The sequence below is a fragment of the Streptosporangium sp. NPDC000396 genome (assembly GCF_042898655.1).
Lineage (GTDB): Bacteria > Actinomycetota > Actinomycetes > Streptosporangiales > Streptosporangiaceae > Streptosporangium.
In genome coordinates this window covers 172247-228822 of record NZ_JBIAZA010000016.1, presented here as the reverse complement: position 1 = coordinate 228822, position 56576 = coordinate 172247, and the positions used below count along the sequence as shown (strand labels likewise).

Below are 56576 nucleotides of genomic sequence, written 5' to 3'. Positions count from 1 at the left end.
GAGCGAGGGCACCAGGTCACCGAGGGCGACCAGGTCCACGCCGAGCTGCCATGCGTCGTGCGCGGCGAGCCCGGGCGAGGGCAGGCCGTCGGCATAGCCCTTGACCGCGCCGGTCGCGTCGAGGAAGACGAGCTCGGAGCCCTCCGCGGCGACGGCCGCGGAGACGTCGGAGACCAGCGAGGTCACCACCTCCGAGCGGGCGCGCGCGTAGGCGACCGCCTCGGGCCCGGCGTAGGCGGTCAGCGCCGCCCTGGTCACCTCGCCCTGCGCGGGCGGATCGCCGTCGAGCACGCCGCCCACGATCCTGGCGCACTCCTCCCGCGCCACCTCGGCGTTGACTCCCAGGTCGGTCGCGCGGCGCATGCAGAAATCACAGAAGCACAGGCCGAGCAGGAAGGCGTCCATCGGACCGAGCGGGACGAAGCTGCGCTCGTGGTGATAGCCGTGGCCGAAGGTGCCGAAGTGCAGCGCCTCGGCGACCACGCTGTCGACCCCCTGCCTGGCCACCGCCCGGCCCAGGGCGACCGCGTACAGGCGGACATCCGGGTGAGAGGGACACAGGTCGGCCGGTGAGCCACGGTCGCCGAAACAGTTGCGCACGGTCACGTCAGGGTTGGCCAGGCCGAGCGTGGTGTTGTGCAGGAAGACGGTCCAGCCGTGCAGCTTGAGGCCCCGCTCGGCGGTGGCCAGGCGCAGCGCGGCCAACGGCTCCTGCTCCGCCCCGTCCTGAAGAGGCGGGACCAGGCGGAGCGGGCCGAACAGGTCCTCGGGCGGGACGAAGTGCGCCCCGTCCCTGCGAACCGTCACCCGGGACCGGCCGTGTGGCGTGACGTCGCGGGCGCGGTGGTAGGCGGCGGCCACGGTCACGCCCGTCACGCCGTATCCGGTGATCCGGTCAAGAACCTTTTCCAGGCCCTCTCCTCGCACGTCCTCGACATAGACGTACAGCGAGCTGTCCAAGCCGCCGCCCTCCCACGCAGTCGCTCAGACTCTAACGTGCCTTGTAGGCCACGAAGTCGATCTCGACCAGGATGTTCATCAGGTCGGAGCCGACGGTCGTGCGGACCGGGTACGGCTGGGTGAAGTAGGACTTGTAGACCTCGTTGTAGGCGGCGAAGTCACGCTTGAGGTGCTGCAGGTGGACGGTCGCCTTCACCACGTCGTCGAAGCCCAGGCCGTGGGCCGCGAGGATCGCGCCCAGATTGCGCATCGTCTGGTGGGTCTGCTCGGCCACGTCGGTCCCGACCACTTCGCCCGTCTTGGGGTCCAGGGGGCCCGCGCCCGAGGTGTAGACGAAGTCACCGACCACGAGACCCTGCGAGTAGGCCCCGACCGGCGCCGCGCCGTCGTCGGTCCGCAGCTCCTGCTTACCACTCATGTCACCACTCCTGTCATTGGGAACACGGAAATCATTGGGAACACGGAAACATATGGAGATCAGAAATAGGTAGTGATCAGGTCGACGACGACATAGTCGTCGTCGACCACGGGCATGACCCGCCACTTGTCGAAAGCGGTGCACGGGTGGGAGATGCCGAACGACACCAGGTCCCCCGGCTTCACCGGGGAGTCCGGCGGGAGCCGCAGGATGGTGTGCTGGTCCTGGACCTTGAGCACCGTCGCGCCCGCGACGGCCCCGCGGGGCACCGGCAGGCCCTCGTCGAAGGGGGCGTCCCGCTTGCCGAACCCGACGATGGCCAGGCCGGGCTCGGGGACGCTCAGCACGTGCGCCCAGATCTCCAGCGCGGCCAGCAGCTCCCCTTCGATCCGGGTGTACGGCGTGCGCTCGCGGTAGTAGCCGTCGTCGTGGGAGATGTAGGCGCCGCTGCGCAGCATGACCTTGGCCTGGCAGGTGACGAGCTCGCGGCCGATGACGTCGAACCACTGGCTGCCGCCCACCGACAGGATCGGATCGCGCACCCGCAGGTGCTCCAGCGCCTCCAGCAGCCGGTGCAGGTAGGCCCGTACCTCACCGGCCGACGTGAGCGCCCCCTCGTATCCGGCCACGCCCGCGAGCTCCACGCCCTCGGCCGCCTGCGCCGCCGAGGCGACCTCCAGGAGCTGTCCGAGCGTACGGCTGCCGCCCCGCCCGCCCTCGTGGCCGAGTTCGGCCAGCACCCGGAACGGCCTGGTCCCGGCGTGCCTGGACAGCATCTCCACCCCGGCCACCGAGTCCACGAAGCAGAGGAACTCCATCGACGGGTCTCCGGCGAGCTGGGCGGCGATGGCGTCGAGTCCCGCCGGGTCGAAGACCTGGTTGGCGATGAGGATCCGGGAGACGCCGAACTCGCGCAGGGTGAGCGCCTGGCTGGGGGTGGCGACCGTCAGACCCCACGCGCCCGCGTCGAGCTGTGCCCTGATCAGCTCGGGTGACATGGTCGTCTTGGCGTGCGGGACCAGGATCAGGCCGTGCTGGTCGGCGAAGGCGGCGAGCGTCGCGATGTTGTGCTCCAGCGCGCCGCGGTGCGCCACCATCACGGGAAAGCTGAAGGCTCCTCCGAACAGCGAAGACCCCACTGCCTTCCCGGGATCCACGATTCCCTTCACGCGATGCCCCCTTTGCCGACTTTCGTGGACCCTACCCTCAGGACCGCACCATCCGGTTCCCCAGGGTCGCGCCCCGGCTCAGGGCCGCAGGGCCCGGCCGGGGGTGGCCCCGGTGAGCCGCCCCCCGGCGAGGACGGGAACGCCGGAGACGAGGACGTCGTCGACGCCGGTGGCCAGGGTCCGCGGGGCGGCGTAGGTGGCCTGGTCGGCGACCGCCTCGGAGTCGAAGACGACGACGTCGGCGGCCTGTCCCGGGCGGATCAGGCCCCGGCCGGGGAGCCCGAAGCGGCGGGCCGGATGTGAGGAGAGGTGGACGACGGCCTGCTCCAGGGTCCAGTCGCCGGTCTCGCGGACGTGGTGGCCGAGCATGCGGGCGAACGCCCCGTAGCCACGGGGGTGGGGGTGCCCCCCGACGTAGATGCCGTCGGAGCCGCCCGTGTGACCCGGGTGACGCAGGATCGCGCGGACCGACGCCTCGCCCTCGGGGCCCTCGTCCGGGCGGGCCAGCACGCAACCGGCCTCAAGCCGGGTGCTGAGCAGGATCTTCCTGCAGAACTCGCCCGGCTCCAGCCCGGCCTCGGCCGCGGCGGCCGGAAGCGACAGCCCTTCGGCCCACTCCTCCCCGGGCACGTGGGAGAGGGTGACCCTCGGCCACAGCTCGGGATCCCATTCGACCGGCCCGAACCTCAGCATCTCCAGGGCCCGGTCGGTGTCGGCGGCGGGGATCCACGACGGCAGCGCCACCATCGCCAGGATCGTGCTGCCCCGCAGGTAGGGGTAGGTGTCGAAGGTGATGTCCAGCCCGTCGAGGCGGATCCCCTCCACCAGCGGCAGCAGGGTGGACGCCGGACCGTGGTAGTGCGAGACGTGCACGGCGACGCCCGACCGCCGGGCGATGTCGGCCACCTCCGCCATGCCCTTGCCCGCCTGCGCGCCGTACGCGCGCATGTGCGTGACATACGGCAGGCCGTCCAGTGGAGCGCAGAGCGCGGCGATCTCCTCGGTGTCGGCGTAGCGTCCCGGGGCGTATTCCAGGCCGGTGGACAGCCCCGCCGCCCCCTCCGACAGGCCGCGCTCCACGCGCGCGAGCATCCCGGCCAGCTCGTCGGAGGTCGCGGTCCGCTCGGCCGCGCCCATCACGTCGTAGCGGATCGTGCCGTGCGGCAGCAGGTAGGCGGTGTTCAGCGCGGTCGCCCGGTCGTAGCCCGCCAGCAGTTCCCGCACGCTGAGCGGCCCGTCGGCCGACGGGTGGGCGCCGTTGACGGCCGCGAAGTAGCGGGTGGCGTAGGCGAAGGTCTCCGGGGTGGACGCGGGCGCGAAGGACAGGCCGTCCTGGCCCAGGACGAACGTGGTCACACCCTGGCGGAGCGCGGCGAGCTGCACTTGCGGGTCGTAGACCAGGGCGTCACCGTGGGCGTGACAGTCGATCAGGCCGGGCATGACGTGACGGCCGGTGGCGTCGATCACCGTGGCGGCCTCCATGCCGGTCAGCCGGCCCACCGCGGTGATCTCGTCTCCGATGATGCCGACATCCGCCCGGAAGGCTGGAGAGCCCGTGCCGTCCAGCACCCAGCCGTCCTTGACCAGCACATCGAATGGCATGATCAGGATTCAATCATTCGCGGCTGGTCCGGTATATCTCGCACACGCCCGTGGCTCCACCGCCGTTCGCATCTGTTCCGGCATCCTTCGGCCATCGTTAACCGGCCCTGGGTTTTAACTCGGCACCATGTCTCCCACCCGCCTGCCGGCACCCGGGGTCACGGAATTTGGGCCCCCTGCTCCCCTTGACCGTGGCGCGCCATAAATGGTGGCATCCTCCTAGTTAGGAATGTTTCCTAACTATGAATCGCAGAGAGGGCCTCCCCCCGTGCATGTGAGACCGCGTCTCCATCGCCCCTCGATCGTCCTCGTCCCGGCGCTGGCCGCGGCACTGGCACTGATCGCCTCGGTGCTCGTGATGGCGGCACCCCCGAGTTTCGCCGCCGACTCCCTGCTCTCCCAGGGCCGCCCGGCGACCTCCTCCTCCGTCGAGGGCTCCGCGCTGGGCCCGGCCAACGCCTTCGACGGGAACGCCTCCACCCGCTGGGCCTCCGCGGAAGGCCACGACCCCGAGTGGATCCGCGTCGACCTCGGCCAGCCCGCCACGATCTCCCGGGTCAAGCTGACCTGGGAGGCGGCGTACGGCAAGGCGTACAGAATCCAGACCTCGGCCGACGGCTCGGCCTGGGCCGACGTCTACTCGACCACCACCGGCGACGGCGGCGTCGACGACCTCTCCCTGTCCGGCACCGGCCGCTACGTGCGGCTGTACGGCACGGCCCGCGGCACCGCCTACGGCTACTCGCTGTACGAGATGGAGGTCTACGGCAGCACCGGCGGAAACCCGACCCCGACCCCGACGGTCACCCCGACGCCCACTCCCACCCCGACCCCCGGCGGGCCGGGCGTGCCCTTCGGCAGCCACACGTTCCCCTACGCCTCGGGAATGCTGCGCCCCACCGGCGACCAGGCCGCGCTCGACCAGAAGGTGATCGACTACTACAAGCGCTGGAAGGCCGCCTTCGTCAAGCAGAACTGCGGTAACGGCTGGTACCAGATCATCTCCCCTGACGCCGACCACCCCTATGTGGCCGAGGCGCAGGGCTACGGCATGGTCGTCACCGCCACCATGGCCGGAGCCGACCCCGACGCCAAGAAGATCTTCGACGGCCTGGTCAAATACGTCCTGGCCCACCCCTCGTCGATCACCCCCGGCCTGCTCGCCGCCGAGCAGGACACCTCGTGCAGGAGCGTCGACGGCAGCGACTCGGCCACCGACGGCGACCTCGACGTCGCCTACGGCCTGCTCCTGGCCGACCGGCAGTGGGGCAGCTCGGGCACGTACAACTACAAGCAGCTCGCGATCAACCACATCAACGCGATCAAGGCCGGGGAGGTCAACCCGACCACCAAGCTGATGAAGTTCGGCGACTGGACCTCCTCCGGTGACCCGGAGTACTGGATGAGCCGCTCCTCGGACTGGATGATCGACCACTTCCGGGCGTTCCGTAAGGCCACCGGCGACGCGACCTGGGACACCGTCCGCACCAACCACCAGAACCTGATCGCCTCCCAGCAGGCGAACTACGCCGCGAACACGGGCCTGCTGGCCGACTTCGTGGTCAACACCAACACCACCCCGAAGCCCGCGCCGGGCAAGGTCCTGGAGGACCCCAACGACGGCAAGTACTGGTGGAACGCCTGCCGTGACCCGTGGCGGATCGGCAACGACGCGGTGACCAGCGGCGACGCCAAGTCGCTCGCCGCCGCGCGCAAGCTGAACGGCTGGATCAAGAGCAAGACCGGCGGCGACCCGAACAAGATCGCCATCGGCTACACCCTCAACGGCACGCAGATCTCCAGCGGCAGCGCACCGGCCTACTTCGCCCCGTTCGCGGTGACGGCGATGACCGACTCCGGCAGCCAGGCCTGGCTGGACGCCCTCTGGAACAAGATGCTGAACACCCCCTTCACCTCCGACGACTACTACTCGACCAGCGTCCAGCTCCAGGTCATGATCACCGTGACCGGCAACCACTGGGTGCCCTGACCTCACAGCGCGGTACGGCTCCCGCCCGCGGGCGGGAGCCGTACCGCGCCGGTCGTGGTCCGCAAGGATCAGCCGGGAAGGCGCGACGACAGGTCGCCGCAGGTGACACCGGCACGCACCGGCCGCTGCTGGAGCACCCGCCTCGCCTGCTCCCGGGCGAGGTTCCAGCCGTTCCACGGGTCGGGCGCGTCCAGGCCGTTGGCCCGGACCACATCCCGCAGCACGCAGCTGCGGGTCGGTTCCGGCAGCCGGTCCAGTGCCGGTACGGCCTCCGCCCCGAGGTCCCCCAGGTAGTCCTGGTCGATCCGGTCCACGCCCCGGACGGCGAGCTGAGTCTCGGCGACCCGCAGGTCCGGGTTCCACGCCGCGAACACCAGCAGCGCCACCCCTGTCATCGCGACCAGGGTCCTGGGCAGCCACGCGGCGTTCCCGCGCCGGGTGAGCCGCACCGCACCGGCGATCAGGACCAGCGCGAAGACCGCGCCCAGCCACCAGATGGTGGCCTCCACCGAGGCCCGCAGCCGACTGAACCCGTAGGCCTCGACGTACAGGTTCAACCGGTGCAGCGCGGAGAACAGGATCACCATGGTCAGCGCGCAGAGCAGGCCGAGCAGTACGGCCATCAGCCACCGCTCCCGCCCTCGGAGCTCGATCGCCCCCGCGAGGACCGCCACGATCGCCAGCACGAACACGCTGACCACGACGAGCTGGAAGAACCCCGAGCGGGCGTACTCGGCGTAGGTCAGCCCGGTCGCCGACACCACCCAGCGGGAGCTGCCGAACAGCACCGTCAGCTGCATCGCCACGAACACCGCGAACAGCAGGTTGAGCGCGGCCAGCGGGGTCACCCACAGTCCGCGGCTCACCTTCAGGCGCAGGTCCGGGAGCTGCGGCTCGGTCACCGGCCGCAGGCCCACCAGCACGGCCGCGGCGGCCAGGACGCCGAAGACCGCGAACAGCAGGACCCGCAGCGGCGCCGACTCCGCCCAGTCCTGGGCGAGGAACACCCGCTCGACGACCTTGGCGAAGACCGCGTCCGCCGAGGCGAACAGCGCCCCGAACACCACCAGCAGCACCACGCTCAGGGCGCCCCCGACGAGAACGGGCACCACCCGCTTGCGCAGCGCCGTCCCCTTCACCGACGCGGCCAGGAACCAGGGGACGGGCAGCAACCCCAGTGCGACCGAGGCACCGCCCCTGGCCACCGCGAGCCAGCCACGCCCGGCCCCCGACAGGGCGAGCGCTGCCACCAGGAACCCCGCCAGCAGGAGCGGTCCCACCAGCCAGTCCGCGTCCCTGAACATCGCCACCGCGACCAGCCCGTACGCGATCAGCCCCATCCCCGCCGACCACGGGGTGATCCTCCCGCGCACGGCCGGCAGCGCCGCCGCCCCCAGGGCGACCGCGACCAGCACGAATCCCAGCCCCATGGCGCTGTACGGCAGCGCGATCGCCGCGAGGAGCCCGACCACGGCGCAGGCCGGCAGCACCCATCGGGGCGTGTCCGGCAGATCCGGGCGAGGGAAGATCGGCGGGGCCACGTATGTCCCGGGCGGTCCACCGGCCCCGTACGGATGGGGCACGTTCCCCGTGTCCGGTCTCGGCTGCTGCGCGGCGCCCACGGGTCTCGTTTCCGGCGAGAGGTTCCCGCGCGCCCCCTCGGTCCCCGCCGCGGGCCCGGCGCCCGCCTCCGCGCCCTCCGGCGCCGGTACGGCGAGGCGCCCCGAGGCGGGCGTCCCCGCCGACGGGAGATGGGCGAGCGACTCATGGCGGTTCCAGGCGTCACCGGAGACCGAGGTGGCGCCGATGACCGTGCCGACGAAGCCTCCGAGCACCGTGATGCCGGCGCCCGCCAGGGCACCCAGCATCGGCTCGACGACCCCGACGACGATACCCACGCCCACGCCGCAGACAAGGCCGATGAGCCCGCCGATGATGACCCCGGCGACCGCCCCGCCCCAGTTGCGTGCCGGAGGCTGAGCGGAGGGTGCGGGCGAGTGACGGAGCACGGGCGCGGGGGGAAAGGCCGGGACGGGAGCGGGGAGGGTCCCGGCGGCCTGGGACGCGGCGGGCGCGGGAGCATCCGCGTGACCGGATCCGGGAGCCCCCGAGGGAACGGGAACCGGCTCGGCCGCCTCCGCGGCGAACGGTTCAGAAACGCCTGCCCCATGCTCGGGACCCGCGGACGCTCCGGAAACACCTGCCCCGAGCTCGGGACCATCGGACGCTCCGGAAACACCTGCCCCATGCTCGGGACCGGCGGAAGGATCCGGGACCGGCACGGCGACCGGGAGAGCAGCGCCCACGTGTCCAGGCTCGGAAGCGATGGAAGAGACCGGAACCGGCACCGCGGCTTTCTGCCCGGGCTCGAAGCCCCCCCGAGAGGCCGGAAGCGGCTCGGCCGCTTCGGAGCCGGAAGGCGAAGGAGGCTCGGAGGCGACGGAGGTCCCAGGGAGGTCCGGCTTCGACGAACCGGATGGGATGCCCATGGCGGTCCTTTCAGGAAGATCGACTGCGATGCGGCAGCCGACGCCGTCTTCGACATGGATGGAGCCGCCGTGAAGCTCGACGATCTCCTTGACGATGGCCAGCCCGAGGCCGGCGCCGCCGCCGTCGGCGGCCCGACCGGCGTCCAGGCGGGAGAAGCGCTCGAACGCCCGCGCCCGTTCCTCGGCCGGAATGCCCGGTCCCTCGTCGGTCACGCGCAGCCGTACCCCGTCACCCCGGGCGGCCGCGGACAGCACCACGGTCCCGCCGTCGGGGCTGTGCCGTACCGCGTTGTCCAGGAGGTTCGCCAGCACCTGTGCCAGCAGGTCGGGGTCGACGCGGACGCTCAGCCCCTCGGGGACCTCGCAACGGGCCGTGACCTCGTCGTTGGCCAGCACGGCCTCGCGCAGTGCCTGGCCGCACAGCGGTTCGAGCTCGACGTCCTCGATCTCGATCAGCCGGGCCCTCGACTCCAGCCGTGACAGGTCCAGCAGCTGGGCGACAAGCCGGCCGAGTCGCTCCGTCTGGGCCAGCGCCGTCTCCAGCGTGGCGTGATCGGGCGCCGAGACGCCGTCCACCACGTTCTCCAGCACCGCCCGGAGCGCGGTGATCGGCGTGCGGAGTTCGTGGCTGACGTTGGCCACCAGCTCACGCCGCTGCCGGTCCACCTCGCCCAGATCGGCGGCCATGGCGTTGAAGGCGCGGGCGAGCTCGCCGACCTCGTCACGGGAGGTCGCGGTGACCCGCAGGTCGTAGCGTCCCTTGGCGATGGTCTGCGCGGCGGCGGCCATCTCGCGCAGCGGCTTGGTCATTCCCCACGCGAGCAGCTGCACCATGATCAGGGCCAGCACCACGGCCACCGCGACGCGCGTGTTCCGCGAGTAACCGGCGTTGATGCCCACCTCGTTGACGACGAACGCCGCCCCCACGGCGAGGACGATCACCATGCCGAGCTTGACCTTGATCCGGCCCAGGAAGTCGAGAGGTCTCAATGAACGATTCATCCCAATGTTCGAGTGAGAGAAGCGGGAGCCGGTTCACCGGCGGACGAGGGCGTAGCCGACCCCGTGGACGGTCCGCACGACACCGGGGCCGAGCTTGCGGCGCAGGGCGCGCACGTGACTGTCGACCGTGCGGGTGGCGGCGGCCTCGGAGAATCCCCAGATGTCGGCGAGCAGCCGCTCCCGCTCGAACACCTGGCCCGGACGCTCGGCGAGGCGGCAGAGCAGGTCGAACTCGGTCCGGGTCAGCTGAGCCTCGGAGCCCCGCACGAAGACCCGGCGCTCGGCGGTGTCGATCTCGATGTCGCCGGCGCGGATGACCGTGTCCGCCACGGCGAGCTGGGAGGCCCGTTCCACCCGCCGCAGCAGCGCGTGCACCCGCGCCACCAGCTCGCGCATGCTGAACGGCTTGGCCATGTAGTCGTCGGCACCGACCCCGAGCCCCACCAGCAGGTCGGTCTCCTCCCCCAGCGCGGTGAGCATGAGCACCGGCACCGGCCGGGCCGCCTGCATCCGCCGACACACCTCCAGCCCGTCGAGACCGGGCAGCAACCGGTCGAGCACCACCACGTCGGGCCCGGTTCTCGCATAGGCCGCGAGCGCGCCCTCGCCGTCCCCGACGACCTGGACGTCGAAGCCTTCGGCTGTCAGCCGGTGCCGTACGGCCCGCGCGATCGTCTCGTCGTCCTCCACTACGAGGACACGTCGTTGCTGAGGGGTTGCCATGTCGGCAGCGTAGACCGGAGCTGTGCAGACGACCTGCGGTGAATTGTGAAGGTTTCGCGCACCCTTGAGGTGGGGCCCCCTATGTGAGCACGGGCCCCACCGGGATCAGGCGAGGATCATCCGCCGGCCGGTGATCCGGTAGCCGATCCGGGCGAACGAGGCCGCCATGGGCGCGTTGCCCACGTCGGTGTTGTCCCTGACCTCGGGCTCACCCTCGGCGGCGAAGATGTGCAGCGCCTCGGCGACCAGGTCGTCGGCGTATCCGTTGCCGCGGTGCTCGGGAAGCACTCCCATGTAGCCGATCGTCGCGAACCGGGAGTTGCGGGTGGGCATCACGACGCCGACCACCTTCCCGGCCCGGTCATGGGCCAGCCGCCAGCGGTCGCGCCCGCCGGGGAAGTCCGCGATCTCCTCCAGGATGACCTCGGCGGCCCGTCGCAGGCCGTGCTGGTCGAGGTCACGCCGGGCATAGGCGTCCAGGCTGTCGGTGAAGAGCCCAGCCAGCACTTCCAGGACCGGCGCGTCGTCGGCCGCAGGGGTGAAGGTCAGCCGGGTGGACCTGGGCGGCAGGCCGTACTCGGGGATCCAGCGCAGGTTGAGCCGCTCCACGAACCGCCGCAGCCCCGCCTTCTCGGCCGCCTCGATCCGGTCGGTGGCGTCGGCGAGGGCGTCCGGCCGCTCGCGCCAGTCGCTCGGCAGGAACAGGTGGTAGTCGGGGCGCTCACCGGAGGGTGTGGCGTATTCGGGAGTGACCAGCTCGGCGTAGGCGGCCCGCAGCAGGGCGGCACCCACCTCGATCCGGTCGGGGCCGACTCCCAGGTCGAACCAGTCGAGGCTGAAGGGGTGCTCGTGGCCGGGCGGCCCCCAGAACGCGGCCCGAGCGACCACCTCGCCGTCGCGCAGCGCGACCCAGACCCAATCGTGCCGGTAGCCCAGCTCCTCGAAGGGGAGGTTACGCGCGCCGACACCGGAGGCCGGCAGCGGGCCGTAGCTGTGGAACAGGTCGAACTCGTCCGCTTCGAGCGGACGGAAAAGCAGGTCAGACAAGTCAAAACTCCAGAAAGCGTGCGCTCCCCGGATCTCAGGCGGCCTGTCGCCCGAGGCGGGAGCGCGTGACCAGGTTGGCGAACATCTGCTCCTCACCTCCTCTTGCTCGAAGGGACCGCCAGAGTATCGATGGATTCACCCCGTCTCAACCAGATAATCCGGCGCTATCGTGGCGAAGTGATCGACATCAGCGCCTATCTCCGCAGGCTCAGGGTAAAGATCGACGGCCCGCCCAGTGCGGAAACACTGTGCCTGCTGCACCGGGCGCACGTGGAGCGCGTGCCGTACGAGAACCTGGAGATCTGGCTGGGCCGCCCGACGACCGTGGACCCCACGGAGTCGGCCACGAGGATCATCCGTGGCCGCGGCGGCTACTGCTACCACCTCAACGGGGCGTTCTCCCTGCTGCTGGAGGCGCTCGGCTACCGGGTGACCCGCCACTTCGGCGGAGTGCAGAACGACGCCGAGACCCCGGCGGGCGCCCGCGGCAACCATCTCGTGCTCACGGTCTCCGGCCTGCCCGGCCCTGACAACCCCGGCGGCGAGTGGCTGGTCGACCAGGGCCTCGGCGACGGGCTTCATGACCCGCTCCCGCTCGTCGAGGGCGTCTACCGGCAGGGGCCCTTCACCTACGGCCTGCGCCCCTCCGAGGCGGAGCCCGGCGGGTGGCGGTTCGACCACGACCCGCGCGGCAGTTTCCTCGGCATGGACTTCCGCCCTGAGCCCGCGGAGATGTCGGCGTTCGCCGCGATGCACGAGTTCCTGTCCACCTCACCCGAGTCCGGCTTCGTGCGAGTGGCCACGGTCCAGCGACGCGACGCGGGAGGCGCCGACATCCTGCGAGGCCTGGTCCTCACCCGTCTCGGCGACCGCGAGCACACCCAGATCGTGGAGACCGAGCACGACTACTTCGAAATGTTGGCCGACGTCTTCGCCCTCCCGCTGGACGACGTCACCCCCGCCGAACGCGCCAAACTGTGGCAGCGCCTGTGGACCGCCCACGAGCGGTGGGCCGGCCGGCGCTGATCGGCGGGGTCTGGATCGCCTGACGAGGCGGCCCCGGCGCAGAACGCGCCTGCCCCGGGAACGACCTCAAGCCAGGGCGTCGAACTCCCCGTTCTTGACGCCGCCGATGAAGGCTCGCCACCCGTCGGGGGGAAAGATCAGGGCTGGTCCCTGAGGGTCTTTGCTGTCCCGGACGGCCACGATGCCGGGGAGATTGTCGGCCACCTCGACACAGTTGTTGCCACTGCCGCTCTGGCTGCTCTTGCGCCAGTCGGCCTTCGATAGGTCAGTCATGGGCCAGCCGTTCCTTGGCGTCGGCGATCAGCCCCATGGATTCCTCCGGGGGTAGAGCCGCATCGCAGATGCGCGCAAATGCCATTTTATAGCGATCTACCTGATCTGAACTCTCGACATATACATCACCGGCGGTGCCTTCCACGTAGGCGACGTCGGGATCGACTTCTTCCGAGAAGGAAAGGACGGTGAACGCTCCCTCCAGCCCGGCGTGTGCTCCGGCGCTGTAGGGAAGGATGCGGATCGTCACGTTAGGGCGTCGTGCTGCGATCAACAGCGCCTCCAATTCGGTGTCGACCGCACGCCTGTGGGCCCGCGACCTGCTGACCAGGAAGGTGCCCGAGACCACCCTTGACGACGTGGTGCTCCTGCTGAGCGAGGTCGTCACCAACGCAGTGATTCATTCCGACTCCGGACGCAGGTCCGACGGGTCCGTAATGGTCTGTCTGGGTCTCGGCGGCGGCGTGGTCCACGTCGAGGTGATCGACGATGGGTCGGCAGGCAGCGTCCCCTTCATCCGCATGGCCGAGATCGACAGCGACGGCGGACGCGGGCTGTTCATGGTGGACGTGCTCGCGGCCGATTGGGGCACTCACCAGGACGATGAGGCGGGCAACGCCGTTTGGTTCCATCTGCCGGACGGCAAGCTTCGCACGCGGATGTAGCACGGGCGCCGGGAAGGAATCGGTCTGAGATCGTCCCTCCCGGCACCGCATTAGTGGCACGTCACCGAGCCTCGACCGGATGATTGATCTCGGGAGGCGAACCCGTCAGACTGGCCGTCTCTGCGATCTCTGGCGGTGATGGTGGCTCGCCGACCGACTTCGCCGCGAGTTCACCCATCCGAAGCCGAACCAGTTACCCGACCGAGGCTGCGTGACAGGTCATTGGCAGCCGTCCCCCTGTCCCACGATCTGCCGTTGGACCGCGGCCAGGGCGGCATCGAGGTCGACGCCGAGTTCGCGTACTGTCATCGCGTAGGCCCGCGCCGCCTCCGCCAGACGTTCGCCGCGCTCGTGCTCGGCCAGCTCGGGCACCCCGCGCACCACCGTGCCCTGGCCCACCCGACTGCGTAGATATCCGGCGCTCTCCAGCTCCCGGTAGGCCCGCGCGACCGTCCCCGAGGCCAGGTCGAGGTCTCTGGCGAGTTGGCGGATGCTCGGCAGCCGCGCGCCCGCCGCCAGCTCGCCGCTGCGGATCAGCGCGGCGATCTGCCCGCGCAGCTGTTCGTACGGCGGAGCGAGCGCGTCCGGGTCGATCTCGACGATCACGCCGCCCACCTCCTCCTGACGCGGTGTGCCCGCATGCTGCCTGCGACTCTGGCATAAACGGCGGCCACGACCAGGAGGTACGGCAGCAGGGTGGAGACCCAGCTGAACGGCGCCGGAGCGGCGAGGTTCTGCGCGATGCCCCATGTCACGCCGGAGGCGACCAGGCACATCAACGTCAGAGCGACACCGCCGATGGCCTGCAGCGAGCTGGCCCGGACCGCGTCGTCGGCCGCGCTCAGCTCGGGGGAGACCAGCGGCTGGGCGCGCCGCGTGACCAGCCATCGTGAGGCCCACATGAGCAGTGCCAACCCGGCCATGACGAGGCCTCCCGCCGCGATCGCCGCACCCGCGACCTCGTGCGCCTCCAGCCGACTCGGCCAGATGAGATAGCTCCCCGCCTGAAAGACGACCGCCACGACAGTGAGCGCCGGTCCCCACCGGTCGACCCAGGACACATAGTCCTTCGAGCGGCGGATCTCCAGCGCCGCCCGTCGGGGCCCGGCAGGCGTGATCAGACGCGCCGACGTGCGAAACTCGGCCGCGAGCGCGCCCAGCAGATAACCCACCGCGGCTCCGAGAAGGGAGCCGCCCGGCAGGGGGAGGACGGTCGCCGTCAGCCACCCGGCCGCGCCGCCGATCGCACGCCAGCGCGTCGTCCTGGCCAGATAGCCGATCAGGAAGGGCCCGTTGTCCACCGTGACGGTGACGCCGTACTGGCTCGCGAAAGCCGCCAGCCGGGGTCTGCCGACCGGTCTCAGCCCGGCCAGCAACAGCAACGTCGGCACGGCGAACAGCCATGCGAGCGAGATGGCGAGCTGCACGAGGGGTGACATGGCATGGACCTCCGGACGTTGCATCACGACTGCACTAAGTGTATCAATACATTAATACAATTACCCGGCTGGAGATCAAATGACACCGACGCTCACAGACGAGACCTGGGCTCTGATCGCGCCACGCAGGACGCCACGGCGGCGAGCCGTCGTCACCGCGTTCATCCTGGCAATCATGGCTCTGCTCGCGGTCGCTTCCTGGTGGACCGGTATCGCGGCTCCCCGACTGAGCGCCACACCGACGCTGATCGAGCCAGGTTCGGCCAAGCACCAGGTCAAAGTCCACGTCGACCTGCGCAATGAGGGCCTCGTCGCGGCCACTGCATCCTCGGTCTCGCCAGGCACGACCCTGCCGGTCCGCTCGATCGAGCCGCACCTCGCCGACGGCCCCGAGCCACTGGTCCTTCCCGGCTGGGGCTGGGAACTGCCCGCTGGGACACACCGTTCACTCGTTCTGGAGCTGGACGTTCCCTGTGGGCGGCCCACCGGCGAATGGCGGCTGGAGATGGTCGCCTATGGTCCGACCGGCGGCCGCGAGGTCCACGTCCCGTGGCGGACAGAGCGGCTGCCGGACTGGCAGCGCACCGTGCTGGACACCGTCTGTGGGTGACGAGCCCCGAGGGCACGGCGGAAGGGCGAGCATGAAGTCAGCCTTGGCCAGGTAACTGGTCCAGCTTAGGGCGGAGCACACCTGACGGGTTCACCACCGAGATCAATTACCCGGCCAACTTTCGATGGCGGGCCATTGGCTCCGCTGGCTCGCATGGTCACGGTGCCGGAGCACCGGCGGGTGACCATCTCACCGTGTCGCCTCAGGCCGGCTTGGTCCACATGAGGGAGTAGCGCCAGAGAAGATGACGCCGGTAGCGCACCCCTGGGAGCACCCCTTCGGCGATGTGCCGCATCCCCGCATAGGTCTCCGGCGGCGACCAGACTTTCGGGGCCGAGTGCTCCCAGTAGGTCTTAGTCGTCTTGTACAGCAGGTTTCCAAAGACGGCGGCGGCCTCATAGGGGAGATCGGCCGGTAACCGGCTGCGGGCGACCCCGACGACGACGAGCGTCCCTCCGGGCCGGAGGAGCCGGCGCATCCGATCGAGTGCCACGGCCGCGTCCATGTGGTGGAGCGTCGCGACCGAGGTGATGACATCGAATGAGGCGGGCTCGAAGGGATGGGTGAGGAAGTCGCCGAGGAGGTATTCGATGTCCGAGGCGGCATCGTGTCGCCGAGCCAGCTCGATGCTCGGCTCATCAAGATCGATGGCTGAGACGTGCCGGACGGTCCGGCGTAGCTCACGGGCCAGGATTCCCTCGCCGCAACCGACGTCGAGAGCCCGCCGGCACCCGTCCGGCACCGCCCTGAGGATCATCGGGTGATAGTGGATGTTGTGGTTCCACCGCTCGATCTCGGCTGTCATGACACCCGATCCTCGCATGGTGACCGTACGGCCTCGCCGTTCCCGATCCGCGTTTTCCGGGGAGCCACGCCTCTGCCCGCCAGGCGTGACTTCCCGGATCAAGAGGACCGGGTGACGGCGAAGGCGGCGACGGTGGTGCAGCTGCCGCCGATGTTCAGCGTGAGCGCCGTGCGGGCCCCGGGGACCTGGCAATCCCCGGCCGTTCCCGTGACCTGCCGGTAGGCGTCCAGCAGCATCCGCACCCCGGTCGCGCCCACCGGGTGGCCGAGGCCGATCAGGCCGCCCGACGGGTTCACCGGCAGAGGGCCGTCGAAGTCGATCATTCCGGACTCGATCGCCTTCCAGGACTCGCCCGGCGGGGTCAGCCCCAGGTGGTCGAGCGCGACGTACTCGGTGATCGTGAAACAGTCGTGCGTCTCGATGACGTCCACGTCCCCGGGACCGCTCAGACCCGCGCGGGCGTAAACGTCCAGGGCGGCCTGGCGTAGGTGCGGGAAGAGGTACGGCAGGCCTTCGGAGAGCCGGAGCTTGTCGGCCAGCAGCATCGGCGCGGTCCGGTGACCCCAACCTGAGATCACCGGTCTGCCCGAGGCCGCCGGATGCCGCGAGGACACCAGCACCACCGCCGAGGCGCCGTCGGTGATGCGGCCGCAGTCATACTTGCGCAGCCGTCCCTCGACCACCGGGTTCAGCGCGTCGTCCGGCCCGAAGCAGCCCTCGGGGAACGACCACGCCCGCGCCTGGGCCAGCGGGTTGCGCAGCGCGTTGCCGTGGTTGATCTCCGCGATCCTCGCGAGGTGACGGGAGTCGAGCCCGTGGCGCGCCTCCACCGCGTCGACGATCTCGGCGAACAGGCTCGGCCAGGGGAAGTCGGCGTCGCAGGCCTCCCGGCCCGCCCATGCGGCGCTGCCGAGGTGCCGGGCCGCCTGTTTCGCCCCGACGTTTCGCATCAGCTCGACCCCGGCCACCAGGGCCACGTCGTAGCGCCCGGCCTCCAGGTCGGCCATCGCGGCCAGCAGCGCCATCGACCCGGACGCGCAGGCGGCCTCGTGCCGGGAGGAGGGCAGCGCCGCCCACGCCGGGTCGATCGAGGCGATCATGCCGCCCAGCTGGGCCTGTCCGGCGAACAGCTCTCCGGCCAGGTTCCCCACGTGCGCGACCTGGATCTCGGAGGCCGGTACGGCCGCCGCCTCCAGCGCCCCGAGACACGACTCCCTGAGCATGTCGAACAGGCCGAGCCCCTCGGCCGCCCAGTTGCGCGCGAAGTCCGTCTGGTGGCCGCCGAGGATGTGAACCGTGCTCATCGGCCGCTCACCGCCTCCGAGAGCGACTCCTTCAGCTCCCTCTTGAGGATCTTGCCCAGGGGGTTGCGGGGAAGCGCCGCGACGACCTCCAGGCGCTCGGGCAGCTTGTAGGAGGCGATGCCCTTCTCCCGCAGGAAGTCCACGACCGAGGCGAGGTCCACGGCCAGGCCGGGCCTGGGGGCGACCACGGCGCAGACCCGCTCGCCGAGCACCTCGTCGGCGTATCCGACGACCGCCACCTCGGCCACCGCCGGATGCCCGGCGATCAGCGACTCCAGCTCGGCCGGGGCGATGTTCATCCCGCCGCGGATGACCAGATCCCTGGCCCGGTCCAGGTAGCGCAGGTATCGCCCTCCGTCTCCGGCGATCTCGAACACGTCGCCGGTCCTGAGGTAGCCCTCGTCGTCGAACGGGTCCGCGTGGGCCGTACCCGGAAGGTAGCCGGAGAACACGGTCGGGCCGGACAGGCGGAGCTCTCCCGGGATCCCCGGCTCGGCGATCTCGTTGCCGAAGGGGTCGACCAGCTTGGTCCTGGTCGCGCCGAGGGTGCCGGGCCAGGTGGTGCCGGGGGCGTCCGGCCGGGGGAAGAAGCGGGCCCTGTCCTCAGGGTCCGGCATGCGCACGGGGTCGGAGAGGAGCGCGACGCCCTCGTTGGAGCCGAAGAAGTTGATGATCGCGATGCCGTACCTGTCCTGCCAGCCCTTCACCATCGGCGGCGGGAGCGGCGCGGAGCCGGAGCCGATCCGGGTCAGCGTGGTCAGGTCGGTCTGGGCGAGGATCGCGTCCTGCTGGAGGAGCATCGTCAGCAGCGCGGGCGGGGCGAGGGTGTAGGTGACGCGTTCGAGGGCGATCTGCCCCAGGTAGGTCGGCAGGTCGAACGGGTGGTGCTGGACGAGCACGGCGCCGGTCTTCAGCCAGGGCAGGAAGACCCCGCCGATCCCGGCCATGTTGACCATCGGGAACGGGTTGAGGATGACGTCGCCCGCGGTGAGCCCGGGAGCCTCCGCGCAGGTGGCCGCGACCGCGAGCCAGTCGTAGTGGCATCTCGGCACGCCTTTGGGGGTGGCCTCGGTGCCGGAGGTCCAGCAGATCGTCACAGGGTCGGCAGGGTCGGCGACGTAGCCGGTGGAGACGTGGCCGATGGAGGGGTCATCGGTCGCGGTGTCGAGGTCGCCGCCCCAGAGGAGCGCCGGGACGCCCTCGGGTGCCCGCCCCTCCGCCGCCGTCGAGGTGACGAACACCTTCGCCCGGGCCAGCGCGCCGAGCTGGTTCAGCTCGTATTCGCGGTACTGCACCGGGAACGGGGTGACCACCGCGCCGATCCGGATCACGGCCAGGAAGGTGACCGCGAGTTCCACGCTGTTGGGGAGCTGGACCGCGACCACGTCACCCGCGCCGACGCCCCGGCCGAGCAGGACCCCGGCCACCCGGTCCACCTCCCGGTCGAGTCCGGCCCAGGTCAGTCGCTTGACGTCGCCGGGCAGCAGGTCGGCCTTGTTGGGCGGGTCCACGATCGCGACGGTGTCCGGCCGGGCGCTCACCTGGGCGCGCAGCAGCCTGTCGATCGTGTCCTCGGTCCACCAGCCGTCGGCGGTGTAGCGGGCGATTCGCTCTTCCGTGTGCAGGCGATGCATCGCGGCTCCAAGGCTAGGGAGGGTGCCCGCGACACTACGAAAACAGAAGCCAGGGGTCAATGGGCGATAGATGATCCACATTCATTGGTCCATATGGCTTCAAGTGGCTATGTTTCTGTGCTCGATAGGACATCGAACGAGGTGAGCAGGATCGACACTCGACTGTTAGCGAGCCGCTACCGGCTGCTCAACCCCCTCGCCGAAGGCGGTATGGGCACGGTCTGGCTCGCCGCCGACGAGACGCTCGGCCGGGACGTGGCGGTCAAGGAAGTACGGCTTCCGGCGGACCTGGACCCCGTCCAACGGCAGGAGATCTGCGCCGCCGCGCTCCGCGAGGCCAACCTGGCCGCCCGGCTCAAGCATCCCTCGATCGTGACCGTCCACGACGTGATCGTCGAGCAGGACCGGCCCTGGATCGTCATGGAGCTGCTGTCGGGCGCGTCCCTGGAGCAGGCCGTCCGCGGCAGGCAGCCGCTGCCGGTGCACCAGGCGGCCCGGGTCGGCGTGGGCGTCCTCAGCGCGCTCGTCGCCGCGCACGCCGCCGGGGTGGTGCACCGGGACGTCAAACCGAGCAACATCTTCCTCACCCGGACCGGCCGGGCCGTCCTCACCGACTTCGGCATCGCCGTCGTCGAGGGCGACGCGACGGCCGGGCACACCAACCGCCTCGTCGGCTCGCCCAACTACATCGCCCCCGAACGCCTCCGCGGCGAGCGGGGCGACCCCCGCTCCGACCTGTGGTCTCTCGGCGCCACGCTCTACTTCGCCGTGGAGGGCCTGCCGCCGCATCCGGCGGAAACCCCCATCTCGGCGATCAGCCGGGTGCTCACCGAACCGCCCAGACCACCGGAGCGGGCGGGCCCCATGGGGCCGCTGCTGACGCTCATGCTCGACCCCCGGCCAGAGGCCCGGCCGTCCTTCGACGCCGTCGCCCAAGCTCTCCAGGAGCTCGCCCTCGGCCGATTCGACGCCGTCGCCCAGGCCCTTCAGGAGTTCACCACCGGCCAGCCGGCCGCGGCGACGCCTCCCCCGCCCAGTCCGGAACCGGCCCCCGTCCCCGCAGTGCGGGCGCCCGTTCCGCCCAGGGGGCGCGCGGCCGTGTGGGCGGCCGTCGAGGTGGCGGTGGTCGCGGCCGTCATCGGGACCACCATGGGCGTGATGCGCCTCACCGCGGCCCCCGCGACTCCGGACAAGCCGGCCAGGCTCAGCGAGAAGCCGGGCGCCTTCGCCACCCCGGTGGACATGTGCAAGCTGGTCCCTGCGGCCAAGGTCAAGGAGCTCCTGCCCGCTCTGAGCGCCCCGGGACAGCCGACCAACGACGGAGGCTGCCAGTGGACGACCCCCGGGGTCGGCCTGGAAGTGCACCCGTCGGGCACGGACAAGCAGTGGGGCAAGAGCCCCCGCCAGGCTCACGAGCTGTTCGTGAACCGGCGCAACAGCACCCTGCCCAGCGGCCAGAACGCCTGGAGCTGGTCGGGCATCCAGGCCGGGCCCCGATCGTCCCGCATGACCGGCCCGCTGGGCGTGAAGCCGGTCGGCGAGGAGGCGTTCGGCTACGACTACTACGAGAACCGCAAGACCGGCAGGCTGGAACAGAGCCACGTGGTGTTCCGCGTCGACAACCTGGTCATCGACGCGGGCTACGCCGTGGTGAACGGCAGCAAGGACGGCGCCGCAGTCCAGGCGGGCGCCCACACCGTGGCCACCTGGACCGCGGACGCGCTGAGCAAGCAGAAAGCGAGCCGATGAACCATCCAGACGTCCCCCGATCGCAGGGCAAGCACGCCGGCGGGCCCGCCGGAGCGGTGAGCCCCGCCGTGCTGGAGCAGATCTCGCTGGAGCAGGTGATCGGACGCTCCGGGCCGGCGGTGCCGCAGTGGGCCGCCGTCGTCGGCCTGGCCGTGCTGGATCAGATCGTGGCCGTGCACAACCGGGGAATGCTCCACGGTGACGTACGGCCCGGCTCGGTGCTCCTGGGCCCGCAGGGCCAGATCGTCCTCATGGAGCCGACCTTCCGGTCCCCGACCTTCACCGCTCCGGAGGGCGTGACGGGCCCGGCCGCCGACCTGTGGTCGCTCGGCGCCACCCTCTACACCGCCGTGGAGGGACGCCCGCCGTCCCCCGGCGGGGCCTTCGACAACGCGGGCCCGCTCGCCCCGGTCCTGTTCGGTCTCCTGTCCGGCGACCCCGCGCAGCGGCCCGACCCCGGCACCGTACGCAACGTCCTGCTCGACATCTCCCAGAACCGCGGCGGAACGATCCCCGCCACGCCGTCTCCGGCGCCCGCGGACGCGCCGCCCGTGCCGTCCCTCCTGACCCCCTCCGAGCTGGAGACGACTCCGCCTCCCCTCGCGGCGGAGACGCCCGCGCGGCCCTCCGGCCCGGAAACGGCCTCACCGTCCCTGCTCCCCTCCGGCCCGGAAACGGCGCCGCCGCCTTTCAACGCGGAGACGAGCACGCCGCCCCCGGTCATCGTCAGTCCGGACGCGGCCACTCCACCCCCGCTCATCGTCAGTCCGGACGCGATCACTCCGCCCCCGCCCTTCTCCGACAACCCGGAGGAGACCTCACCGCACCCGATCGTCATCAGCGCGGAGGGGGTCACGTCGCCCTCTCCGGGCGCCTCCCCCCTCCAGGCCTCGCCTTCCCCGGACGCGCCCGCCTCGCGCGAGCTCGTTCCCGCCTCCGGCCCGTCGCGGGAGGTTCTCCCCGTCCCCGCCCGGCCGGACGGCCCGACCGGCCCCACCGGACGTTCCGGCCGTCGGGCCGGGGTGCTCGTGCCTCGCTCGGTCGTGGCGCTGACCGGCGTCCTCCTCGTCGGCATGGCGGCCACCATCGGTGTCCTGCTCACCTCGGCGCTCGGCGACTCCGGAAAGGGCGACCCCGTCGCCGAGCCCGCCTCCGGGGCCGGGGGCCGGTTCGCCACGGCGCCCCGGACGTGCAGCCTGCTCGACGACAAGCAGGTGGAGGAGCTCGTGCCGGGGTTCACCAGCTCCGAGGTCGAACCCGGCGCGTGCGACTGGCTCAACCAGCACGACTGGCGCAAGCCCAGCCCGGAGAAGTACGACCTCCGGATACGGCTGGTCGCCCAGAAGCAGGACGCTTCCGGGGTCCAGCGGGCGAAGGAATACCTGTCCGGCAAGAAGAACGACTTCGTCACCAACGGCAAGTTCGCCACCCCCAAGCCCCAGCCGCCCCAGGACCTGAAGGGGATAGGCGAGGAGGCCTTCACCACAGGCGGCTACAACTCGATCAACCTCTATGGCGGCTCCTACAAGGTGACCGTGGTCTTCCGGGTCAGCAATCTGATCGCGGAAGTCGCGTACGAACGGGGCGGAGTCAAGGAAGACCGGGGCGGCGAGATCGCGCAGGGCGCCCAGAAGGCCGCTCGCTGGCTCACCGAGTCCCTGAAGACCAATGGCTGACCCGTCGCTTCCCGTGCTCGCGAACCGCTACCGCGCGGTCGAGCGGCTGGGCGCGGGCGGGATGGGCGTGGTCTGGAAGGCCCGGGACGAGCTGCTCCACCGCGAGGTGGCGATCAAGGAGGTCAAGCTCGACCCGCACCTCCCCGAGGCGCAGCGCGCGGAGATGCGCGAGCGCACGCTCCGCGAGGCGCGGGCCGCCGCCCGGCTGAGCCATCCCGCCATCGTGGCCGTGCACGACGTCATCGCCCAGGACGGCCGCCCATGGATCGTGATGGACCTGATCCGGGGGCGCTCCCTGCAGCAGACCGTGCGCGCCGACGGGCCGCTCCCGCCCCGGCGGGCGGCCGCGGTCGGGCTGGCCGTGCTCGACGCGCTGGCCCTGGCGCACAGCCGGGGCATCATGCACCGCGACGTGAAGCCGGCCAACATCATGCTCGCCGACGACGGCGGGGTGCTGCTGACCGACTTCGGCATCGCCACGCTGGAGGGTGACGTCCAGCTCACCTCCCCGGACGCGCTGGTCGGCTCCCCCGGCTACATCGCCCCTGAGCGGCTGCGCGGCACCGGCGACGGCCCGGCCGCCGATCTGTGGTCCCTGGGCGCGGCACTCTACGCGGCCGTCGAGGGGCAGGGGCCGTTCCATCGCGGCGTCTCGGCCGCCACCCTGGGCGCGGTGCTCACCGAGGAGACGCCGTTCCCCGCAAGGGCGGGCGACCTGGCCCCGGTGCTGCTCGCCATGCTGGAGAAGGATCCCCGGCAGCGCCCCGGGGAGGCCGGTCTGCGTACGGCCCTGCAGCGGGTCGCCCAGGGGCTGCCCGCCGGCCCGCTCTCCCCGGCGACCGGCCGGCAGGACAGACCCGCGTCGCGGTCGCGCGGCCGTATCGGGTTGATCGTCGGACTGGGACTGGCGCTGGTGGCCGGCGCGGTGGCCGCGACGGTCCTGCTGACCATGGACAGACCCCAGGATCCCTCGGCGTCACCCACCGGCCCCGACCCACGCGTCGGCCGGTTCGCCACCGCCCCCGACCCGTGCGGCCTGCTGACCACCGCCGAGAGCCAGGCCGTGGCACCGAGCGCCACCCCCTTCGGGATGGAGGCCAAGGGGGACGAGGAGGCCTCCTGCAGCTGGAGAGGCGCGCCCGACGCGCGCGAGCTCCGCGTGGCTCTCGGTCACCGGACGCCGACGCCCGGAAAGACCGGCCCGGACACGGCGCACGCGTTCTTCGCCGCCGAGCGCACCAAGGTCAAGGCCGATGTGGGGACCAACCCCATCGGCGGGGTCGGCCCGCTGCGGGACGTCGGCCACGTCGGCGCCGAGGCGTTCGCCTACGAGATTCGCGTCCTCGACCGGGTCCACTCCGTCATCCGTTTCCGGGTCAGCAACCTGCTGATCGAGGTGAACGTCTCCGAGAAGGGCGAACGCCCCTCCGCCGAGCTGCGCCGCCACGCCCTGCGCACCGCCCGGCTCATCGCCGAGGAGCTGAACGGCCGTGACTGAGACACCCCGGACCGGAGCGTCTCGTGTGGAGCGCCTGGCATGACCGATCCCAACCTGCTCTCCGGCCGTTACCGGCTGCTGGAGCGCCGCGATCACACGGGCACCACCTGGCGCTCGCGTGACGAGCTGCTCCACCGCGACGTCATCGTCACCGAGGTACGGCTCCCGCCTCTGGGCCCGCACCGTGACTGGCTCATCGGCCAGATACGGGCCGCGGCCGACCTCCGGCATCCCGGCGTCGTCACCCTCCACGACGTGATCTCCGCCCCCGACCGCATGTGGCTGGTCCTGGAGTCGGTCGAGGGCCGCTCGCTGATCCAGACCGTCCGCGCCGACGGCCCGCTGCCCTCCGAGCGGGCGGCCGAGGTCGGCCTGCGCGTGATGGACGCGCTGGCCGCCGCCCACGCGCGAGGCATCCGCCTGGCCGCCACCCCCGACACGGTGCTGCTCACGCCCGACGGGCGGGTCGTGCTGACCGGCGTCGCGAGCCCCGTCCCCGCCGACGACCTGCGGGATCTGGGCACCACCCTGTTCACCGCCGTCGAGGGCCGGGCACCGCACACCGGTTCCCCGGTCGCCCCTCGCATGCCGGACGGAACACCCGTCGCCGACCTGGCCCCCGCTTCCGACCCCAGCCCGACCGGTTCCGGCCCGCTGTCCCCTCTCGTGGAGGGCCTGCTGGCGGCCGATCCCGCCCTCCGCCCCGACGCCACCTCGGTCCGCCTGACCCTGGAGCGGATCGCCCCGCATTCCGCCGCCTCCCGCCGCAAGCCCCTCATCACCGCGGCCGTCGCGGCCGTCCTGCTCCTGACCGGTGCCGCCTTCTGGCTCTGGCTCCGCCCCTCCGAGCCGCCTCCGGCCGGTCCGCCTCCGCTCCCCGCCTCCTTCGCCAAGGCTCCCGACCCTTGCGCCCTGATCTCCAAGGAGCAGATGGGCCGGCTGTTCCTGGAGACCGCCCCGTCGAGGGGGGACGACAACCGGTGTTCCTGGCAGAGCCAGAACACGGGCCAGCCCAGAAATCTCCAGTATCTACTCTGGACCCAGACCTTCCACTATCCCTCGGGCGAGCGGGCCCACGACGCCTACGCGCGCTTCCTCGCACAGGAGAGCGGCAAGACCAGGTCGGCGGCGGGCCTCTCGCTGACCGTGGCCAAGCCCGCGCGGGCCGTACCCGGGATCGCCTCGGAGGCCTACACCTTCGAGGTGACGAACGATCTCACCTACTGCACCGGGGTGGTCTTCCGCGCGGCCAACCTCGTCGTCGTCGTCCAGTACCAGCGCGGCGGTGGCGAGGACGCCAGTGGCAGCACTCGCCAGGGCGCGTTCCAGACCACCCGGTGGATCCTCGAAACCCTCAGCCGGACCCGCTGAACGGGAGTACGCGGGACAGGTACCGTCACACGGCCGCGCCCGCCGCGAGAGCCGTGCTCACCCGGCCCGGGACGGCCCGAGCGAGGGTTCGGCGGTCACTGCGTTCCCTGGCGATCCAGGACGAAGTGCACCTCGCGGCGGCGCAGGGGCTGGGCGCAGGCCGTACAGAGCAGGACCGGGTCGAGGGCGGCGCCGCAGGGTTTGTGGGTGATGGCCAGGGCGGAGCCTTCGGGTGCCGGAAGCTCGCGCTGGGCCCAGTCGACCAGGAAGGCGAAGACCTCGAAGAAGGCCAGGCCCCTGTCGGTGAGGCGGTAGGACCCGTCGGGCCGGGCGTCGAAGACGTCCAGTTCGACGAAGCGGCGCAGGCGGTCGGTGAGGACCGAGGGGGCGATGCCCAGGCTGGACTGGAAGTCGACGAAGCGGCGGGTGCCGAGGAAGGCGGCGGCCAGGACGGTGGTGCTCCAGCGGTCGCCGAGGATCTCCATTGAGGCCGGGCAGTAGTCGATCAGGTCGGGCTCGACGCCGGGACGCACCGTACGGCGGTGCCGCCGGGGCGGGCCGATCCGGGAGAAGGTGGCCAGCGGCCCCTGCTCGGTGTGGGTGTCACGGGCGCTCATCGGCTCCCGGCAGGTGCCGCACCCGAGGTACGGCCTGGCGTCCTCGCCGCACAGGTTGTGCATGAGCGGCGACAGCCCGCGGTCCGCCCAGTCGCGCTCCCAGGAGTGGATGGCCACCAGCAGCGCCCACAGCTCCAGCCCTCGCTCCGTCAGCCGGTATTCGTAGCGCGTCCGCCCGTCACGGTAGGCCGACAGCTCGAAGATCCCGTGCTCGACCAGCTCCTTGAGCCGGGTCGCGAGCACCGACTCGGAGATCCCCAGGGAGCCACGCCATCCGGCGAAGGTCCGGATCCGCAGCAGGAACGCCCGTTGCAGGATCAGCAGCACCCACCGGTCCCCCAGGATCGCCAGCGCCTGCCCGATCGCACTGAGCTCAGCCCGCGCCGCCTGCCCCCCGGTGCCGCTCACAGCCCGCCCTCCGATCCCGTCCGAATCCGCGACGAGGTGCCGACCCGCCCTGTCTCGCTTCTAGCCAGTCTGGCGCACCTCCCGATGGAACGATCCGGACGAGCGGCCGTTGACGAGCTGACTTCTTTTATCATAGCGTCCGCCGTATGGCGGAACCTGTGGTGATCATGGACGAGTCGGGCGAGCCGAACCCGTACCTACTGGGCGTCTACGCCCCGGTCCAGGACGAGATCACGGCCGAGAACCTGAAGGTCATCGGGGAGATCCCGAAGGATCTCAACGGTGTCTACCTGCGAAACGGGCCCAACGCGCGGTTCCCGATGAAGGGGCGCTACCACTGGTTCGACGGAGACGGCATGGTGCACGCCGTGCACTTCGACAACGGCACGGCCCGCTACCGGAACCGGTACGTCAGGACCAGGGCGTTCGAGGCGGAGTCGGCCGCCGGGAAGGCGCTGTGGACCGGCGTCATGGAGAGCCCCAAGGGCAACCCGTTCGGCAACACACGCGGGCTCAACCTCAAGGACTCTTCCAACACCGATGTGATCTTCCATCGGGGCAGGATCCTCACGACCTGGTATCTGTGCGGCGCGCCGTACGGCATGGACCCGCTGAGCCTGGAGACGCTCGGCGCCGAGACCTTCCTCGACACGCTGACCGGCGACTTCATGGCGCACCCCAAGGTGGACGAGCGGACCGGGGAGCTGTTCTGGTTCGACTACGGGCCCCGCAGGCCGTACATGCGCTACGGGGTGGTCGGGGCCGGCGGCTGGGTCGAGCACTGCGTGGAGCTGGAGCTGCCGGGGGCGCGGCTGCCGCACGACATGGCGATCACCGCCGACCACGCGATCCTCATGGACCTGCCGCTCTACCAGGACATGGACGCCGCCCGGCAGGGGCGGTACAAGCTGACGTTCGACCGGGAGATGCCCTCGCGCTTCGGCGTCATCCCCCGCCGTGGCCAGGCCCGCGAGATCCGCTGGTTCGAGGCCGAACCCTGCTACATCTACCACGTCGTCAACTCCTGGGAGGAGGACGGGGAGATCGTCATGGACGTGTGCCGGGTGGCACGGCCCGCACCCTCCGGGAGTGGGAGCCCGCTGGCCCGGATGATCTCCTATCTCAAGCTCGACGCCCGGATGTACCGCTACCGGTTCGACCTGCGCACCGGCCGGACGCACGAGGAGTTCGTCGACCCCGACCACAACACCGAGTTCCCCTCGATCGACGCCCGGCGGACCGGCCACAGGTCGCGCTACGCCTACAACGTCTCGGTGAAGGACGCCGCCACCAACCTCTTCGACGGTCTGGTCCGCTACGACAACGTGACCGGCGGCAAGGAGGCCTACTTCTTCGGCGAGCACCGCTACGGCAGCGAGGCCCCGTTCGCCCCTCGTGACGGAGCCACCACCGAAGAGGACGGCTATCTGATCAGCTTCGTCACCGACGAGCGCGAGGGCACCTCCGAGGTGCAGGTCCTCCACGCGGCGAACCTGAACGCCGGGCCGGTCGCCCGGATCCTGCTTCCCCAGCGGGTGCCGCTCGGCTTCCACGCCACCTGGGTGCGCGCGGAGCAACTGAAGGGCCAGGCCGCGTGAGGGCGCCGCGTAAGCTCCCCCGGAGGGTTCGGCGGGAGGCCGGGCGATGACGACCTACCTCTACGACGCGGTCCGGACCCCCCGAGGCAAGGCCAGGCCGGGCGGCGGCCTGGCGGACGTGACGCCGCTGACCATGCTGGAGAGGCTCCTGCACGGCCTGCGCGAGCGGACCGGCGTGGAGCGGGCCGACGACATGGTGATCGGCTGTGCCTCGCAGAACGGCGACCAAGGCGGCAACCTGGCCCGGACCGCCGCGCTGACCGCCGGGTTCGACACCCCGGGCATGACCGTCAACCGCTACTGCACCTCGGGCATCGACGCGGTCCGCACGGCCTTCGCGCTCGTGGAGTCCGGCCAGAGCCGGACCGTGATCGCGGGCGGGGTGGAGTCGGTCTCCCGGGTGCCGATGTTCTCCGACGGCGGGCCGCTGTGGGCCGACCCGGCGGTGGTCGACAGGGTCGGCTCGATTCACATGGGCATCGCGGCCGACGTGGTCGCGACGATCGAGGGCTTCGAGCGCGAGGAGCTCGACGCGTACGGCCTGCGCACCCAGACCCTGGCGGCCCGCGCCTGGGCCGCCGGACGCTACGACCGCTCGCTGCTGTCGGTCAACGACCTCGAACACGACGAGCACGTACGGCCGGGGCTGACCCTGGAGGCGTTCGCCGCGATGGCTCCGGCCTTCGCCGGGCAGGACGACCAGGACGCCATCGTCCGCAGGCACCGCCCCGACCTCGGCGAGATCCGCCACCTGCACACCCGGGGCACCTCTCCCAGCCTGTGCGACGCGGCGGGCCTGATCCTGGTGGGCTCGGAGCCGACCGGCGCCGACCTGGGCCTGCCGCCCCGGGCCAGGATCGTGGCCACCGCGACCGCCACCGCCGACCCCGTCACCATGCTCACCGCGGGCCAGCTCGCGGTCGAGCAGGCCGTCGCCAAAGCCGGTCTGACCCCCGACGACGTCGAGGTCTACGAGTTCGCCGAGGCCTTCGCGGCCCTGTGCCTGAAGTTCCAGAGGGATCTGAAAGTGGATGACGACCGCTTCAACACGGGCGGTGGCACCATCGCGATGGGCCACGCCTTCGGCGCCACCGGCGCCCTTCTCATCGCCGCCTGCCTCGACGAGCTCGATCGCCGTCGGGCCCGCTACGGCATAGCCGCCGTCAGCGGCGCCGCCGGCAGCGGTTCGGCCATCCTCCTGGAGCGTGTGTCATGAGGCTGGGCGTCTCGCTCGGGCTGTGGCAGGACCGGCCCGCCGATGAGGCACTGCTGACCGCGCGGGCGGCCGACGAGCTGGGATACGACGAGGTGTGGGTGGGCGAGATGGCCACCTACGACGCGTTCGCGCTGGCCACGGCGATCGGGCTGAGCACCGGGCGGATCGGGGTCACCGTCGGGCCGCTGGCGGTGGCCGTACGGGACCCCATGATGATCGCCATGGGGGTGGCCTCGGTGGCCGACCTCATCGGCAGGCCGGTGAATGTGGCGGTCGGAACGTCGAGCCCGCTGGTCGTGGAGGGCTGGCACGGGCGGTCCCGGGCGCGGGCGGCGACGGCACTGCGGGAGGCGGTGCAGGCGCTCAGGCCGCTACTCGACGGCGAGAAATCCGATTTTTCGGGCGAATGCCTGAAAAGCCGGGGCTACCATCTCCGGCTCCCCGCACCCCGCTCCGAGCTGACCGTGGCCGCCTTCGGCGCCTCCGCCGTGAAGACCGCCGCGACGGCCGACCGGATGGTGCTCAATCTGATCACCCCGGCCTCCGCCGCCCGCCTGGTGTGCGACCTCCGCGCGGCGTGCGAAGGCACCGTTCCGAGAGTGGCGGCCTGGGTGACGGCCGCCGTCAACCCCGGCCGGGAGGCGATCGACCGGATGCGCCGGGGCATCGTCGGCTATCTGGCCGCGCCCGGATACGGCGAGATGTTCACCGAGGCCGGGTTCGGGGACGTGGTGGAGTTCGCCAGGACCCGGCCGCACCCTCGCGAGCTCCTGGCGGCCATCCCCGAAGGGCTGCTGGAGTCGGTCGCCCTGCTCGGCGACGTGGACGCGATCCGCGAGCGCCTCGCCGCCTACGCCGAGGCGGGCGTGGACGAGGTCGCCCTGGTCCCCGCCAGCACCGACGCCGACCCCGGCGGCGTCGCGACCCTCAAGGCCCTCGCCGGATAATCACGATATATCTCGGTTGGAACCCGCCGGTGAGCCCGCACGTTGAACAGGCGACGCAGAATGAGAACCAGGCGGGGCGTCGGCTCCGCGTTCGGAGGGATGCTGAGGATGTCACCCGTCCAGAAATACGCGATCGGGGCCGGGGTAGCGGTCGTCCTGTCCTGGCTGATCCTGCCCGGCTGGCTGACCCTGCTGATCGTCCTGGGCGTCATCGCCGCCCCGGTCGTCGGCTACCTGATGCTCGACCCGTCACAGCGCGAGCGGCTCAAGCGCGCCCGCAGGCGCGGCATCGGCCGCTGACACGCGCCCGGAGGTTCGGCTCGAAGGTCCACCCCGCCGGCTGACAGCCGGCGGGGCGGATCCGTCGGCGACGTTCCGGGCCGGGCGGGCCCTGAGCACGACGGGCCCTGAGCAGGGCGGACCCTGAGCACGACGGACCCTGAGCAGGGCGGGTCAGGCCGGGGCCGCCGCCAGCTCGGTCTCCACGCGCCGGGTGACCTTGCGCTCGAAGACGAACGACAGCAGCGGCACGGTGCCCGCGAGCATCACACCCAGGACGTACGACCACGACCAGCGGGCCTTCATGCCCAGGTTCATCGTGGCCACCAGGTAGAGCATGTAGAGGAAGCCGTGGATCGGAGAGACGATCTTCGACGGGCCCTCGATGCCGAACCCGTACCTGAGCACGATGCACGTGACGAGGACGAGCAGCATCGTGCCGACGATGTACGCCAGGATGCGGAAGGGCTTGAGAGCGGATTCCACGGTCATCTACCTCGGTCTGGGAGTTCGGACACTAAACGATATGCGGGGTCAGACTGCGGCCGGTTCGGGTCCGGGTTCCTGTCCGGCCGTACGGCCGCGCAGCAGGTCGCGCAGGAAGTGCCACCACATGAAGACCGCGAACAGCCCGAAGATCCACCACTGGGCGGCGTAGGCGAGGTTGCGCCAGGTCAGCACGCCGCCCTCGGTCGGCGCGGGCACGCTCACCGGCTTGGCCGCGACGGCCGGGGCGGGCGACTGCGCGGTGGCCACCACGAACCCGTCACGCAGCTTCGTGCCCGGCCACAGGTTGATCAGCTCGGCCGACGAGATGGTCAGCACCTGCCCCGGCGGCAGCTGCCGGGGCCGGCGCTGCACGCTGTCGGTGGCCTCCGAGGGCTGTAGCCGCCCGGTGACGGTCACCTTGCCCGCCGGTACGGCGACGGCCGGATCGCCGGCCTTGGGCACCCAGCCGCGCACGACAGGGATCGAGGTGCCGTCGCCCAGATCCAGTGAGGTGAGCAGCCACAGGCCCGCATCCCGCTCGGCCACCAGGAGCTGCTTGGACTGCTCGAAGATCCCTTCCGCCGTCACCCGGCGGCCGACCGCCTCGCTCGTCATGTGCTTACCGGTCTGGGTGAGGGTGCCGATCGCCACCGGAGCGGGATCCAGCGCCGCGCGAGGCTTGCCCGAATCCTCGAAGACGCCGAGCTGCCACCGGCCGAGCAACCCACACACGACAAGCGCCCCGACCATGAGCAGGTGAAGCACCAGCGCACGAGGAGACAACAGGATCCGGAGCATGACACCACGCTATCCGCCCGGTTCCGCGGTCCCGCCCTCAGCATCGCACTTGACCGCACCACCGGCCTCAAACGTCACGGCCCTCAACGAAAGTGCACAAAACGGTGTCGAGGGGGCATGCCATATCGCTAGAGTCGACCCCATGTCTGATCCCCAGATTGACCCGGCCGGCAACACCCAGCAGTTCCGCGCGTTCGCGCAGCGGAAGGAGCCGGAGGCCGCAGCCCAGGGACGGTCGCCTGTCGTGCCGATCGTGGTGGTGCTCGCGGTGCTGGTCGTCGCCGCCGTGGCCGCCTACCTGCTCCTTTAGAACCGCACAACCAATCGCAGCGCCGGAGGCACCGCCCTCGGCGCTTTTCGCGTTCCCGGGAAAGGGGCATACCGACTAGTCGGTGTGAGGCGGCTCACCCCATCCCGCGTATGGACGACATGGGAATCCACTGGCTACATTGGACTCAGCGTCCAATAGTACGGCACATCCCCTTCACCGAGGCCGAGCCGTACGACCGAAGGCTCCAGGTCCGTGCCGCCACCAGGGAAGCCAGCGAGGAGACCGCATGAGCACCCGCCCGGGAATAACGATCATCGGCTCCGGTTTCGCCGGGCTGGGCATGGCGATCAAGCTGAAGGAAGCCGGCTACCACGACTTCGTGATCCTGGAGAAGGCGGCCGACCTGGGCGGCACCTGGCGGGACAACACCTATCCCGGTTGCACCTGCGACGTCCCCTCGCACATGTACTCCTTCTCCTTCGCGCTCAACCCGAACTGGTCGCGCATGTTCTCCCCCCAGGCCGAGATCTGGGACTACATGCGGGCATGCGTCGCCAGATACGGCCTGGCACCGCATTTCCGGTTCGGCAAGGAGGTCGTCGGGCTGGAGTACGACGACGCCGGCAACCACTGGCGGGTGAGCGTCGGCGACGGCGAGACGTTCACCACCAACGCGGTGGTCTCCGGCATCGGCGCGCTGCACGTGCCCTCGTTCCCCGAGATCCCGGGCCGCGAGAGCTTCCGGGGGCCCTCGTTCCACTCGGCCGAGTGGGACCACTCGGTGGACCTGACCGGCAAGCGGGTCGCGGTGATCGGCACCGGCGCCTCGGCCATCCAGTTCGTGCCGCAGATCGCCAAGCAGGTCTCCCGGCTGCACCTGTTCCAGCGGACACCCCCGTGGATCCACGGCAAACCCGACTTCCCCATCTCGCCCCGGATGAGAAAGGCGCTCGCCCTCCCCGGCGCGGCCCGGGCACTGCGCAACTCGATCTACTGGGTGCTGGAGACCCGCGCGCTCGGCTTCACCATCGACCCCCGCCTGATGAAGGCCCACAAGGCGATGGCCCTGCGCCACCTGGCCAGGCAGGTCCCCGACCCCGTGCTGCGCGCCAAGCTGACCCCGGACTACACGATCGGCTGCAAGCGCATCCTGATCTCCAACGACTACTACCCCACCCTGACCAGGGACAACGTCGAGCTGATCACCGACGGGGTGGCCGAGATCCGGGAGAACTCGATCATCGACTCCACCGGCGGGGAGACAGAGGTGGATGCGATCGTCTACGGCACCGGCTTCAAGGTCACCGACGCGCTCAACGAACAGCGGATCGTCGGCAGGAACGGCCGGAAGATCCAGGAGGCCTGGCAGGACGGCATCGAGGCCTACTACGGGATCGCCACCGCCGGGTTTCCCAACCTGTTCTTCCTGCTCGGCCCCAACACCGGGCTGGGCCACAACTCGGTCGTCTTCATGATCGAATCTCAGATCCGCTACGTGGTCGACTGCCTCCGGCTGCTGTCGAAGACCAGGGCCAGGGCCCTGGACGTCCGGCCCGAGGTCCAGCGCACGTTCAACGACCGCCTCCAGCGCCGCCTGCACGGCCTGGTCTGGAACGAGGGCGGCTGCCGAAGCTGGTACCTGGACGAGCACGGCGTCAACCGGACGGTCTGGCCGGGCTTCACCTTCGAATACTGGGCCCGCACCCGGAAGGTGAGGCCCGAGGCCTACGAGCTCATCCACTGACCGCGCCGGTCACCGGCCCCCGGGAACCCGCCGGAAACCGGTGCCGTGGGGGTGGCCCGGGTGCGAGCAGGAGAACCATCCACCTCGGGCGATCCTCCTACTCGTCACGTCCCGGGAAAGACCTACCGGTGCTCGCTCATCACCAGGGCGCTGCCACCACCTCTCCTGCCGGGCTCGGCGACGGCCTGGAGCTGCCCGCCGGGGAGGAACTCGACGGCGGTGGCCGCGCCGATCTCGGGACTCAGCGCGAAGCTGTGTCCCCGGAGCGTGAGCTCGGCGCCGTAGCGGTCCAGGAAACCCTGCTCGGCCTGAGTCTGGGCGGTGTTGCGCTGGGTGGCTCGAGGGGCGGCCAGCGCGTCCGGCAGTGGCATGCCGAGATCCCAGCGGTTGACCAGGATCTGCAGCACGGTGGTGATGATGGTGGAACCGCCCGGCGAGCCCAGCGCGAGCAGCGGCCTGCCCTCGTCCAGGACGATCGTCGGGGCCATCGAGGAGCGGGGGCGCTTGCCGGGCCCGGGGAGGTTGGGGTCACCGGGGGCGGGACCGGCGGTGAAGTCGGTCAGCTCGTTGTTGAGCAGGAAGCCCCGGCCGGGGACGACGATGCCGTTGCCGCCGGTGGACTCGATGGTGATGTTGTAGGCGACCACGTCGCCCCACCGGTCCGTCACGACCAGATGGGTGGTCTCCGGTCCCTCGGCGGCCGTCTCCGTGCTCTGCCCCCCGGGCGTGGCCTGGCACGGCTCGTAGGTCCCGTCGGGGTTGCCCGGCGCGGCCGGGTGGGCCATCGCCCGCTCGCCGATCATGCAGGCGCGCTCCTTGGCGAAGCCGTCGGACAGCAGCTCCTTCAGCGGCACACCCGGGATGTCGCCGACATACTTGTTACGGTCCGCGAAGGAGAGCCGGGAAGCCTCCAGATACTCGTGCACGCCGATCTTGGGCAGGGCTTCCAGGATGTTGAGCGCCTCACCGACCGTCGAGCCGCCCGAGGACGGGGGCGCCATGCCGTACACATCCATGCCCTTGTAGGTCATCATCGTGGGCGGCCGCTCCAGCGCCCGATAGGCCTTCAGGTCGGACAGCTCCATCAGGCCGGGCCGCACGTTGCGGGTGGACCCGGGCGTGACCGGCGGGCTCTTCACCGTGGCCACGACCTCCGAGCCGAGCTGCCCGCCGTACAGCCAGTCGCCGCCCCGCTTGCCGAGCTGACGGTAGGTGTCGGCGAGTTCGGGGTTGCGGAAGGTGGAGCCGACCGGCGGCGGGGCACCGCCCGGAAGATAGAGCTTGGCGGTGGAGGTGAAGTCCTTGAACCGGGCGACGTTGGCGGCGGTCTGGTCGTAGAAGGTCTGGTCGACCGTGAACCCCCTGGAGGCGACCTCGATCGCGGGCTTGAGCGCCTGCCGGAGAGAGATCGTGCCGAACCGGCGCAGGGCCAGCTCCCACTGCGCCACGCTCCCGGGCACCCCGGCCGACAGCCCGCTGGTGACCGCCTGGTCGAACGGGATGCCCTCCAGGGAGGTCGCGGTCATCGCCCGCGGCGCCGTCTCCCGGCCGTCGATCGTGTGGACCTTCTTGCGCCGGGCGTCGTAGTAGACGATGAACCCGCCTCCGGCCAGCCCTGCCGAGTAGGGCTCGGTCACCCCCAGCGTGGCCGCCGCCGCGACCGCGGCGTCCATCGCGTTGCCGCCCCGGCGCAGCACCTCCAGCGCGGCTTTGCTCGCGTCCAGGTCGACGGTCGCGACCGCCCCGCCGTACCCCTCGGCGACGGGTTTCTTCTCCGCCTGCTCCACCGGCGACGCCCGCTCCACCGACGACGCCGCCGCCGGGGGCGGCACGAGTAAGATCGAGCTCCCGGTCAGGATCCCGGCGAGCGGTAAGGCTAAACGACGAGTGATCATGATGGCCTCCCACAGACAGCTTGTCTCAGCTCGCCTGCCGTGTCAGCCCCCGGGCTACCACCGGCGACGTATTTCCGTCTCCGTCCGCGGGTGGACGCGCAGGTCGGCGCAGGGAACGTAGGGTGCCGGACGTGCGTGCCAAACCCCGCTGGACAGACCCGCTGCTCCCGCTGCTCCTGGGAGTCCTCCAGGTCCTGATGACCCAGCAGGCGGAGGCGAACCAGCACGACCGCGTCCCGGCGGACCTGCTCGGAAACGCGCTGCTGGTGGCCGGGCCGCTCACCCTGACCGCACGGCGCCGCCACCCCGTGCTCACCCTGGTCACCACCCTGGTCACGACCTTCGCCTTCATCCTCCGGGGCCACGCCTACGGCCCGATCTTCTTCAGCCCGGCCATCGCGCTCTACAACGCCGTCGTCCTCGGCCACCGGCGCGCCGTCTGGGCGATATCGGCCGCGACCTTCGCGTTCTTCGTCGTCTACACCACCAGGCTGGCTCCCGTACCCAGCCCCGGGCTGTGGCACACGCTCGCGATAGCGGCGGTCATGGGGGTCATCCTGGCGCTGGGCGAATTCACCCGGGCCAGGAGGGAACGGCTGGCCGAGCACGAACGGGTGGTGGTCGAGGAGGCCCGGCGGCAGACCAGCGAGGAGCGGCTGACCATGGCCCAGGAACTGCACGACGTGCTGGCGCACAACATCTCCCTCATCCACGTGCAGGCCTCCACCGCCCTGCACCTGATCGACGACCACCCCGAGCAGGCCCGCACCGCCCTCACCACGATCAAACAGGCGTCCAAGGACGTGCTGACCGAGATGCGCTCGGTGCTCAGCGTGCTGCGCGACGGCGCGCCCCGCTCCCCGGCAGCCGGTCTGGAGCGGCTGGACGACCTCATCGAGCGCAGCGGGCTCACGGTCACCAAGCAGGTCTCCGGCCGGGTCAGGCCGCTGCCGTCCGGCGTGAACCTGGCCGGATACCGCATCGTGCAGGAGGCGCTCACCAACGTCACCCGGCACGCGCCCGGGTCTGCGGTCACGACCCTGCTGGAGTACGGCCCGCGCGAGCTGACCATCCAGGTCACCGACACGGGCGGCGGCGTCCCCGGAGAGAGCCTGGGCAGCGGCAACGGCATCCCCGGCATGCGGGAGCGGGCCTCCGCCCTCGGCGGCACCCTGACCGCCCGACACCATGGACGGGGCTTCCGCGTCGAGGCGCGGCTGCCCATCCCGGAGGAGACCGCATGATCAAGATTGTTCTCGCCGACGACCAGGCGCTGGTCAGAGCGGGATTTCGGGCACTGCTCGACGCCCAGCCGGGGATGACCGTGGTGGCCGAGGCCGCCGACGGGGCGCAGGCCCTGCGGCTGGCCGCCGAGCACGAACCCGACGTCGTCCTGATGGACATCCGGATGCCGGGCATGGACGGCCTGACCGCCACCCGGGAGATGCCCCCGGGACCGAAGATCATCATCTTGACGACGTTCGAGCTCGACGAATACGTCTTCGAGGCCCTCAGGAACGGCGCCAGCGGCTTCCTGGTCAAGGACACCGAACCGGCCGAGCTGATCCAGGCCGTCCGCGTCGTCGCCGCCGGCGACGCCCTGCTCTCCCCCAGCGTGACCCGGCGCCTGATCGCCGAGTACGCCAGCCGCGCCAAGCAGCCCCACTCCTCCCGGGACCTCGCACCGCTCACCGACCGCGAACGCGAGGTCCTCGCCCTGGTCGGCACGGGCATGACCAACGACGAGATCGCCCAGAAGCTCTTCATGAGCCCCGCCACCGCGAAGACCCACGTCAGCCGCGCCATGATGAAGCTGCACGCCCGCGACCGCGCCCAGCTCGTCGTCATCGCCTACGAGTCCGGCCTGGTCCGCCCCGGCTGGGTCTAGACCCTCTTTGCGAAAACCTCGCCCTTCGATGATCCGCTTGAGATACTCGGCGTGTTCATGGGAACACGAAGGGAAACCATACTCATGGTCATGACATCACGACGGCGTCCCGCCGACCTGAGGCCCTCCCCCGAGACCGCGTCCCAGCCCCTGCCCGGCACGGCACGCGAGCTCTTCGACGCGCTCCCGCAACTGCCCGGGCTCCGCACCGAAGTCATCGACGGGAGACTGATAGTGAGCCCGGTAGGCACCCCCGAGCACGGCTGGCTGGCGATGCTCCTCGCGTACGAACTGCACGAGCTGGTCATGAAGCGCAACTGGCAGACATATGCCGGCAACGTCGACGTCTGCATCGACGGCCCCCGCGACCCCGTCGAGCCGGACTTCGTCCTGGCCCCGGCCGACTGCCCCCGGTGGGGAGATCGCGAGCTGCTGTCCTCCGGCCTGCTCATGGTCGCCGAGATCGTGTCGCCCGGCAGCGTCGTCGACGACCGCGACAGGAAACCCGACCTCTACGCCGGCGGCCTGGTTCCCGTCATGCTCCTGATCGACCCGGTCGCCACGCCCGCCATCGTGACCGTTTTCAGCGACCCGAAGGGTGGCGAGTACCAGACCGTCTCCCGCGTCGCCATGGGCAGCCCGCTCCACCTCCCCGATCCGGTCGACTTCACCCTGGACACCTCGGTCTTCGACAAGGCCCTGGGCACCCGCTAGCCGGGCCGTACGCCGCACCAAGCCTCCCGATGGGACCGTACGTCGGCTTCGTCGGCTTCGTCTGAGCGCTCCCGGAACACAAGTCGATGATTACGCTCCGCTGCCGCCCGATTACATGCCACCCTGTGCTTTGTCTCAGGGAGGAGGGTTGCATGAGGTGGTGGCCGGGTGATCCGGAGGCGGCTGCGGCGCTGGTGCCCGCCCCCCGGAGCACCGAGCGCGAGACCGGGGACGACACCGACGGCGAAGCCGCCCTGCTGCTGGCCGCGCACGGCGGCGACGCGCAGGCCGCGCACCTGCTCGGCCGTCACTTCGCGCAGCAGGGCGACCGCTCGGCGGCACGGCACTGGTGGGAGCGGGCGGCTGCCGGAGGCAACATGGACAGCGCCTACAACCTCGGCGTCTGGCATGAGAAGCACGGCAGCCTGGAAGAGGCCGTGAGGTGGTACGAACTGGCCGCGGGCACCGGCGACGCCGAGGCCGCGGTCAATCTGGCCACGCTCCTGCTTGAGCAGCTCGGCGACGTGCCCGCGGCCCGGCGGTGGTTCGAGGTGGCGGCCCAGGCGGGCTGCCGGTCCGCCGCCCGGCGGCTCGCGCTGATCTGCGAGGACGCCGGTGAGTCGAAGGCCGCCGGGGAGTGGCATCGCAGGGCGGCGATGGACGGCAACCTGACCTCCGCCTATGACCTGGGTTTCATCGCCTACGCCCTCGGCGAGGAAGACGAGACGCTGCGCTGGTGGGAGCTGGCGGCCCGGGGCGGGCACGCCGACGCGGCCTACCACCTCGGCCTGTTCCTGCGGGCCAACCAAGACCCGGAAGGCGCCGAGGCGTTCTACCGGCTGGCCGCCAAGAACGAGCATCCCGGGGCCGCGTCCCAGCTCGGCGGGATCGCGCTGTCCCGTGGCGACCTGCGCACCGCCCGCGCTTGGTTCGAGCGGGCCGCCCACACCGGGCGGATCGAAGACCAGCGCACGGCCGGGTTCGTGTGCGTGGAGCTGAGCGACTCGCGGGCGGCCAGTCACTGGTTCGGCAGGGCCGCGGCCGGGGGCGACCCGGAGGCGGCCTTCAACTTCGGGCTGCTGCTCATCGCCGAATACAACGACCTGCGGGGCGGCCAGCACTGGTTCCGCCAGGCGGCACAGGCCGGGCACCGCCGGGCGGCGGCCGAGCTGGCCTCGCTGCTGTCGGCGACCGGGTTCTCCGGCGAGGCCGAGCAGTGGCTGTCGAATCCGCCGTCCCCGATCTGGGACCGGGCCGCCGAGCCCGAGCTCATCGCCCGCGCCGAGCTGACCGCGGCCACCGTGGCCCGGCGGGGAGGAACCCCGCTGAAGGTCGGCGATCTCACCGAGATTCTCGGAACCTGGGATCTGGTCACCCGGCCGCTGCGCGACCACACCGACGTCACGGCCTGGCTGACCGAGCGGAGCGGGCTGCACCCGGGCGCGATCGAGCACCTGGCCTCGGTCCGGGCCTCGCTGTTGCGCCCCGGCAGCGCTCCCTGGCCGGCTCCCGCCGAGGTCGAGCGCGTTCTGGCCACCGCCCGCGCCCTGCGCTCAAGCTGGTCGATGTGACCGGGTCGGTCACCATGCGCACCGCGTCCGGCATAAGCGCCGTGTCCTGATACGCATCGCCTGATACGCATCGTGTCCTGATATGCGCCGTCTCCTGACAGGCATCGTGTCCTGGATACGCACCGCGCCCCACGCTCGCGGGAGCGTGGGGCGCGGGGCCGTACAAGGACCGGAACTAGGCGGCGATCACCTGGGAGACCGGCACGAAGGGCAGGTCGAGGGAGATCGCGACCTGCTCGTTGGTGAGCTGGCCCGCGTGGGTGTTGAGGCCCAGGGCGAGGGCGGGGTCCTGCTGGAGCGCGGACTTCCAGCCCAGGCCGGCCAGCTTGACCGCGTAGGGCAGCGTCGCGTTGGTCAGCGCGTAGGTGGAGGTGTTGGCCACCGAACCCGGCATGTTGGCCACGCAGTAGAAGATCGAGTTGTGGACCTGGTAGGTCGGCTCGGCGTGCGTGGTCGGGCGGGAGTCCTCGAAGCAGCCACCCTGGTCGATGGCGATGTCGACGAGCACGGAGCCCGGCTTCATGCGGGAGACCAGCTCGTTGGAGACGAGGGTCGGGGCCTTGGCGCCCGGGATCAGCACCGCGCCGATGACCAGGTCGGCCTCAAGGACCTCCTTCTCGATCGCGTAGGAGGTCGAGACGAGGGTCTTCATGCGGCCCTGGTAGATGGCGTCGATGTAGCGCAGGCGGTCGACGTTGAGGTCGAGGACCGTGACGTCCGCGCCCATGCCGACCGCGATCTGCGCCGCGTTGAGACCGGAGACGCCGGCGCCGATGACGACGACCTTGGCCGGGGCCACACCGGGCACACCACCGGGCAGCACGCCGCGGCCGCCGTTGAAGCGCATCAGGTTGTAGGCGCCGACCTGCGGGGCCAGGCGGCCCGCGACCTCGGACATCGGGGCGAGCAGCGGCAGGGTGTTGCCGACCTGGACGGTCTCGTACGCGATGCCGGTGACCTGCTGCTTGAGCAGGGCGTCGGTGCACTCGCGGCCGGCCGCGAGGTGCAGGTAGGTGAAGAGCACCTGACCGGCACGCATGCGGTGGTACTCCTCGGCGATCGGCTCCTTGACCTTGAGGATCATCTCGGCCTCGCCCCACACCTCGTCGGCGGTGTCGAGGATCTTGGCTCCGGCGAAGAGGTAGTCCTCGTCGGGGAGGTGCGAGCCGAGGCCCGCGCCGCGCTGGACGTAGACGTCATGGCCGTGACGGACCAGTTCGTGCACGCCCGCCGGGGTTGCGGCGACGCGGTACTCGTGGTTCTTGACCTCGGCGGGCACGCCGATCTTCATAAGGGTTCCTTTCAGAGTTTCAACGGGGTGTCAGAACGCAGGGTCGAACGGGTGCGATTCACGCTTCGGTGAACCGTACGACGTGGAGCACTACAGCCGGCTCCACGCCTCCGTCAACACGGAGCGGAGAATCGACTCGATCTCGTCGAACTCCTTGGGACCGCAGATGAGCGGCGGAGCGAGCTGGACCACGGGGTCGCCGCGGTCGTCGGCGCGGCAGTACAGACCCGCGTCGTAGAGCGCCTTGGACAGGAAGCCGCGGAGCAGGCGCTCGGACTCGTCCGCGTTGAAGGTCTCCTTGGTCGCCTTGTCCTTGACGAGCTCGATGCCCCAGAAGTAGCCGGAGCCGCGCACGTCGCCGACGATCGGCAGGTCGAGGAGGCGCTCAAGGGTGGAGCGGAAGACCGGCTCGTTACGAGTCACGTGGCCGAGCAGGTCCTCGCGCTCGAACAGGTCGAGGTTGGCCAGGGCGACCGCGGAGGAGACGGGGTGGCCGCCGAAGGTGTAGCCGTGGGCGAACATCTCGGTGCCGTCCTTGAACGGCTCGAAGAGGCGGTCCGAGGCGATCATGGCGCCGATCGGCGAGTAGCCGCTGGTCATGCCCTTGGCGCAGGTGATGATGTCCGGGACGTAGTCGAACTTCTGCCCGCCGAACATGGTGCCGAGGCGGCCGAAGGCGCAGATGACCTCGTCGGAGACGAGCAGGACGTCATATTCGTCGCAGATCTCGCGCAGGCGCTGGAAGTATCCGGGCGGCGGCGGGAAGCAACCACCGGCGTTCTGCACCGGCTCGACGAAGACGGCGGCCACGGTGTCCGGGCCCTCCATCTCGATGGCCCGGGCGACGCGCTCGGCGGCCCAGTGGCCGTACTGCTCCGGGGTCATGCCGGGGACGCCGGTGATCTCGTCGGCGCGGTAGTGGTTGGTGTTCGGCACCCGGACCGAACCCGGGACCAGCGGCTCGAACATCTGCTTGAAGGCCGGGATGCCGGTGATCGACAGGGCTCCCTGCGGGGTGCCGTGGTAGGCGATCTGGCGGCTGATGACCTTGTGCTTGAGCGGCTTGCCGATCAGCTTGAAGTACTGCTTGGCGAGCTTCCACGCGGTCTCGACGGCCTCACCGCCACCGGTGGTGAAGAAGACGCGGTTGAGGTCACCCGGGGTCTCTGCGGCCAGACGGTGGGCCAGCTCGACGGCCTTGGGGTGGGCGTAGGACCAGAGCGGGAAGAACGCCAGCTCCTGAGCCTGCTTGGCGGCGGCCTCGGCCAGCTCGCTGCGCCCGTGCCCCGCCTGGACCACGAACAGACCGGCGAGACCGTCGAGGTAGCGCTTGCCGTGCACGTCGTAGATGTAGGCGCCTTCGCCCCGCACGATCATCGGCACCTCGGCGCCCTTGGCGGAGCTGTGACGGCTGAAGTGCATCCACAGGTTGTCCTGAGCGGCCTGCATGAGCGAGGTCACGTCGGTGTTTTCGGGGTGGGTCATTGCTATCTTCCCTCGATGTCTGGGCTCCTCACAGTGTGCATGCCCAGATGACATCTTGCCAAGTGAAAGCGTGGCAACATAGTGCAAGAACTTCGGAATCCGCAAATACCACACGTAACAACAACGAAATCCGCGACCGAAATTCGGGCGTGTCCGGACCCTGCGTGACCTCGGGCCCCACCTGCCGGAATCATCATGTGCTGAAATCAGACGGAGGCACGGCCGTGAGCGGCCGTGATCCATTAAGACCGACCAATATCGAGATGCGGGGTAAAGTCGTGACTCCTGACGAGATCGAGGGTGCCGTCGCCGCGGGCCTGCCCCAGGCGATCGAAGACCTCAAGCGGCTCGTCGCCATCCCTTCGGTGGCTTTCCCCGGCCACCCCGAGGAACCGGTGTATGCGGCCGCCGCGGCGACCGAGGAACTGCTGCGCAGCGCCGGGCTGCCGCATGTCCGGCAGATTCCGGTGGAGGGAAGCTTCCCCGCCGTCTACGCCGAGGCTCCGGCCCCGCCCGGTGCGCCGACCGTGTTGCTCTACGCGCACTATGACGTGCAACCCGCGGGCGACCCCGCGCTGTGGCGCACCCCGGCCTTCGAGCCGACGGAGATCGACGGCGCCATCTACGGCCGCGGCGCCGCCGACGACAAGTCCGGCGTCATCTCCCACGTCGCCGCGCTGCGCGCCTTCCAGGGGCGTTTCCCGGTGGGCGTCAAGGTGATCATCGAGGGCCAGGAGGAATACGCCGGGGAGCGCCTGGAGGCCTTCGTCGAGCGCAACCCCGAGCTGTTCCGCGCCGACGCGATCGTCGTCGCCGACACCGGCAACCCGAGCGTGGGCGACCCGGCGGTGACGACCTCGCTGCGCGGCATGGGCGGGTTCACCATCGAGGTGCGCACCCTGAAGGACTCGGTGCACAGCGGCTCGTTCGGCGGCGCCGCCCCGGACGCCCTCGCGGCGCTGATCCGGATGCTGGCCGCCCTGCACGACGACCACGGGGACATCCGCGTCCCCGGCCTGCCGCGCGGCTCCTTCCTCGGCTCCGGCCCCACGGAGGAGGAGTTCCGGGCCACCGCGGGCGTGCTCGACGAGGCCTCCCTGGTCGGATCGGGCACGCTGGCCGACCGGCTGTGGGCCTCCTACGCCATCACGGTCACCGGCCTCGACGTGCCGACCGTCTCCGGTGCCATCAACGCGGTCCAGGCGGTCGCGCGAGCCCGGGTGACCGTGCGCGTTCCTCCGGCGGGCGACCCGAAGACGACCGTGGACGCCGTGGTGGACTTCCTCAAGCAGGTCGCCCCCTGGGGCGTCCGGGTGGACGTCACCGACTACGTGCTGGGCTCCGGCTACCAGGCGGACTCCGGCGGTACGGCCCGCGCCGCGCTGAACAAGGCGATGGAGCACGCCTTCGGCCGCCCGCCGCGCGACATCGGCGCCGGCGGCTCGATCCCGCTGGTCTCCACGCTCGTCAAGCAGTTCCCGGCCGCCTCGATCCTCCTCTTCGGCGCCGAGGACGAGGGCGCCTCGATCCACGCGCCCAACGAGCGGATCAACCTGGAGGAGCTGCGCCGCACGGTCCTGGCGGAGGCACTCTTCCTCCAGGAGTACGGCTCCACGACCGTCTGAGCAGGAGTACGGCTCCACAACGGGCCAAAGGGGAAAACGGCGGCAAGCCCACTCACCATCCGGGTGGGCTTGCCGCCCACCGCCCGCCGCCCCATGCTCACGGTCCTCGCCATCAGCGCGCTACGCGCGATCCACGCTCGGGCAGCGTCCCCCAGGGGGCTGTCGCCCCCTTCGACCCCCGAACGAGGGGCTGCGCCCCTCGCGCTCCCCGCTGCGCCAACAACACGCCACATCCCGCCGACGACCACCACGAGAACGCCCGGATGCAATGTTCCCGGGCACAAACTCATCATCTGCGAACAGCCGTACCGTCACCGCAACAAAAATCGTTACTGCGGCCTCGGCGGCGCCAACGTCAAGCTAGGACCCGTCCGAACGGTCCTGCCCGACGGGTCTGACACGAGGCTACTCTCAGCGCTCGCCAATCTGTACAGACTTCTATATAGTTCTGTGTATGACTGTTCTCCATGACGCGACCGAACTCACGGTCACCGAGGCCGCGCAGCGCGGGGTGGCCCGGCTGGTGGCGGATGCGGAGCAGGGAACCGACCTAGTGGTGACCCGCCGACATCAGCCGGTCGCCGCCGTTGTGAGCATCCGGCGCCTCAGCGAGCTGGAGGAGGCCGCGGCGGATCTGCGCGATCTGGCGCTGGTTCTCGTGCGGGCGGCCACGGACACCGGGCGGCGGACATCGATCGACGACGTGCTTTCCGCCTTCGGGCACACCCGGGAGTCGCTGGCCGCGCTTCCGGACGAGGACGAATAACGGTGTCCGACGTCGTATTCACCGATCCAGCCATCGACGATCTCCGCAGGATCGGACCGGACGCCGTACCCAAGATCCTCAAAAAGATCCTTCTGCTCCTGGAGAACCCCGAGGCCGGTTACCCGCTGGGCGGAGAACTGACCGGATTTCGCAAGCTCGTCGTGGGCCGGAACACCTGGCGGGTCGTCTACCGGATCACTGAGGACAAGGCGATTGAGATCTGCGAGATCTGGGCCGTCGGGGAGAGGGCCGACGCCGAGGTCTACGCCGAAGCCAAGGCGCGGGTCCGGGAAGCGGGTGGTTCACGTCCCGAGGTCGTCCGTCTCGGCGAGGTCATCGACCGCCTCGGAGCCCTGACCGATCACATCCATGTCGACGAGCCGCCTGCGTGGGAGCCGGTTCCCGACTGGCTCGCCGACCGTTTGATCTACACGGCGGGCATGACCCGCGAGGAGGTGGCGGCACTCGATCTGGAGAAGGCCGTCGACCTTTGGGCGGAGTTCTGTTCGAACCCGCGTTAGCCCGCGCCCGTTGCCCAGAAGCCGGAACGCACGCCTCGGAACCAGCCGACGTGGGCTGCTGCGGCCTCGGTGGCACCGGGGTCGCGTGTCCGGTCAGCGACCCCGCCCGCTCACTTGTTGATCGTGTTGAACGTCGCCAGCGCCACGATCACCGCGTCGGCCGGAGGTAGCCCTTTCGGGTTCGTCCGGCATCCGGTAGGCACTGCGGATCCGGTCGCCGGTTTGCCGTGCCGACTCAGGAGCGTCAGCGAAGCGTGTGCTCATCGGGGTGGTGACTACGTGAACCCGCCATCCGGCTTCCTGCACGAGCAGCACGAGGCGGTGAATGTCGGCAGCCAGAGGCTCGGAGTGCTTCGGCCGGCCGCCGGGGATCGAGAGCCTCGACAAGCCGCCACCCCGTTCGGCCAGCACGATACTAAAACGTACGTAATTAAAACGGACGTATCTAGAACGAGTGATAACCGGCGATCTTTCCGCTACCGTGACATCCCAGTCAAGGCCGAGGCGACCGACAAGCACCCGGCCCAGGTCGAGGTCTACTACGAGGAGATCGTTGTCGGCTTCTGGACCAAGGTCGCGTTCTCCGGCGCCGTTCCACAGAAGCGGGTCAACGAGCTTCTGGAGCGGGTCATCAAGCTTCAGGACGCCGTGAAGTTCGCCCGCGAGGAGGCGAACGGCATCGAGGTCACCGACCAGAGCATCGGCGAGAAGGTGTTCGGCTACCTGCTGAGGTAGCCGCCGAAGCCTCCCCCGAATCATCAGTCCAACCGCATTCGACCACCGTACGGCTGACGCTCAGCACGCAGGCATGAGCCACGGGTAACCCCTACTCACTCTCGATCGGAACCAGACCCACCTGGAGCGGGCCGCCTGACTCGACCTTGATGCCGTTCGCGTCCCGGCCTGCCGGGAGGCCTGGTTGAACGGTTCCATAGCGGGAAGCAGGCCCCACCGGTCGCCGGTGGGGTTTTTGCGCGTGATATTTTTGTACTGACCGGTCAGTTCAAAGATAGTGAGGGTGCGGTGTTCCACGGGGTCGCGGTGCACGCGGTGGGTCTGTCCCTGAAAGGCGCGCACGGGTGGGTCTACCGCGACGTCGGCGTCGATGCCGGGCCGGGCAGCCTCACGGCCGTCACCGGACAGGCCGGCAGCGGGCGGACGAGCTTGCTCCTGACCCTGGCGGGACGGATGAAACCCACCGAGGGCACGCTCACCGTCGCGGGGCGGTCCAAGCCCAGGGCGATCGGCCGGGTCGCCGCGCTCGGCCTCGTCGACGGGGTGAACGACCTGGAGAAGGCGCTGTCGGTCCGCGAGCACCTGCACGAGCGCGCCCGGGGCTTTTTCTGGGGTAAGCGGCAGGCCGCGCAGGCCCAGAACGCTCTGGTCCTGGCGGGGCTGGACATGTCTTCCGACGACCGGGCCCTGATCCGCGACCTCAGCCGGGAGCAGCAGGTGCGGCTCGGAATCGCGCTCGCGCTGCTCGACGAACCCGGGCTGCTGGTCCTCGACAACGTGGACATCGGCCTCGCCCAGGACCGGCAGGACGAACTCTGGGCGACTCTGGAGGACCTGGCGGGCCGAGGCCTGACCATCATCGCGTCGTGCACCGAAAGCGAGCTGGCGACGGCGGTGCGTCTGTCGTCGGCGGAGCCGGTGGTGGAACCGGCGGAAGCGGCGGAACCGGTGGGACTGATGGAGCTGATGGAACCAGTGGGATCGGCCGAACTCGCCGAACCCGCCGAACCCGCCGAGCAGGTCGACGAGGTCGAGGAAGCCGTGGTGTCGCAGGCCGTACCAGACCCGGCGGAAACGGCCCCGGCAGAAACGGCCCCGGAGGAAACGGACCCGGCGAAAACGGCCCTGGAGGAAACTCCGCAGGCCGTACCGGACGAGAGCGAAACAGAAGGCTCGGCCGGACCGCGCCGCGAGGAACCCGAAACGCACGCCGTACTGGCCGAAGGGAAGGACCGATGAGATCGCTGCGGTTGGGGCGGCTGGAGCTGCGGAGGTTCACGCGGTCGCGGCTGACGCGGGCGGCGCTCGCGGGAGTGGTGATGCTGCCGCTGCTGTACGCCGGGCTGTACCTGTGGTCGTTCTGGGACCCGCAGGGAAACCTTGAGAACATCCCGGTGGCTCTGGTCGTGGAGGACAGGCCCGCGACCGTCGACGGCAAGACGGTCGACGCGGGCCGGGAGCTGGCGGAGGAACTGCGTGACCGTAAGGTCCTCGGCTGGCACACGGTCGACGCGCGGCAGGCCGCCGACGGCGTGAACGACGGCAGCTTCTACCTGTCCCTGACCATTCCCGCCGATTTCAGCGCCCGGCTCGCCTCTCCTTCCAGGGACGGCATGCCGACCCCCGCCGAGCTCGGCGTGCGGGTGGACACCGGACGCAGCTACATCATGGGCACGATCTCCGACGCGGTGTTCACCGAGGTCAAGGACGCGGCGAGCCGTACCGCGCTGAAGGACTACTGGAACAACGTCTTCGTGTCCTTCGGCGAGCTCCACGACGCCACCGCCAAGGCCGCGGACGGTGCGGACAAGCTCCACGACGGCAACCTGAAGGCCCAGAACAGCACCGGCAAGCTGGGCGACGGCGCGACCACCCTCAGCACCGGCCTCGGCCAGGCCAAGAACGGCACCCATCAGCTCGCCGTGGGCCTGGGCAGCGCCAACACCGCGACCGGCAGGCTGGCGGCGGGGGCGGACAAGCTGGTCGCCGGAACAGGCAAGCTGGGCGAGGCCAACGCGAAGCTCACACGGGGGCTGGGCGAGGCGGAAAGCGGTTCGCGGAAGCTGGGCCAGGGGTTGGCCAAGCTCTCCCAGGGCGCCAAGCAGGTCGCCGACGGCAACGCGCAGGCGTACGAGCAGGTCCACGCGCAGGTGCCGATGATCAACAAGGTGGCCGACGAGGTCGTCCCGGTGCTGGAGGAGAACGGCTCGCGGATCCAGACGCTCGCGCAGGCCGTCGAGCGGGGCGCCGACCGGGTCGCCGACGGTGCGGGAGCGCTGCCCGCCGGGGTCAAGCAGGGCGCGGAGCAGGCGCGGCAGCAGGCGGAGAGGCTCCAAGGCTGGCTGGACTCCAACCCCGAGGCGGACCCGCAGTTGCGTGCCATCGCCGAACGACTCGCCCAGTCCACCCGGGGGGTGGCCGACGGGCTGGAGGGTTCCCTGAACGGTGGCGGCGGCTCGGCCGTGGCCCAGCTCCAGCAGGACGCCCGGAGGCTCTCCGAGATCGCGGGTCGCACCGCGGAGATCGCCCCGACCGCGGGCAAGCGGCTCGACCAGGCCAGGGACAAGATCAACCAGCTCGACGAGGGCCTCGGCAAGCTGGCCGACGGCTCGGCCAAGCTCCACGAGGGTCTCGGCACCGCCGCGACCGCCAGCGGCAAGCTCACCGACGGCGTCTCCAAGCTCGGCGACGGCTCCGCCAAGATCGGAACGGCGATCGGCCAGGTCGGGAACGGCGTGGGGCAGCTCGGCAACGGGCTGAACCGGCTCAACGGCGGAATCGTCAAGCTGAGCGACGGCGCGGCCAAGGTGGACACCGGGGTCGGCAGGCTGCACGACGGGGCCGGGAAGCTGGACAACGGTCTCGACCGGCTCGAAGAGGGGCTCGGCAAGCTGAGTGACGGGTCCGGGAAGCTGAGCGACAAGCTCGGCGACGGAGCCGAGCAGATCCCGGACTACGGCAAGAGCGAGCGCACCGACCGCAGCGACATGATGAGCGAGCCGGTCAAGCTGGCCAACCAGGTCGTCAACGAGGTGCCCAACTACGGCACCGGGTTCGCACCGTTCTTCGTCCCGCTGGCCCTGTGGGTCGGCGCGATGGTGAGCTACATGGTGCTGCGCCCGCTCAACCCCCGCCTCCTCGCCGGTACGGCTTCCGCCTGGCGGATCGCGATGGCCGGCTGGCTGCCGGGACTCGTCCTGGGCTCCGCGCAGGTGGGCGTGCTGCTGGCGGTGATCAGGTTCGGGCTCGGCATGGAGGCCGCGCACTGGGCCGGGGTGGTCGGGGTCCTGCTGCTCACCGCGGCGGCCTTCCTGGCGATCGTGCAGGCGGTCAACGCCCTGCTCGGCGCGCCGGGGCGGGTCGCGGTGCTGGCCCTGCTGATGCTCCAGCTCACCTCGGCCGCCGGGACCTACCCGATCGAGACCTCGCCCGGCTTCTTCCAGACGATCTCACCGTGGCTTCCGATGAGCTGGGTGGTCAGCGCGCTGCGGCGCCTGATCAGCGGCGGCGACCTCACCGTGGTCTGGCAGGCCTGCGGAGTGCTGGCCCTGTTCGTCGTGCTGGGCCTGAGCCTGAGCGTCTACGCCGTGCACAAGGGACGCACCTGGTCGATGCGCCGCCTGCACCCCGAACTGGCGCTCTGACCATGATTTCCCCGGCTACGGTTTCCTCCATGACGGAACGGCGGACCGGGTCCGAGGGCACGAGCGTGCACGTGGAGCGAGAGCGACGAGGACCCGCGATGGGCGAGACGGCGAAAAAGGGAGACGGCCGCCGGGCCGAGACGAGGCTCAAACTGTTCACCGCGGCGGTGGAGGTGATCGCGGAGCAGGGCTACACCGCGGCCACCGTGGACGCGATCGCCGAACGGGCCGGGGTGGCCAAGGGCACGGTGTTCTACAACTTCGGCAGCAAGGAAGCCCTGTTCGCGGCGCTGCTGGAGCACGGGATCCAGCGGCTGGCCGAGGCGCTGGGCGACGCCGACGCCGGGCAGCCCGCGCTGGACGCCCTCGACGCGGTGGTCATGGCGCAGCTGCGCTTCTTCGAGGAGTACGGCGCGTTCGCCCGGGTCCTGCTCGCCGAGATGTGGCGTACGGCCTGGCAGGACGCGGTGGCCAGGCTGCGCGAGCAGGCGCTGGGGGTCTACGCGGGCGTGCTGCGCCGGGCGGTGGCCGAGGGAAGGATCCGGGAGGACCTGGATGTGGAGACCGCGGCGACCGCCGTGTTCGGCATGGTGCTGACCGTCTCGATCGAGCGCCGGGCGCTGCATCCGGACCGCCCGATCGAGCAGCTCCACGCCACTCTGGTCGATCTCCTGCACAGGCGGGTGTCCGGCTGAGTCCTGCCTTCCCGCGGTCCGCGGAGGAGGTCACCCCCATCCCACCACGGCATGCACCACCACATCGGCCACCGCCCGCCAGGCGGTGGCCGATGTTGTTTGACGACAGGTATTTCACCTGTCAGACTTATGTTACAGGTGGAAGGTCGATGGATTATGGATGGGATTCTGACCAGTGAGAAGCTGCTGGCGCTGCTCGCCGCCATCGGCCATCCGCTGCGACTGCAGATCATCGCCGAGCTGGCCGGCGGCCGGGTGCACGTCAGCGAGATGGCCCGACGGCTCGGCATATCCCGTCCGCTGCTCTACATGCACCTTGAGCGGATGGAGAAAGCCGGCCTGGTAGCCGGCGTTCTGGAGCTGTCGGCGGACGGCAAGGCAATGAAGTATTTCGAGCTGGTGCCGTTCGACGTGCGCCTGACAGTGGACACGGTCCTCGGTGCACTGCGAGCGGACGAACAGGAAGGTCCCGACGACGTGCAGGAGACTCAGAGTTGAAGGAAGTCCTTCTCCCCCTCGGGATCATCTTGATCCTCACCGCCGGTGTCACGGTGGGCTTCATCTCCTGTTTCCGGCTTCACCGGGCGGCGATGTCGGAGTATCGGGAGGCCACCGAGCGGACGGCACGGAACCAGGAGCAGCTCAACACCCAGCTGACCGACCTGACGGCACGGGTCACCGCCATCGAGCAGATCCTGCGGAGCGTCGGATGAGTTCTCGCGTCTCGTGACGCGACCACACCGCCTCAAGCGGTGACAGGCCCGGGGCGGCGAGCGGCAACTCGCCACCCCGGGAGACGGAAGTCGCGCGACCACGCCGCAATCGGCGTGCCTTCGAACGCACGACCCCAAGGAAAGGAGAGCAGTTCATGCTGCTCGAATGCAAATCCTCCACCCGGCGTGCCCGGCCGATTCCCACGGCCCCCTCGCCGGTCGGCGGCCGGGCCCGCCCTGACGTGTCCGCCGGGGTGGCCCAATGATCACACCGGTCGCCAAACGCCCTCTGACCGTACGGATCGCGGGCTGGAGTGCCGCCCATCCATGGCGGGCGATCATCGGATGGTTCTTGTTCGTCGCCCTGTGCCTCGGCACCGGCATAGCGGCCGGCACCAACAGCGCCACGACCGAGGACTACCGGGTCGGTGAGGCGGGCCGTGCCGAGGCGATCGCGGCCGGCGGAGGCCTGCAGCGCCGGCCCGTGGAACAGGTCATGATCCACGCCAGGTCCGGACCGCTGGACCCGGCCGCTGCCGGCATCGCCGCGAAGGACGTCACCGCCCGGATGAAGAGGCTGCCCGAGGTCGACGGCGTCGCCGCCCCGGTCCGCTCGGACGACGGCACGATGGTCCTGGTGACAGTGACCATGAAGGGCTCCGAGCTTGAGGGCAAGCGCAACGTCGGCCCGCTGCTCGAACAGACCGCCCAGGTGCAGAGAGCCCATCCGGATCTGGTCGTGGAGGAGACCGGCAGCCCCTCCATCGGCAAGGGCGTCGACAAGCAGCGCGGCGACGACCTCGCCCTCTCCGAGGCGATCGCGCTGCCGGTCACGCTCGTCACCCTGCTGCTCGTCTTCGGTTCGGTGCTCATGGCCGGCGTGCCGCTGCTGCTGGCGCTGTCTTCGATCGCCGCGGCCATGGGGCTGTCGATGGTCGTCTCGCACGTCCTCCCGGACGCCGGTGTCGGCAACAACGTCATCCTGCTGATCGGCATGGCGGTCGGCGTCGACTACACGCTCTTCTACCTCAAGCGCGAGCGGGAGGAACGGGCCCGCTCCGGCGGCCGGCTCAGCTCGGAGGCCGTGGTGGAGGTCGTCGCGGCGACCTCGGGCCGGGCGGTCGTGGTCTCCGGCCTCGCGGTGATCGTCTCCACCGCCACCCTGTACCTGGCCGCGGACGTCATCTTCTCCTCGCTGGCCACCGGCACCATCGTCGTCGTGCTGGTCGCCATGGCCAGCTCGCTGACCGTGCTGCCGGCCCTGCTGGTCACGATCGACCGCAGGACCCGGCGCCGTGAGGCTCGCCGGACCGCCCGGGCGGCGAAGCGGGGCAGACCGCGTGAGCCGAAGAGAGAAAAAGCCGAGATCGGCCGGATGTGGAGCGCCCTGCTACGGCCCGCGAGCAAGCACCCGGGGATCACGCTGTGCGTGTCCGTCCTCGTCATGGCCGCCATGGCGTTCCCCGCGCTGGGCATGCAGCTGAGAGTGCTGAACAAGGACAGCCACTCGCGCGAGATCCCGGCGCTGCAGAGCTACGACCGGCTGACCGGCGCCTTCCCCGAGTTGCGGGCCCAGCACCAGGTCGTCGTGAGCGCCGATCCGTCCCGCGCGCGCGAGGTGACCGGGGCGCTTCGGGCTCTCGGCCGGCGCGCCCAGGCCGATCCGCTGTTCGCCGGGAACGTGAAGCCGGAACTGTGGACTTCGGCCGACGGCCGGGTCAGCCTGCTTGAGCTGCCCGTTCCGTTCAAGCTGAGCTCCGGCGAGGCGTTGGAATCCCTGACGCACCTCAGGGAGGACTACCTGCCCGCCACGGTCGGCAAGCTGCCGGGGGTCGAGGCGGCGGTCACCGGGGACATCCCTCGCGACGTCGACTACCTCGCCAACCAGAACGAGAAGCTGCCGCTGGTCGTGGGGTTCCTGCTGCTGCTGACCTTCGTCATGACGGTGGTCGTGTTCCGCTCGGTGGTCCTCGGGCTGGTCGGGACCGTGCTCAACCTGCTGTCGGCGGTGGCCGCGCTCGGCCTGCTGGTCGTGTTCTTCCAGCACGGCCTGGCGACGACCCTGTTCGGCTTCGACCCCGGCGCCACCGGCGCGATCGGCTCCCGGGTGCCGTTGTTCCTCTTCGTGATCCTCTTCGGGTTGTCGATGGACTACCAGGTGTTCGTGGTCAGCCGGATCAGGGAGGCCGCGCTGCGCGGTGTGCCCACCCGCCAGGCGGTGCTGGACGGCATCGGCAGGTCGGCCGGCGTGGTGACCAGTGCCGCGATCGTGATGGTCACGGTGTTCGCCAGTTTCGTCTTCCTCCACCTGGCCGAGATGAAGCAGATCGGCTTCAGCCTCGCGGTCGCCGTGCTGCTGGACGCCTTCGTCATCCGGGTCATGATCCTGCCGTCGATCCTGACGCTGCTCGGCCGGGCGAGCTGGTGGCCGTCACGGACGATGCGGCGCATGCAGTCCACGCCGGGGCGGCAGGAGCCGGCACAGGTCCCGATGACGCTCTAGCCGCATCAGCGGCGGGCGATCCGGGAAACGGGTAAACCCTTGTCCAGGTAAATCGGTTCTTCCTACGATCATCCGGTGGTGTACTCCCCTGCACGACCTCGCCGCCGGATCCTGCCCTACCTCCTGGCCGTGGTGCTGGCCATCGCGCTGATCGCCGGGCTGCGCTGGTTCTTCGGCCGGGACGGAGACGCGGAGCCGAGCGCCTGCTCGGGCGATTCCGCGAAGATCCGGGTGGCGTCCTCCCAGGACAAGATCTGGATCCTGCGCGAGGTCGCCAAGGACTACAGCGGACGGACCGTGGCCGGGCGCTGCGCCGAAGTGGTCATCGACGAGGCCAACTCGGGCACCGCGATGCGGGCGCTCGCCAGGGGGTGGAAGGAGCCGGTCGACGGAAAGCGGCCCGACGTCTGGGCCCCCGCCGCCTCCGCGTGGGTGACGCTGCTCCGGCAGCAGGCGGCGGGCTCCGACGGCACCGTACCGGTCGCCGACGGCAAGCCGGCCCCGATCGTGACGGCACCGCTGGTGTTCGCGATGCCCAAGCCGATGGCCGAGGCGCTGGGCTGGCCGGGCAAGGCCGTCGGCTGGTCGGAGCTGGCCGAGCTGGCCGCCGACCCGAAGGGCTGGGCGAAGTACGGCCACCCCGAGTGGGGCCAGTTCAAGCTGGGCAAGACCAATCCCAACTTCTCCACCAGCGGCCTGAACGCCACCATCGGCGCCTACTTCGCCGCCACCGGCACCACTTCCGACCTGACCGCGGGTGATGTCGGCAACGGCAAGACCCGCGCCTTCGTCAAGGGCGTCGAGCAGTCGATCGTGCACTACGGCGACATCTCCATGACGTTCCTGGGCAACCTGTTGCGCGCGGACGACCGGGGCGAGGCGATGGCCTACATCTCCGCGATCACGGTCGAGGAGAACTCCGTCACCGACTACAACCGGGGCAACCCCTCGGGCAACCCGGCCACCCTGGGCAAGCACGCTCCGCCGCGCACCCCGCTGGTGGCCGTCAACCCCAAGGAGGGGACGCTCTTCTCCGACCACCCCTACGTCCCCTTGACCTGGATGGACTCGGCGAAGAAGGCGGTCGCCGACGACTTCCTGACCTACCTGCACAGCGGCCCGGTGCAGTCGAAGTTCCAGTCGTACGGCTACCGCAGCTTCGACGGCAAGCCGGGACCCCAGGCCACGAAGGAGAACGGCGTCATCCCCGACGCCAAGATCACCACGCTCAGCCCGCCCACCCCGGCCGTCCTGGACAAGGTCCTGCGGAGCTGGTCGGAGCTGCGCAAGCGGGCCAACGTGCTGATCGTGGTGGACAAGTCCGGCTCGATGGAGGAGGAGGCCACGGGGACCGGCCAGAGCCGCCTGGAGCTGGCCAAGAAGGCCGCGATCAACGCGCTGCCGCAGTTCCGGGGGGATGACAAGGTCGGCCTGTGGGCCTTCTCCACCAAGCAGGACGGCGACAAGGACTACCGGGAACTGGTCCCGATCGACTCGGTGTCGAGGGTCGGCCCGAAACTCCGCGAACAGCTCACCGGACTGACCGCCGGAGGCGGGACCGGGCTCTACGACACCACGCTCGCGGCCGTCGAGCGGATGCGCGGGGCCAAGGACACCGGGGCGATCAACGCGGTGGTCTTCCTCACCGACGGCAAGAACGAGAAGAGCGGAGGCAGCGACCTGGACAACCTGCTCGGCAGGCTCAACCCGGACGTGCGCCTGTTCACCATCGGATACGGCGAGGGCGCCGACCAGGGTGTGCTCAGGCAGATCGCCGAGGCCACCGACGGAGCGGCCTACGACTCCTCCCGGGCGGACACCATCGACCAGGTCTTCACCAGCGTGATCTCCAACTTCTGATCGCGTATCCGAATGCGGCAACTCTGACGAGGGTTCGTTCGTCGGATAGATACCGGCACCATCGGGAGGTCAGTTTGTACCAGCAGCCGCAGCGACGGCGCAGGAACTACGCTCCGTTCGTCATCGCGATCATTCTGGCCGGAACACTGATCGTCGGGCTGCGGCTGTTCATCGGGGATGACGGGGACGACCAGCCGACCGGGTCCCAGGGCACCGAACAGGTCAAGGCCTGCGGCGGTGACGGGATCACCCTGACCGTGGCCGCGTCGTCGGAGAAGGCAGAGCTGCTGCGCAAGATCGCGGCCGGCTACAACGGCCGGAAGGTCGGTGGGCGCTGCGCCGACGTCGTCGTGGAGACCAAGGCCAGCGGCGGCGCGATGGTGGCCCTGGCCCGCGGCTGGGACGAGCGCCAGGACGGTCCTCGTCCCGACGTCTGGTCCCCGGCGAGCAGCGGCTGGATCACCCTGCTCCAGCAGCGCAGTTCGGCGGCCGACACCGGTTCCCTGGTCTCGGCCGACAACCCGTCGATCGCCAAGACACCACTGGTCATCGCGATGCCCAAGCCGATGGCCGAGGCGCTGGGCTGGCCGGGCAAGGCCATCGGCTGGTCGGACCTGCTCGACCTGTCGGCCGGCTCATGGGCCAAGTACGGCCATCCGGAATGGGGGAAGTTCCGCCTGGGCAAGACCAATCCCAGCTTCTCCACCAGCGGCCTGAACGCCACCATCGGCGCCTACTTCGCCGCCACCGGCCTGTCGGGCGACCTGTCGGAGAAGAACGTGGCCGACGCCAAGACCCGGCGATTCGTGCAGGACGTGGAGCGCTCTATCGTGCACTACGGCGACACGACGCT

At 70.4% G+C, this 56576-nt stretch carries 51 protein-coding genes (2 of these 51 running past the window's edge); 31 read left to right on the top strand and 20 right to left on the bottom strand.

The window, feature by feature from the left end:
* The 4 genes from ACFY2X_RS26180 to ACFY2X_RS26165 form a co-directional block, all read right to left on the bottom strand.
* A protein-coding gene (locus tag ACFY2X_RS26180; protein WP_389942368.1) for a hypothetical protein crosses the window boundary here: on the bottom strand, positions 1-960 show its 5' portion. The gene continues 252 nt to the left of window position 1, outside the view; only the first 960 of its 1212 coding nucleotides appear in the window; the start codon lies at positions 958-960; the stop codon falls past the left edge of the window.
* 31 nt (positions 961-991) lie between these two features.
* Entirely contained in the window at positions 992-1378 is a 387-nt protein-coding gene (locus tag ACFY2X_RS26175; RefSeq protein ID WP_389942365.1) for a Rid family detoxifying hydrolase, read from the bottom strand.
* Positions 1379-1437: 59 nt separating this feature from the next.
* Positions 1438-2547 carry an alanine racemase gene (locus tag ACFY2X_RS26170; RefSeq protein WP_389942362.1) on the bottom strand — a complete coding sequence of 370 codons (1110 nt, stop codon included), beginning with the start codon at positions 2545-2547 and terminating at the stop codon, positions 1438-1440.
* Positions 2548-2625: 78 nt separating this feature from the next.
* The gene (locus ACFY2X_RS26165; RefSeq protein ID WP_389942359.1) at positions 2626-4149 is read right to left on the bottom strand and encodes an amidohydrolase family protein; all 1524 of its coding nucleotides are present in this window, start codon (positions 4147-4149) and stop codon (positions 2626-2628) included.
* A gap of 274 nt (positions 4150-4423) precedes the next feature.
* Here ACFY2X_RS26165 and ACFY2X_RS26160 point away from each other — a divergent pair, with 274 nt between their 5' ends.
* Positions 4424-6139, top strand: a complete 1716-nt coding sequence (locus ACFY2X_RS26160) for a glycosyl hydrolase family 8 (protein WP_389942356.1) — start codon at positions 4424-4426, stop codon at positions 6137-6139.
* Between the two features lie 68 nt (positions 6140-6207).
* Here the strand turns inward: ACFY2X_RS26160 and ACFY2X_RS26155 are convergent, their stop codons facing one another.
* The 3 genes from ACFY2X_RS26155 to ACFY2X_RS26145 all read right to left on the bottom strand — a co-directional run bounded on the left by ACFY2X_RS26155 (position 6208) and on the right by ACFY2X_RS26145 (position 11400).
* Positions 6208-9618: a DUF4153 domain-containing protein gene (locus tag ACFY2X_RS26155; protein WP_389942353.1), complete on the bottom strand. Its 3411-nt coding sequence runs from the start codon at positions 9616-9618 to the stop codon at positions 6208-6210.
* Positions 9619-9663: 45 nt separating this feature from the next.
* Complete coding sequence (locus tag ACFY2X_RS26150; RefSeq protein ID WP_389942350.1) at positions 9664-10353, bottom strand: response regulator transcription factor; 690 nt, start codon at positions 10351-10353, stop codon at positions 9664-9666.
* A 105-nt stretch (positions 10354-10458) separates the two neighbouring features.
* A complete protein-coding gene (locus ACFY2X_RS26145) occupies positions 10459-11400 on the bottom strand; it encodes a GNAT family N-acetyltransferase (protein WP_389942347.1) in 942 nt (313 codons plus the stop codon).
* Between the two features lie 177 nt (positions 11401-11577).
* On the opposite strand from ACFY2X_RS26145, the gene ACFY2X_RS26140 reads away from it, so the two are divergent.
* The gene (locus tag ACFY2X_RS26140) at positions 11578-12426 is read left to right on the top strand and encodes an arylamine N-acetyltransferase (RefSeq protein ID WP_389942344.1); all 849 of its coding nucleotides are present in this window, start codon (positions 11578-11580) and stop codon (positions 12424-12426) included.
* A 66-nt stretch (positions 12427-12492) separates the two neighbouring features.
* On the opposite strand, the gene ACFY2X_RS26135 is transcribed toward ACFY2X_RS26140, so the two are convergent.
* On the bottom strand, positions 12493-12699 hold the full coding sequence (locus ACFY2X_RS26135) for a DUF397 domain-containing protein (RefSeq protein WP_389942341.1): 207 nt from the start codon (positions 12697-12699) through the stop codon (positions 12493-12495).
* On the bottom strand, positions 12692-12949 hold the full coding sequence (locus ACFY2X_RS26130; protein ID WP_389942338.1) for a Scr1 family TA system antitoxin-like transcriptional regulator: 258 nt from the start codon (positions 12947-12949) through the stop codon (positions 12692-12694). The genes ACFY2X_RS26135 and ACFY2X_RS26130 overlap by 8 nt, the downstream gene beginning before the upstream one ends.
* Between ACFY2X_RS26130 and ACFY2X_RS26125 the strand changes: the two genes are divergently transcribed.
* Positions 12936-13364 (top strand): ATP-binding protein, encoded by a 429-nt coding sequence (locus tag ACFY2X_RS26125; protein WP_389942335.1) that lies wholly within the window; start codon positions 12936-12938, stop codon positions 13362-13364. The two genes, ACFY2X_RS26130 and ACFY2X_RS26125, sit on opposite strands and share 14 nt — an antisense overlap.
* 219 nt (positions 13365-13583) lie before the next feature.
* On the opposite strand, the gene ACFY2X_RS26120 is transcribed toward ACFY2X_RS26125, so the two are convergent.
* Both ACFY2X_RS26120 and ACFY2X_RS26115 read right to left on the bottom strand, forming a co-directional pair.
* Positions 13584-13970, bottom strand: a complete 387-nt coding sequence (locus ACFY2X_RS26120; protein WP_389942333.1) for a GntR family transcriptional regulator — start codon at positions 13968-13970, stop codon at positions 13584-13586.
* Positions 13967-14803 carry a hypothetical protein gene (locus tag ACFY2X_RS26115; protein WP_389942331.1) on the bottom strand — a complete coding sequence of 279 codons (837 nt, stop codon included), beginning with the start codon at positions 14801-14803 and terminating at the stop codon, positions 13967-13969. The genes ACFY2X_RS26120 and ACFY2X_RS26115 overlap by 4 nt, the downstream gene beginning before the upstream one ends.
* Before the next feature lie 79 nt (positions 14804-14882).
* Between ACFY2X_RS26115 and ACFY2X_RS26110 the strand changes: the two genes are divergently transcribed.
* Positions 14883-15413, top strand: a complete 531-nt coding sequence (locus tag ACFY2X_RS26110; protein WP_389942328.1) for a hypothetical protein — start codon at positions 14883-14885, stop codon at positions 15411-15413.
* Positions 15414-15615: 202 nt separating this feature from the next.
* On the opposite strand, the gene ACFY2X_RS26105 is transcribed toward ACFY2X_RS26110, so the two are convergent.
* From ACFY2X_RS26105 to ACFY2X_RS26095, 3 genes are all read right to left on the bottom strand, one after another.
* Complete coding sequence (locus ACFY2X_RS26105) at positions 15616-16218, bottom strand: class I SAM-dependent methyltransferase (RefSeq protein WP_389942325.1); 603 nt, start codon at positions 16216-16218, stop codon at positions 15616-15618.
* Positions 16219-16316: 98 nt separating this feature from the next.
* Positions 16317-17522 (bottom strand): acetyl-CoA acetyltransferase, encoded by a 1206-nt coding sequence (locus ACFY2X_RS26100; RefSeq protein WP_389942321.1) that lies wholly within the window; start codon positions 17520-17522, stop codon positions 16317-16319.
* Positions 17519-19156, bottom strand: a complete 1638-nt coding sequence (locus tag ACFY2X_RS26095) for a class I adenylate-forming enzyme family protein (protein WP_389942318.1) — start codon at positions 19154-19156, stop codon at positions 17519-17521. The genes ACFY2X_RS26100 and ACFY2X_RS26095 overlap by 4 nt, the downstream gene beginning before the upstream one ends.
* 141 nt (positions 19157-19297) lie before the next feature.
* Here ACFY2X_RS26095 and ACFY2X_RS26090 point away from each other — a divergent pair, with 141 nt between their 5' ends.
* Genes ACFY2X_RS26090 through ACFY2X_RS26075 form a run of 4 tightly spaced genes read left to right on the top strand, consistent with a single transcriptional unit; the run spans position 19298 to position 25450 of the window.
* The gene (locus tag ACFY2X_RS26090) at positions 19298-20905 is read left to right on the top strand and encodes a serine/threonine-protein kinase (RefSeq protein WP_389942315.1); all 1608 of its coding nucleotides are present in this window, start codon (positions 19298-19300) and stop codon (positions 20903-20905) included.
* Complete coding sequence (locus ACFY2X_RS26085; RefSeq protein WP_389942312.1) at positions 20902-22581, top strand: hypothetical protein; 1680 nt, start codon at positions 20902-20904, stop codon at positions 22579-22581. Before ACFY2X_RS26090 ends, ACFY2X_RS26085 begins: the two co-directional genes overlap by 4 nt.
* Complete coding sequence (locus ACFY2X_RS26080) at positions 22574-24079, top strand: serine/threonine-protein kinase (RefSeq protein WP_389942309.1); 1506 nt, start codon at positions 22574-22576, stop codon at positions 24077-24079. The genes ACFY2X_RS26085 and ACFY2X_RS26080 overlap by 8 nt, the downstream gene beginning before the upstream one ends.
* Before the next feature lie 39 nt (positions 24080-24118).
* Complete coding sequence (locus ACFY2X_RS26075; RefSeq protein ID WP_389942306.1) at positions 24119-25450, top strand: hypothetical protein; 1332 nt, start codon at positions 24119-24121, stop codon at positions 25448-25450.
* A 95-nt stretch (positions 25451-25545) separates the two neighbouring features.
* On the opposite strand, the gene ACFY2X_RS26070 is transcribed toward ACFY2X_RS26075, so the two are convergent.
* Positions 25546-26475 carry a winged helix-turn-helix transcriptional regulator gene (locus ACFY2X_RS26070; RefSeq protein WP_389942303.1) on the bottom strand — a complete coding sequence of 310 codons (930 nt, stop codon included), beginning with the start codon at positions 26473-26475 and terminating at the stop codon, positions 25546-25548.
* A 146-nt stretch (positions 26476-26621) separates the two neighbouring features.
* On the opposite strand from ACFY2X_RS26070, the gene ACFY2X_RS26065 reads away from it, so the two are divergent.
* From ACFY2X_RS26065 to ACFY2X_RS26050, 4 genes are all read left to right on the top strand, one after another.
* On the top strand, positions 26622-28073 hold the full coding sequence (locus tag ACFY2X_RS26065; protein WP_389942300.1) for a carotenoid oxygenase family protein: 1452 nt from the start codon (positions 26622-26624) through the stop codon (positions 28071-28073).
* A 46-nt stretch (positions 28074-28119) separates the two neighbouring features.
* Entirely contained in the window at positions 28120-29289 is a 1170-nt protein-coding gene (locus ACFY2X_RS26060; protein WP_389942297.1) for an acetyl-CoA C-acyltransferase, read from the top strand.
* Complete coding sequence (locus tag ACFY2X_RS26055; RefSeq protein WP_389942294.1) at positions 29286-30236, top strand: LLM class F420-dependent oxidoreductase; 951 nt, start codon at positions 29286-29288, stop codon at positions 30234-30236. The genes ACFY2X_RS26060 and ACFY2X_RS26055 overlap by 4 nt, the downstream gene beginning before the upstream one ends.
* A 108-nt stretch (positions 30237-30344) precedes the next feature.
* Positions 30345-30536 (top strand): hypothetical protein, encoded by a 192-nt coding sequence (locus ACFY2X_RS26050; protein ID WP_389942291.1) that lies wholly within the window; start codon positions 30345-30347, stop codon positions 30534-30536.
* A gap of 153 nt (positions 30537-30689) precedes the next feature.
* Here ACFY2X_RS26050 and ACFY2X_RS26045 read toward each other — a convergent pair whose 3' ends face one another.
* Both ACFY2X_RS26045 and ACFY2X_RS26040 read right to left on the bottom strand, forming a co-directional pair.
* Positions 30690-31007, bottom strand: a complete 318-nt coding sequence (locus ACFY2X_RS26045) for a DUF3817 domain-containing protein (RefSeq protein WP_389942288.1) — start codon at positions 31005-31007, stop codon at positions 30690-30692.
* A gap of 42 nt (positions 31008-31049) precedes the next feature.
* A complete protein-coding gene (locus ACFY2X_RS26040; protein WP_389942285.1) occupies positions 31050-31802 on the bottom strand; it encodes an SURF1 family protein in 753 nt (250 codons plus the stop codon).
* A gap of 142 nt (positions 31803-31944) precedes the next feature.
* Between ACFY2X_RS26040 and ACFY2X_RS26035 the strand changes: the two genes are divergently transcribed.
* The 3 genes from ACFY2X_RS26035 to ACFY2X_RS26025 all read left to right on the top strand — a co-directional run bounded on the left by ACFY2X_RS26035 (position 31945) and on the right by ACFY2X_RS26025 (position 33817).
* Positions 31945-32112: a hypothetical protein gene (locus ACFY2X_RS26035; protein ID WP_389942282.1), complete on the top strand. Its 168-nt coding sequence runs from the start codon at positions 31945-31947 to the stop codon at positions 32110-32112.
* Between the two features lie 110 nt (positions 32113-32222).
* On the top strand, positions 32223-32363 hold the full coding sequence (locus ACFY2X_RS26030) for a hypothetical protein (protein ID WP_389942279.1): 141 nt from the start codon (positions 32223-32225) through the stop codon (positions 32361-32363).
* Complete coding sequence (locus ACFY2X_RS26025) at positions 32360-33817, top strand: flavin-containing monooxygenase (protein ID WP_389942276.1); 1458 nt, start codon at positions 32360-32362, stop codon at positions 33815-33817. Before ACFY2X_RS26030 ends, ACFY2X_RS26025 begins: the two co-directional genes overlap by 4 nt.
* Positions 33818-33939: 122 nt before the next feature.
* Here the strand turns inward: ACFY2X_RS26025 and ggt are convergent, their stop codons facing one another.
* The gene (gene ggt / locus ACFY2X_RS26020) at positions 33940-35712 is read right to left on the bottom strand and encodes a gamma-glutamyltransferase (protein WP_389942273.1); all 1773 of its coding nucleotides are present in this window, start codon (positions 35710-35712) and stop codon (positions 33940-33942) included.
* A gap of 131 nt (positions 35713-35843) precedes the next feature.
* On the opposite strand from ggt, the gene ACFY2X_RS26015 reads away from it, so the two are divergent.
* The 4 genes from ACFY2X_RS26015 to ACFY2X_RS26000 all read left to right on the top strand — a co-directional run bounded on the left by ACFY2X_RS26015 (position 35844) and on the right by ACFY2X_RS26000 (position 39885).
* Positions 35844-36956: a sensor histidine kinase gene (locus tag ACFY2X_RS26015; RefSeq protein WP_389942270.1), complete on the top strand. Its 1113-nt coding sequence runs from the start codon at positions 35844-35846 to the stop codon at positions 36954-36956.
* Positions 36953-37600, top strand: a complete 648-nt coding sequence (locus tag ACFY2X_RS26010; RefSeq protein WP_389942266.1) for a response regulator — start codon at positions 36953-36955, stop codon at positions 37598-37600. Before ACFY2X_RS26015 ends, ACFY2X_RS26010 begins: the two co-directional genes overlap by 4 nt.
* A 90-nt stretch (positions 37601-37690) precedes the next feature.
* Positions 37691-38314, top strand: a complete 624-nt coding sequence (locus ACFY2X_RS26005; RefSeq protein WP_389942263.1) for a Uma2 family endonuclease — start codon at positions 37691-37693, stop codon at positions 38312-38314.
* 152 nt (positions 38315-38466) lie between these two features.
* Positions 38467-39885 (top strand): tetratricopeptide repeat protein, encoded by a 1419-nt coding sequence (locus tag ACFY2X_RS26000; RefSeq protein WP_389942260.1) that lies wholly within the window; start codon positions 38467-38469, stop codon positions 39883-39885.
* 175 nt (positions 39886-40060) lie between these two features.
* Here the strand turns inward: ACFY2X_RS26000 and ald are convergent, their stop codons facing one another.
* Both ald and ACFY2X_RS25990 read right to left on the bottom strand, forming a co-directional pair.
* Positions 40061-41176, bottom strand: a complete 1116-nt coding sequence (gene ald / locus ACFY2X_RS25995; RefSeq protein ID WP_389942257.1) for an alanine dehydrogenase — start codon at positions 41174-41176, stop codon at positions 40061-40063.
* 90 nt (positions 41177-41266) lie between these two features.
* Complete coding sequence (locus tag ACFY2X_RS25990) at positions 41267-42661, bottom strand: aspartate aminotransferase family protein (protein ID WP_389942254.1); 1395 nt, start codon at positions 42659-42661, stop codon at positions 41267-41269.
* A gap of 278 nt (positions 42662-42939) precedes the next feature.
* On the opposite strand from ACFY2X_RS25990, the gene ACFY2X_RS25985 reads away from it, so the two are divergent.
* From ACFY2X_RS25985 to ACFY2X_RS25930, 12 genes are all read left to right on the top strand, one after another.
* Positions 42940-44286: a M20/M25/M40 family metallo-hydrolase gene (locus ACFY2X_RS25985; RefSeq protein ID WP_389942251.1), complete on the top strand. Its 1347-nt coding sequence runs from the start codon at positions 42940-42942 to the stop codon at positions 44284-44286.
* Between the two features lie 454 nt (positions 44287-44740).
* Complete coding sequence (locus tag ACFY2X_RS25980) at positions 44741-45052, top strand: type II toxin-antitoxin system prevent-host-death family antitoxin (protein ID WP_389942249.1); 312 nt, start codon at positions 44741-44743, stop codon at positions 45050-45052.
* 2 nt (positions 45053-45054) lie between these two features.
* Positions 45055-45573 (top strand): type II toxin-antitoxin system RelE/ParE family toxin, encoded by a 519-nt coding sequence (locus ACFY2X_RS25975; protein ID WP_389942247.1) that lies wholly within the window; start codon positions 45055-45057, stop codon positions 45571-45573.
* 279 nt (positions 45574-45852) lie between these two features.
* Positions 45853-46308: a hypothetical protein gene (locus tag ACFY2X_RS25970; RefSeq protein ID WP_389942244.1), complete on the top strand. Its 456-nt coding sequence runs from the start codon at positions 45853-45855 to the stop codon at positions 46306-46308.
* Between the two features lie 288 nt (positions 46309-46596).
* On the top strand, positions 46597-47547 hold the full coding sequence (locus ACFY2X_RS25965) for an ATP-binding cassette domain-containing protein (protein ID WP_389942241.1): 951 nt from the start codon (positions 46597-46599) through the stop codon (positions 47545-47547).
* Positions 47544-49952, top strand: coding sequence for a YhgE/Pip family protein (locus ACFY2X_RS25960; RefSeq protein ID WP_389942238.1), 2409 nt, complete (start codon positions 47544-47546; stop codon positions 49950-49952). The genes ACFY2X_RS25965 and ACFY2X_RS25960 overlap by 4 nt, the downstream gene beginning before the upstream one ends.
* 29 nt (positions 49953-49981) lie before the next feature.
* Positions 49982-50647 carry a TetR/AcrR family transcriptional regulator gene (locus ACFY2X_RS25955; protein WP_389942235.1) on the top strand — a complete coding sequence of 222 codons (666 nt, stop codon included), beginning with the start codon at positions 49982-49984 and terminating at the stop codon, positions 50645-50647.
* 156 nt (positions 50648-50803) lie between these two features.
* Positions 50804-51145, top strand: coding sequence for an ArsR/SmtB family transcription factor (locus ACFY2X_RS25950; RefSeq protein ID WP_389942232.1), 342 nt, complete (start codon positions 50804-50806; stop codon positions 51143-51145).
* On the top strand, positions 51142-51360 hold the full coding sequence (locus ACFY2X_RS25945) for a hypothetical protein (RefSeq protein ID WP_389942229.1): 219 nt from the start codon (positions 51142-51144) through the stop codon (positions 51358-51360). The genes ACFY2X_RS25950 and ACFY2X_RS25945 overlap by 4 nt, the downstream gene beginning before the upstream one ends.
* A gap of 262 nt (positions 51361-51622) precedes the next feature.
* Positions 51623-53863, top strand: coding sequence for an MMPL family transporter (locus tag ACFY2X_RS25940; protein WP_389942226.1), 2241 nt, complete (start codon positions 51623-51625; stop codon positions 53861-53863).
* A 75-nt stretch (positions 53864-53938) separates the two neighbouring features.
* On the top strand, positions 53939-55723 hold the full coding sequence (locus ACFY2X_RS25935; protein WP_389942223.1) for a substrate-binding and VWA domain-containing protein: 1785 nt from the start codon (positions 53939-53941) through the stop codon (positions 55721-55723).
* Positions 55724-55797: 74 nt separating this feature from the next.
* Positions 55798-56576 carry the 5' portion of an extracellular solute-binding protein gene (locus tag ACFY2X_RS25930; RefSeq protein ID WP_389942220.1) on the top strand. The gene runs 1048 nt beyond the window's last position, so 779 of the gene's 1827 nt are visible here — the first part of the coding sequence; the start codon lies at positions 55798-55800; the stop codon falls past the right edge of the window.

Excerpts from the sequence above, each read along its gene's own strand:
- ACFY2X_RS26175 (WP_389942365.1), bottom strand. The coding sequence starts at position 1,378 with ATGAGTGGTAAGCAGGAGCTGCGGACCGACGACGGCGCGGCGCCGGTC.
- ACFY2X_RS26165 (WP_389942359.1), bottom strand. The coding sequence starts at position 4,149 with ATGCCATTCGATGTGCTGGTCAAGGACGGCTGGGTGCTGGACGGCACG.
- ACFY2X_RS26150 (WP_389942350.1), bottom strand. The coding sequence starts at position 10,353 with ATGGCAACCCCTCAGCAACGACGTGTCCTCGTAGTGGAGGACGACGAG.
- ACFY2X_RS26135 (WP_389942341.1), bottom strand. The coding sequence starts at position 12,699 with ATGACTGACCTATCGAAGGCCGACTGGCGCAAGAGCAGCCAGAGCGGC.
- ACFY2X_RS26125 (WP_389942335.1), top strand. The coding sequence starts at position 12,936 with ATGCGGATCGTCACGTTAGGGCGTCGTGCTGCGATCAACAGCGCCTCC.
- ACFY2X_RS26115 (WP_389942331.1), bottom strand. The coding sequence starts at position 14,803 with ATGTCACCCCTCGTGCAGCTCGCCATCTCGCTCGCATGGCTGTTCGCC.
- ACFY2X_RS26110 (WP_389942328.1), top strand. The coding sequence starts at position 14,883 with ATGACACCGACGCTCACAGACGAGACCTGGGCTCTGATCGCGCCACGC.
- ACFY2X_RS26105 (WP_389942325.1), bottom strand. The coding sequence starts at position 16,218 with ATGACAGCCGAGATCGAGCGGTGGAACCACAACATCCACTATCACCCG.
- ACFY2X_RS26100 (WP_389942321.1), bottom strand. The coding sequence starts at position 17,522 with ATGAGCACGGTTCACATCCTCGGCGGCCACCAGACGGACTTCGCGCGC.
- ACFY2X_RS26095 (WP_389942318.1), bottom strand. The coding sequence starts at position 19,156 with ATGCATCGCCTGCACACGGAAGAGCGAATCGCCCGCTACACCGCCGAC.
- ACFY2X_RS26085 (WP_389942312.1), top strand. The coding sequence starts at position 20,902 with ATGAACCATCCAGACGTCCCCCGATCGCAGGGCAAGCACGCCGGCGGG.
- ACFY2X_RS26080 (WP_389942309.1), top strand. The coding sequence starts at position 22,574 with ATGGCTGACCCGTCGCTTCCCGTGCTCGCGAACCGCTACCGCGCGGTC.
- ACFY2X_RS26075 (WP_389942306.1), top strand. The coding sequence starts at position 24,119 with ATGACCGATCCCAACCTGCTCTCCGGCCGTTACCGGCTGCTGGAGCGC.
- ACFY2X_RS26065 (WP_389942300.1), top strand. The coding sequence starts at position 26,622 with ATGGCGGAACCTGTGGTGATCATGGACGAGTCGGGCGAGCCGAACCCG.
- ACFY2X_RS26060 (WP_389942297.1), top strand. The coding sequence starts at position 28,120 with ATGACGACCTACCTCTACGACGCGGTCCGGACCCCCCGAGGCAAGGCC.
- ACFY2X_RS26055 (WP_389942294.1), top strand. The coding sequence starts at position 29,286 with ATGAGGCTGGGCGTCTCGCTCGGGCTGTGGCAGGACCGGCCCGCCGAT.
- ACFY2X_RS26050 (WP_389942291.1), top strand. The coding sequence starts at position 30,345 with ATGTCACCCGTCCAGAAATACGCGATCGGGGCCGGGGTAGCGGTCGTC.
- ACFY2X_RS26045 (WP_389942288.1), bottom strand. The coding sequence starts at position 31,007 with ATGACCGTGGAATCCGCTCTCAAGCCCTTCCGCATCCTGGCGTACATC.
- ACFY2X_RS26040 (WP_389942285.1), bottom strand. The coding sequence starts at position 31,802 with ATGCTCCGGATCCTGTTGTCTCCTCGTGCGCTGGTGCTTCACCTGCTC.
- ACFY2X_RS26035 (WP_389942282.1), top strand. The coding sequence starts at position 31,945 with ATGTCTGATCCCCAGATTGACCCGGCCGGCAACACCCAGCAGTTCCGC.
- ACFY2X_RS26030 (WP_389942279.1), top strand. The coding sequence starts at position 32,223 with ATGGACGACATGGGAATCCACTGGCTACATTGGACTCAGCGTCCAATA.
- ACFY2X_RS26025 (WP_389942276.1), top strand. The coding sequence starts at position 32,360 with ATGAGCACCCGCCCGGGAATAACGATCATCGGCTCCGGTTTCGCCGGG.
- ggt (WP_389942273.1), bottom strand. The coding sequence starts at position 35,712 with ATGATCACTCGTCGTTTAGCCTTACCGCTCGCCGGGATCCTGACCGGG.
- ACFY2X_RS26010 (WP_389942266.1), top strand. The coding sequence starts at position 36,953 with ATGATCAAGATTGTTCTCGCCGACGACCAGGCGCTGGTCAGAGCGGGA.
- ACFY2X_RS26005 (WP_389942263.1), top strand. The coding sequence starts at position 37,691 with ATGACATCACGACGGCGTCCCGCCGACCTGAGGCCCTCCCCCGAGACC.
- ACFY2X_RS26000 (WP_389942260.1), top strand. The coding sequence starts at position 38,467 with ATGAGGTGGTGGCCGGGTGATCCGGAGGCGGCTGCGGCGCTGGTGCCC.
- ald (WP_389942257.1), bottom strand. The coding sequence starts at position 41,176 with ATGAAGATCGGCGTGCCCGCCGAGGTCAAGAACCACGAGTACCGCGTC.
- ACFY2X_RS25990 (WP_389942254.1), bottom strand. The coding sequence starts at position 42,661 with ATGACCCACCCCGAAAACACCGACGTGACCTCGCTCATGCAGGCCGCT.
- ACFY2X_RS25980 (WP_389942249.1), top strand. The coding sequence starts at position 44,741 with ATGACTGTTCTCCATGACGCGACCGAACTCACGGTCACCGAGGCCGCG.
- ACFY2X_RS25960 (WP_389942238.1), top strand. The coding sequence starts at position 47,544 with ATGAGATCGCTGCGGTTGGGGCGGCTGGAGCTGCGGAGGTTCACGCGG.
- ACFY2X_RS25955 (WP_389942235.1), top strand. The coding sequence starts at position 49,982 with ATGACGGAACGGCGGACCGGGTCCGAGGGCACGAGCGTGCACGTGGAG.
- ACFY2X_RS25950 (WP_389942232.1), top strand. The coding sequence starts at position 50,804 with ATGGATGGGATTCTGACCAGTGAGAAGCTGCTGGCGCTGCTCGCCGCC.
- ACFY2X_RS25940 (WP_389942226.1), top strand. The coding sequence starts at position 51,623 with ATGATCACACCGGTCGCCAAACGCCCTCTGACCGTACGGATCGCGGGC.